This window comes from Peijinzhouia sedimentorum, assembly GCF_049340005.1.
Classification (GTDB): domain Bacteria; phylum Bacteroidota; class Bacteroidia; order Cytophagales; family Cyclobacteriaceae; genus CAXBDP01.
Genome location: NZ_JBMPIY010000008.1, coordinates 1 through 57,671 on the forward strand (window position 1 = coordinate 1; position 57,671 = coordinate 57,671).

Consider the following 57,671-nt stretch of genomic DNA (forward strand, 5'->3'; position numbering starts at 1 on the left):
TTTCCTCTTCAGGGCAGCGCCGGATATTACGGAATATTAAGATAAAAGTCACCAACTATTTTTCAGTACATTACCTTTTCATTTTGGTTTGTAATCCAGATGGTAAACTACAGGGTGCGAATATGCTCTGGAAAATTCAAGAATGATTTTTTCAATCTTTTTCACATTTTGTAAATGACTGCTAAAAAGCATACATTAGAAATCTTGAATGCCTAATGTCTTTTCTGCTTCTACAATATTTTCAATTCCTTTAATCAAAGCATCAGGGTTGAATGAAATGCTATCAATTCCCTCCTCAACCAAAAACTTCGCAAAAGATGGAATATCACTTGGCGCTTGTCCGCACAAACCTACTTTTATATTGTGTCGTTTTGCTGCAAGAATAGCTTCTTTAATTAATCCTTTCACAGCGGGATTTTCTTCATTAAACAAGTAACTTACTAATTCAGAGTCTCTATCAAGACCAAGCGTGAGCTGCGTGAGATCATTAGAGCCAATAGAAAAACCATCAAATAATTTCGCGAACTCATCGGCCAATAAAACATTGCTTGGTATTTCTATCATTACATATATTTCAAGCCCATTTTCGCCTTGTATTAATCCGTTTGTAGCCATTTCCGCAATTACCTTTTCACCTTCTTCCACCGTGCGGCAAAATGGGATCATCAGTTTGACATTGGACATTCCCATTTCATTTCGCACTTTTTTCATAGCTTCACATTCCAATGCAAAGCCTTTTCTGTAAAAATCACTATAGTAGCGAGAAGCTCCACGCAAGCCAATCATTGGGTTTTCCTCCTTAGGCTCAAAATATTTTCCACCAATCAGATTCGCATATTCATTACTTTTAAAATCAGACAATCGTACGATTACATCTTTTGGATAAAATGCTGCGGCAACCATCGATACTGCTTCGGCGAGTTTGTCAATGAAATAAGTTTTGCCATTACCATAAGCCTTTGTCAGTTCATTTATTTCAGATTTTGTTTTTTCATCTGTTATTTTTTCAGGCTCAATTAAAGCCAAAGGGTGAATCCGAATGCTGTTGCTGATGGCAAACTCTAAACGCAATAAGCCTACACCCGTATTTGGATAATTACTTAATTCAAAAGCTCTGTCAGGATCAGCAAGAATCAACATCGGCTGAGTTTTGGGCATTTCCAATTGGCTATAATCTTGTTCTTTTATAGCCCATGACAAAAGGCCATCATAAATGTTTCCTTCTTTTCCTTCGGCGCAGGAAACAGTGATTTCTTGTCCATCTTTAATTACCTCTGTAGCATTTCCGCAACCCACAATCGCAACTGTTCCAAGTTCACGAGCTACAATTGCTGCATGGCTGGTTCGTCCACCTTTATTGGTTATGATGGCTGCTGCCTTTTTCAATACAGGATCCCAGTCAGGATTGGTAATATCTGTCACCAATATTTCATCTTTCTGCAATTGGTCGCTGTCCTGTGGTTGAAGAATAATTCGGGCTTTCCCTGAAGCTATTTTATCTCCTAGTGCAATCCCTTTAGTTAGGAGCTTACTTTTTTCTTTAAGTGTAAAGATTTTCCTTATTCGTTTTTTTCCTTTTCCATGTACAGTTTCAGGCCTGGCTTGCACAATGTATAGCTTATTATTCAATCCATCTTTTGCCCATTCAATGTCCATCGCTTTACCATAATGTTGTTCAATTTTGTAAGACCACTGAGCCAGCTGGATTACTTCATTTTTTGTAAGGGAAAACGTCTTTTGCCTTTCTATAGAAGTATCAATATTAGTTATGGTTTTTTTTGCGGATGCATTGGTCGTATTTTCAACATATAACATTGTATATTCTTTTCTTCCGCAATGGCTCTTCAAAATTGGGTTTAACTTCTCTTCAAAAAGCGTTGGTTTAAATACATTCCATTCATCTGGTGTTACTCGTCCTTGTACAATATTCTCACCCAAGCCCCAGCAACTATTTATGATTATGGCATTTTTAAAACCACTATCTGGATCAATAGTAAATGCTACTCCTGAAGATGCTTTATCGCTCCGTACCATTTGCTGCACACCAACAGAAATACCTATGTCAATTCCTACGAATCCCATATCGTGTCTGTATTTTATAGCACGATCGGTAAATAATGATGCATAACAGCGATGAATGGCTTCAAGTAATTGATTTTCTCCACTAATATTTAGAAAAGACTCCATCCTTCCAGCAAAACTTGCGGTTGGTAGATCTTCGGCAGTGGCGCTGCTACGAACGGCTACATCCAAGTTTTCAATACCACAATCTTTTGAAAGTTTCTGATAAGCTTCCTTAATAGCTTCAATTATTTCAGCGGGAAATGGTGAAGAAGTAATCAAAGCTCTTGCGGTTTCTCCAATGGAAATAAGGTTTGAATAATTCACTGTATCTAATGATAGCAGTAAATCATTAAGCTTTTGATCAATAGAATTTTGTTTACTAAAAAATCTGTATGCATCAGCCGTTAATGCAAAGCCATAAGGAATATTAATACCTTGTGGATTAAGTTGACTATACATTTCTCCCAAAGAAGCGTTTTTGCCACCAACTTTTGCAATGTCATTAATGCTTATTTTATCGAAGAATAATATATTAGGTATATTTTTCATTTTAAATGGCTGGTTTACAGTAAAATTATGGGTATAAAATTAATTGTTTATTTCGCTGGGTGAAATGATTTAGACTATGAAGAAGTCTGATTTATGTCATTTACTTATGTCCTTGTGATGCTTTTCAACATACCCTCATGGTTTTAACCATTAAATCCTTTTGCCAAATTCGACTAGTCAATTTTTTAAAATCGCTTCTGTACTTTACCTATTTAATCCTAGTTTTATTAATTCAACTTCATCGTTTTCAAATTTATCAATCGTATAGTCTGCTATTTCAAAAGCGAGATCTTTATTGCCATTGGTAAATGCAATTACAGTCATACCTGCATTCTTAGCTGCCAACATGCCTGTATATGAATCTTCGATGACGATGCAGTTCTCTGGTTTTATAGCTAATTTTTTTGCGGCATTAAAATAAATAGCTGGGTTGGGCTTACCTTTTTTCTCAAACTCTGCTGATAGCATAGAATCAAATAAATGCAAAATGTCTAATTTCTTTAAAACCACAGGGATAATTCTATTTGGAGAGTTTGTTGCCAATCCAATTTTATAATCGTTTACTTTAAGTTTCTCAATAAAGGATTTTATACCAGCTATTTGACAGTTTTCAGTTTCTATAAATTCAATGACTCGTGATATGACCATCTGTTCTACAGCATTGAAGTCGTAATCTTTCCAAGGATATTTGTTAAACCAAAATGTAGTAACTTCCGAAGTAGTCATTGATTTGGTTATTTCAGAAAATTCGTCAGTTACGTTAACGCCTAAAGAAGTAAATACTTCATATTCTGCTTGTTTCCAATATTTCTCTGAGTCAATTAAGACGCCGTCCATATCAAAAATAACTGCCTTCTTACTTGTCATATTTATTGGGTTATCGTCTGCCTCTTTAATATTTTATAAATTTCTGTAAACCTAGGGCTTTTGGGAGCCTAGCGCAACAGACTGATTGGCATTAACTGTCTCGTCCTCCCGCTTTTTTTGGCCATCTTCAAATAATGAAGTCAGATATCATAGACAATCTATTACCCATTCTCATTTCATCCAATACCCTAAAATTTTAAAATTCTTTAACCACCAATCCAACAGGCTTTAAACTATCGTCGATTACGATTTCAAAATCGATTACACCTATAACCAACTCTTCTTCGGTAATTACTTCCACTTTCCATAAACCTTCCTTCACATTGTTTTTGAAAGTGTAGCCACGGTAGCCATCATCCCTTCCGCCAGTAATGGCATACCCGATATCCTCTACTACTTCCCATTTTTTGGTGCGATCATTATACCATTTCCAGCGATGAAATATCGATTTTTCGATGTCTGTAGGTGCAAATATGGATGTGAAGACATATACATTTTCCCCAGGATTGTAAATGAACTGTATTCGATGCTCTCGCCAAAATACATTCCACTCTTCCGATTCATAAGAGACAAGGTATTTATTGCGCTCTACTTTAATATCATGAGCTACGATGCCACTTTCTACAGCAAGCGGTACTGGAGGGATAAGATTGAAAAAATAGAACATATTAATGACGGTGTACATCGTTAATACGATCCCAACAATTTTGCTAAGCTGTATTTCTTCACGTGTACTTGGGCTTTTTTTGTAAATGATAATTATCAACGCTAGCGTACATGCTAAACTGATGATGCCAGAGAGAACAAATATGGCCGTATTCATTTCTTTGATAAATACTGGCGTCATAAAAGTGAAAAATGTGAAGCTTACAAAAAAGTAGATACTGAATTGTAGATACTTATTGGATATTCGCTTTTTCAGAAACTCATTGGCCACAAGTAATCCAACTAGTATGATAAAGAATGTTATTGTTTTGGAGAGGGAAACACTTCTTGAAAAATAGATGACATAAGCACTGGATAAGGCTCCAAAGAAAAACTGAATGGCTAAAGGAAAATATTCCTTGTATCGATCGAGAAGGGTGTTTTTCCACTTGCCATCGTCCGCTAAATTGTAGAGATATAGTGTAACTGTTAATGATGTTATGTGAAGCGACAAAACAAGCATATCATAGAGACGGTCAATTCGCCCTAGAGTCAAAGAATCGAAAATAAATCCACCAATAAAAAATAATAAAGGAGCATATTTTTTATGTTTCCATATAAATCTCCGAAAAGCACTTTTTTTAAATTTTTGTAAGGTTCTGTTCATAGAATTTTTGGCGACGAAAAAATATGAAAAAATAGAATTTCAAGTTTTCAAAATCCGATCTTGACACTTGTTACTATTGTCAGAGTAGCTCCTTAAAAATAAAGCCACGAATTAAAAAAAAATCTAAAAAGGTGGACAAAGCTAAACGATTCTTCCTTTACAGACTTAATTTCCTAAAATTCAATAATGGGAGTGATGAATAGAAAATTTGGAAATTTATTTCTGTACTGTCAATACCATCCGTGAAATCAGTGATTCAGACAAATGTGATGAAAGCAGATGATCCAAAAAGCAGAGGATGTTGAAGAGTTGTCGTTGGATTTGTGTAGCAGTTGATGGAGGTCTAATTCTATTTTTGGATGGTTGAGGCGGGAGGATTATTTGTGCTATTCCTTTATCCCACGGCTACACCGTGGGCTAATGAAGTTTCGCTCCGCTGAAGCTAGGGAAGAAACCGCAGCTGGTTGACAGTTGATAGAAAACCTTAGCTTTTCAAATGCTTAATTCGCTATCTATAAATTAGGTTTACTTATAGATATTAGTTGATTACGGTTTTTGCCACATGTTTTTCTAAAAACTCCTTTTTAGAGTCTTTGTAAGATGACACACCTCCTATTTTTGAAAGGCAATAGATATATATCCATGCTGTATCAATTTGATAAGGAAGAAATCCAGCTCTTGCACTATTAGGGTAAAGGTGATGGTTATTGTGCCATTCTCCTGAAAATAAGCCCGGCCTAGTTTGGTTGATAGACAAATTTCGTCTGTCGAAATCAATTCCATCTTTATGAGCTACTTCTCCTTTGCCATGCCCGGTATAGTTAAAAGCTCGAACAAAAATATACCAAAACAAGGCGGCACTAAATGTTGTACAAACCAAAGCAAACCCACCAATGGCATAAAATATAGCGATCCAAAAAACCCAATTAAGTGCCCACATAGCAAACGTATACAGTGGAGTAACAAGAGTGCCCCATTTCAGGTACTTCTTGTAGCTATGAATTTGGACTCCTGTGCCTGCCAAAAAATGCTTCAGCTTTCCATATTCCTTTTCATCCAAATCCCGCGCAATACTTTGGTGATTAAAGTCTGAAAACATGCAATACCAAAAACCTGCTGTCGCATTATAAGGATCTCCAGGCAAATCAGATTTTACATGATGAACATGATGAGAAACCACATATACTTCCTCAGGCATGGTTCTGATTACTAGATTTTGCGTAATAAACCGCCAAATTGGATGACTAAAAGTAAAAGACTTATGTGTACAATATCTATGGTACCAAATAGTGCCATGCGTGCTCATGACAATCAATGTATAAAAGAGGAAAATCGATAGTGTAAGAAAGCTCAGATATTCGGTAATAAAAAAGTAAAAAAATGGCAGCATGCACGTAATCATTAAAACTGCAGAAGTGGGGAGCCAATTTTTTCGACTTCGAAATATGTTTATTTTATGTAAGGCTTCTTTAAGAAGCACCTTGAATGAGGGCTTCACTACTTCTCCGGATTCATTTTGCCAGCCGTAAGACGGCTCATGAAGTATTCTGTCTATAAATGCCATAGTTTTTATCAATCTCCAAAAGTATAAATGCCTACAATAAATTTTGGTTTAGGAGGCAAAATATACTTTAATCATCCCTAATCAACCAAATGGTTTTACTTCTCCAAAGTTAGTTCTTTTTACTGAGCCAATAAATACCTTATTCCTTTTGTTGGGAAATCCAATAAAGAAATTGTTCCTTTCTTCCTCACTAGGAAGAAGTAGAAACGGGAGGGGGTATTTTTCTATGCTTTGTTTTTTTAACCGATGCCCCAATTGTTGGTTCTAACTTATTTGTCCTACGGTTGAAAGTGTGGGTTGTAGTTTTTGACTATTTACAAGGCCGAAGCTTTAATCCCGACTTTATTACTGAAATAATGATGAATTAAATCAGTTACCAAGGAAAAATGTATATGTATAACACACGAGACCATTTATAATTGCTTTTTGCAAATATTAATAATGTCAGAACCTGTATGCAAAGAATCCAACCTACAGAAATTGGTGGTAAAAGTAATTGCGTAAGCGTAAAAACAATGAGACTTTGAGCTATTGCAAGGCCATAACTAATGTACATTGCACCAATAAAGTAACCAGGTTCTCTTTCAAACTTATAATTACAATGTGAACATGAGTCATACATCTTCGGAAAAGCGAACAAAGAATTCTCCTTTTTAAAAGTAGCACCGACTTTACAATTCGGACATTTTTCTTGAAGAACATTTTTAGCAAAGCCCACTATATTCTTTTTGTTTTCCATCCAACAAAGGTCATATAATTACCTTTTATTCTTAGTTAGAATTTACGCATATAGTAGTACAATAAAGACATTTATGTAAATTTGATTATGAGTAAGAAGTTGCCGATATATAGCATTACTGAATTTCAGTCAGGGCCTCATGAGAATGACTTTTATGCAAATCATGTTAATTTACACGTAAAAGAACACCATTTTACCAAGCTCCCACACAAACATGATTTCTACTTAATTATATTGTTTACCAAAGGGAATGGGAAACATGAAGTGGATTTTGAGACATTTCAAGTTGAGCCTGGAACCTTGTTTATTTTAAAACCAGGTGAAATGCATTACTGGGAACTTTCAAATGACATTGATGGGTATGTTTTCTTTCATTCAAGAGATTTTTATGATAGAAGGTATATAACTTCTAGCGTGAAAGATTTTGAGTTTTATTCTTCCTTCCAATACTCGCCAAGTATTAAGGTTAATGGAGAAGTTCTTTCGAATTTGAAAACGCTGATGGAACAAATCGTTCTTGAGCATAAAAAAAATGAGCTGCTAAAGTGGGAGAAAATACATTCTTTGGTCACACTAGTTTATATTAATATATCACGCAGGTATCAACCGACCAACAAAAACAAAAGTGTGGTTTATTTACAAACGGTTAGAAAGTTTGAGGAATTCATTGAGAGTAATTTTAAAAGGCTCAAGTTTGCAAAGGATTACGCAAGCTTATTGAATATCACTGCAAAACATTTAAATCGAGTTACAAGAGAGTGCTTTAATAAAACGAGTACCCAGTTAATCAGTGAACGTGTGCTACTGGAGGCAAAAAGAATGTTGATGTATGCGGAATACAATGTTACTCAAATAAGTGAAGAGTTGGGATTTGATGAACCGTCATATTTTATTCGATTCTTTAAAAAACACATGGGCGTTACTCCATTGAAATTTCTGAATTCATATATCAAGAAATAAGCTTCTCGATTTCATGAGAGTTAAGATAGTTAGTTGGAAGTGGAATATCTCATAATACTCTTTACTTCACCCTAATTTCCTTAATTGAAATACAGGAGACATTATTCAATCAAAATTATTATGAAATCCGGCAATTAAAACCAGGTTCTTCACATTTGAGGAACACATAAATCCTTGATGAATTGGTCTTTCAAAACATATGTCTTGGTATACTTGATAGGAAATCGACCCGCTGAAATCATCTGACAATCAAAAGACATTTCATCTCCATTTGCAACAGCATGAAAATCATAGGGCGAACGTTCGGCGGGATTACAAGAGCTTGGTTGTGAAAAATCACGAAGAGGATCCTGAGCGATTAAGGTCATTTCCCTTTTTATTTTTTCCAACACTTCGGAATTCTTCACTTCATTGACCAATACTTCGTCAGAAACAAATTCGATTTCCCTCCCAATATCCTGGCCATTCCGATATATAAATGTGGAGTCTAAGACGAAATCATTAATATAAAATGAATGGATAGTCCCGATTTTAATAAACTCCTTTTGTTCAGGAAATTTCATTTCTTGATAGCTTGCTAATGGAGATCCATCATCATTAATAAAGGTCCTAATTGGTCTTTCCAATACATCGTACCAGATCTCATGCTCTTGGTATTCAAAGCCATCCATAAACGAACCTGAGGGATTTTCATTCGGAGCACATCTTACATAAGATGTAACAGATTTTGCCAGATAATGAAAGCCACTACTTTCTCTGAGAAACGGGAGTTTATATTCATTCTTGAGCTCCCATCTACCCTGATACTTGTAACACTGGAAATTACAGTCCGGAGGGAGATCTCTTAAACTTTTATAGGGGTTTATGAAATTTGATTCGAATGTCCATTCCAACATATCATATCTCGACGAAGTATTGGGAGCTGTTTGAAAGAAGCCGCTTACCAGGTATATACCCAATGCTCCAATTATGAGTCCGATAAAAAGAAAAAGTAACTTATTCGGAGTGGAGATTATTCTCTTTTGAGCTTTAAGATTGAGCTTCGCTATTTTCTCTTTGTAGGAAATTAATGTTAGAATCCTATCCGCATTTTGATTGGCACGGGTGTATTCACCTTCGGTGGCCGACTCATTGATAAGCCGCGAAAACTGGGCATCACTATAACCAAGTTCCCTTGATATTTCTGAATTTGGTGCTTTTTCGAATTTTTTATGCTCTTCATCGAAGGAACCATAGAGTTTTTTTAACTTATTAACAAAATCAATATAGGAAGCTTTCATCTTAGTAAGATACTGATTGTCAATGTTATAACCGTTGAAATTCGTTGAAAGTGCATAAATTTTGTCTTAACTTTTTGAACGGAGTTCATTATCAAAATATAATTATTATGATTGTCGAACCCTTAGATCAAAATTCTGAGCTGAGTTGGTAAAAGAGGTAAGCAATTGATACTTCTGCTAATTTATGAAACATCAACCAATAAAACATTTAGTATTATGAAAAGACTGCATCTTACCGTCTTTCTTATCCTGTTTTCCCTGGGGAGTCACCTGTTCGCTCAGGTGGCAGTAGAAGGTAAAATTCTGGATAAGAATAGCGAACCAGTGATTGGTGCTTCCATACTGGAAAAGGGAACTAGTAACGGTACGGTTACTGGTATCGATGGGCAATTCTCCATTGTAGTATCTGGGCCTACCGCCATTTTACAAATCAGTTCAATAGGTTATGTTTCTAAAGAAGTACTTGTTGGAAACAATACACAAATTAATTTGACACTAGAAGATAACATCCTACAGTTAAATGAGGTAGTAGTAACCGCACTAGGATTTGAAGAAAGAAAAGATGAACTAGGCTATGCCACTTCTAATGTATCTAATGAAGCGATAAAGGGCGCTGCTGAAACTTCCGTAATTAATTCACTTTCTGGGAAATCTGCTGGAGTAAGAATTTCAAGAAATTCAGGAGATCCAGGAGCAGGTGCATATATGCAAATTAGAGGCGTCTCATCAATCGATAGAAATTCACAACCACTGATTATCCTCGATGGAATTCCAATAAGTAATGATACCAGAGGTAACAATAACAATTTTGCAGTGCAGTCAAGATTGAATGACATCAATCCAAATGACATTGAAGATGTGTCTGTATTAAAAGGGGCATCCGCTGCAGCTCTTTGGGGAACACAGGCCTTGGGAGGTGTAATATATATTACAACCAAGAGTGGAAAGCTCAATCAAAAAATGCAGGTCACCTATAACTCAACATACTCAGTAGATCAAATCAATAGAAAATATCCGATCCAAAACACATTCGGTCAGGGAACAAACGGAAACTACAGTAATACATCGCCATACTCTTGGGGAGATAGGATCTCAGATAGATCCGGTGAGCCTGATGTGCTGAATACAGCGGGAGGTTTCTTTGTAGACCAAAATGGAACAACGCATTATCCAATCATTACAAAAAATGCAAGAGATAATTTTGATGACAGTAATTTCGACCAAATCTTTCAAACAGGACAGTTTTTCGAAAACAACCTAAGCGTACAGTCAGGAAACGAGTTTAGTTCAGTTTACTTCAGCCTTGGGGATATCAATCAAAAGGGAATTATAAAGACGAGCGATTACAGACGGACAACCGCAGCTCTCAATACAAAAACTAAAATCAGTAAAATAGTTGAATTGGGAACTTCGGTGAAATACACCAAAACAAGCTCAAACGCAATAAGACGATCTGTAAGTAACAATGGCCTGTATTTGGGCTTTTTGAGAAACCCCGCTGATTTTGACATATCCGGCTATAGAGGCGATTATTACCCATCTAGCTCTGCTGCAGCCATTCCAAATAGACAGAGATCTTACCGAAACCCAATCGGAGCAAGTACCAATGCAGGATTCAACAACCCGCTGTGGACAATAAGAGAACAAGAAAATGTAGTGATAGTCGATAGAATAATTGCCAGTATGAATCTGACCGTAAAGCCGACCACTTGGTTAGATCTAATTGCAAGAATGGGAATAGATAAATTTGGCGAAAGAGGAAATGAATTCTACACCCCGGGGGCTGCTGCAGGATATGTTGGCGGACGGATGGTAAAAGAATATGCAAGTAATAGCGTATTCAATATGGATTATATCGCTAAGGCTAAGAAAGTATTCAATACAAATTTTGACGGCGATATATTAGTAGGTTTTAATTTTAATCACAGAGAAAGAGTCGTAGAAGGAACAACAATACAAAACTTTTTGATCTTCACAGATCTTAATGATGACATACGTGATGTAGATAATGCCTTACCGGAAAACAGAGAAGCGAGCTCTACATATGGAAGCGAACGTACAGTAGCTGGATACACAGCCGCAAATTTTTCAGCATACAATCAGGTTTTTGTAAATGCAACATTAAGAGCAGAATGGGCTTCTACCTTTGGATTGAGATCAGACAACGCCTTCTTATTCCCTTCAACATCAATCGCTTGGCAGTTCAGCAAAATTCCTGAACTACAATCTAACCTATTTTCATTTGGAAAACTTCGACTGTCTTATGCAGAAGTAGGCGTACAGCCTGCCAGATATAACACGTTTCCGGAATACGTCACACCAAATTACTCTGATCAACATGGCGGGAGCCTCAATGCGGGACTATTCGGAATCGGCGGCTTTGTACCTAGCTCAAGCCTAGGAAACCCCTCTTTGAAGCCAGAAAGAAAACGCGAAATCGAAGTCGGAACAGATCTTCGATTCTTCAAGGATAAAGTAAACCTAAGCGGAACCTATTACTTCAATAGAACGACAGACATATTGCTAAATTTCCCTATCGCCAATTCTAGAGGTTACGATCAGCTCTATTCAAATGCAGCAGCCATGGAAAATAGAGGCATTGAGTTGGAGTTAGGTTACAATATCTACAATAATACGGATTGGAATGTTGATATGAAGTTGCTTTACTTCAAAAATAGAAATGAAGTCACAGATCTGGTAGGATTAGAATCCGTAGAACTTGTTACTGGATTAGGAGGTGTAAATAATCGGGCAGTTGTTGGTCAGCAACATGGCATACTCTGGGGACCAAGAACACTAAGAGATGAGGAAGGAAATATCGTCTTTGATCAAAACGGATTCCCACTAAGAGATGATGTAGAAGGAGTAATTGGAGACCCAAATCCGGATTTCCAAGCATCAGCAATAGGATCCGTCGCCTACAAAAATCTCTCCTTGTCCTTTCTGTTCGAAACATTCCAAGGCGCAGATATCTTCGCAGGAACGAAATCAGTTTTGGTCGATTACGGACGCTGGGGATCCACAGCTAATGAAGTGACAGCATCGCAAAACCTACTGACCTACGATGGAAAAGTAATACCTGCCGGGACAACATTTAGAGGCGATATCAAAAACTTCGGAGCAGGCCCCGTTGCTGTAACTCAAGAATGGTACAATGGTCCGGGAGCCTTTTTTGGCGGCGGTAATCATGAGCTGTTTATCGAAGATGGATCTTGGACTCGCCTGAGAGAATTGACGCTGAGCTATAACCTTAACGCCGACTGGCTCAAAAATCGAGGAATAAGTAACCTACAATTATCTGCAACAGGTAGAAACCTATTCTTGTGGACAGCATTCGAAGGAAACGATCCCGACACCAATGTTTCTGGTGTCAGTGCCTCACGAGGAATTGATTATTTTAATAATCCTAGCACAAAGTCATATGTGTTCTCTCTTTCCCTTACTTTTTAATCAAAGAAACGTCAAGAAATCATGAAAAAAGTAATCCTAATATCGATAGTTTCTGCAATGCTTGCTGGCTGTTCGGAACTAGTGAGTGATTTGAATCAGAATCCCAATAATCCAACATCTGCTCCATATCAATTTGCGCTTACTACTACAGAAGTGGCAAATATCATCTTACATACAGGGGAGCCAACAAGGAAGGCAGGCATTTTTGCCGGACAATACACAGGAATAGAAAGGCAACAACTTGGCTATTCCAATTATGACCTTGTTTCTAGTGACTTCAATAGTCATTGGAATACAGTCTATAGTGGTATCGTAAGAAATGCATTAGTCACAAAAGAATTAGCTGCTGAACAAGGGATTGAAGGAATCACTGCCGGAATCACCCAGATATTAAGAGCCATGGCATTAGGCACAGCGGCATCTCTTTGGGGAGATGTACCATTTGATGAAGGCGGGCAATTAGAATTTGAAAACCCCACTTACGAAGATCAACGAACCGTATATGCAAAAGCACAAAATTTGTTAGATGATGCAATAGCAAACTTGGCAACAAATAGCGGACGCCCTCTTGCGCTCACCGATATTTACTTCGATGGAGATCCAATCGCATGGATACAAGTAGCCTATACCATCAAAGCAAGATTCTATATGCATACAAAGGATTACCCCGCGGCATATAGTGCGGCTCAAAACGGTATTGGTACGGATGGATCAGGAGCAAACAACAACCTGAGATCTCCTCATGGGACAGCACTTGATAATGCCAATTTGAATTATCAATTTTTCGAAATAGCTGCACGTAAAAGTGATTTGGTTACATCGGACTTTTTTGCAAGTATGATAGACTCAAATCCTGAAAGAAGCCCTATACCTTCAAACTATCGTGGACATGCCAAAACCAATGAAACAGCCAGATATGACTATCTCCTACGAACAACCGATGTCGGCATTCAACCAAATACACAGAACAATGGTTTTGCACAGATTGATGGTCCGGGAGCCATGGCTACCTATGCAGAGAATTTATTGATCTTGGCTGAAGCAGGAGCAAGGGCTGATTTTAATATTGGTCTAAATCATCTGAATGAATTTAGAGAATACATGTCCAATGGAGGCTATCTCCGCAATCCAAATATGGCTAATCTACAATATTTACCATTTGTTGCAGCAGATTTTAATGCGGGAGGATTAGAAAATCAGGAGGGAAATCTCACGCCTAATGATGCGCTGCTTCGAGAAATAATAGAAGAAAGATATGTAACCCTATTTGGTCAGATCGAAGTGTTTAATGATACACGAAGAACACAAAATGAAACAAATATCAGAGTTCCTGTTGCCCCAAATAGAGGCACTGAATTACCCCAAAGATTCCTATATGCGCAATCAGAATTGGATGCAAATGCAAGTACACCTAATCCTATTCCAAATTTCTTTCAGAGAACTTCTGTAAATCAATAAACGAAACGTTAATGAAAAAGAATATATATATCCTATTTCTGTCAATGAGTGTGCTCCTCATGTCGCCTAACACCTCTTTTTCTCAAGCAAAAGAAAAAAAGGCTATAAAGGTGCTGTTTGTAGGAAATAGCTTCACATACTTTTTTAACCTCCCGCAAGTAGTGGCTTCTATGGCCGAAAGTCAGGGGATCGAAATCATCACGAGGCAATCCACTGTGGGAGGGTCTAATTTGGAAGAACACTGGAAAGAACAGAAAGGAACCAAGACCAGAAAACTATTAGATAGTTTGGAATGGGATTATGTCGTACTAAACAATCACAGCACCAGCGCTATAGATACGCCAGATGAATTTATGGAATATGGTGCAAAATTCATTGAACTGATACGATCCAAAGGTGCAGAACCAATCATCATGCAAACATGGGGATATAAATCCAACCCACTAATGATTCGACCTATTATCGAAGGATACAATAAATTAATTGAAGAAACAAAAAGTGAATTTGTGCCAGCGGGGGAGTTATTTATGGAAGCCAGAAAATGGCGACCTGACTTGGAACTGTTCCAGGACGATAAGCATCCATCATCCAATGGAACCTACATGCTCGGTTTAGCTTTCTTCAAATACTTTACAGGAAATTCTACTGCTGAAATACCACCCCGACTAACAACAATAGACAAAGATGGTGAAAAGCTATATCTATTGTTTATGTCCCAAGAAGACGCTGATTTTCTTCAACAATTGGTAGATGATTTTAAGTTTAAAGTAGCAACAGAATGATTTCAAGAAGGAACATAATCTCATTACTTCTTGGACCTGCCGTTTTTGGAGGAATGCAACTCCTAGGACCTCCCGAAACTATGAACGCTGATGCTTTCCAGGTGCTTTGTGTAACTGCATGGATCGCAATTTGGTGGATAACGGAAGCAATACCTATTGCTGTTACAGCCATGCTCCCAATTATTTTATTTCCACTTACGGGGGCATTAGACTTGAGCGAAACAACCTCTGCATTTGGTCATAAATACATCTTTCTCTATCTAGGAGGATTTTTATTGGCCATAGCAATCGAAAAGTGGAATCTACACAAACGAATTGCTCTTAACATCATAAATTTAATCGGCTCAAATATCAATACCATAATACTGGGCTTCATGATTGCCACCGGATTTATGTCTATGTGGATATCCAATACGGCAACTTCCGTTATGATGCTGCCCATTGGAATGGCTGTAGTTTCCCAATTTAAAAAACGAGACGATGGTGAAACCGCAGATGCAGAATTTGTAGGAAAGGCATTAATGCTTGCTATAGCCTATAGTGCATCAATTGGAGGGTTTGCCACACTTATTGGCACGCCACCCAATCTCGTTTTGGCAGGCGTATTAGAAGAAACATACGGTGTTAAAATAAGTTTTGTGCAATGGATGAAGGTGGGCTTGCCTATTTCAATCGTATTAATGCTTGGCTGTTGGTATTACCTAACACGATTCGCATTTAAGTTCGAGCAAAAGGAGTTCCCGGGTGGAAGCACAGAAATTAAAAATATGCTGTCAAAGCTCGGGAAGATGTCTTTTGAAGAAAATGTAGTGCTATGGGTGTTTTGTGCGACCGCATTACTTTGGATATCTCGCGCCTTCATCGAGAAGTTTATCCCGGGAATTGATGACACAATCATAGCCATGATGGCTGGTACAGTTTTATTTATTATTCCGGCAAAGGATAAAAAACCCATAATCGATTGGAAGGAATGCGCCAATATTCCTTGGGGCATTATTTTGCTGTTCGGTGGAGGCATGGCACTAGCAAAAGGATTCTCTGATACAGGTCTGGCTGAATGGATTGCACTACAATTGGGACAGATGCAAGGGCTCTCATTGATCCTGCTAATTTTAGTCTTAGTAACCTCCGTTAATTTCTTAACTGAAATCACCTCCAACTTAGCCACTACCGCAATGCTATTACCGGTCTTGGCACCTATGGCATTAGCATTTGATTTGCACCCATTTATGATTATGGTCTCGGTAACAATCGCCGCATCCTGTGCTTTTATGTTGCCAGTAGCCACACCGCCTAATGCAGTCGTTTTTGGTTCTGGATATCTCCGAATTCCGGATATGATGCGAGCAGGAGTATGGATGAATCTGTTGTCTATCGTTATAGTCACACTATTCACTTACTACCTCCTGCCTGTTTTATGGAACATCGTTCCTGATACTTTTCCTGCATCCTTTAACCTAGTTAATAAATAATTGGACATACAATTCATTAAGAATATTAAACTAAATTTTTATGAAAACTAAAAGTCAACTTCCTGCGCTGCGATGGCTGATGTTCGCATTGATACCATTATTGGTTTTTGTCTCCTGTAATGATGACGATATCTTGCCAATTACAAACGACCTTAGGGTACTTTATGTGAGTTTGGACGGAGACCGAGCACAAAGCGGTACTGCGGGTATACCTGTAACTTCATCGGTAGAATTAGTTTTCTCACATGGGCTAAACAAGGAAGTATTTGAAAATAACCTTAATATTTCTCCTGCGCTGAACTATTCAATCACATATGATGAAACCTCTTCTTTTGCTACAATCACTCCTGATGCAAGACTTGAATATGACGAATCGTATACAGTAAGCTTACCTAAAGGAGCTTATGGCGCGGGAGGTGAGGCTTCTATAGAAGATTTTAATTTTGATTTCTTTACAGGGGAATTTACTCCTCCCGCAATTACCCTTACACCCGATAAGTTAAGTTTCTTTGAAGGTGAAGTAGTAACTATTACTGCTAGTATTAGCGAAGTAGTTTTCGTAGATGTATCTTTTGATTTGGTATTTACTGGCACAGCCGAAGGTGGTGGCATCGATTACGAATCTAGCGCTACAACCATTACAATACCGGCTGGTCAAACTTCTGCAACTTTTACATTGACTTCAATCGAAGGAGATGAAATAGAGGGTAATGAAAATATCCTGATTTCACTTACTAACTTACTGAACGGTACGTATTCGGCCGAACCTTTAAACATATCCCTTGGAGATAGAGCACCTTCTATTGAATTGAAAGGTGTTATGCATTTAAGAGCAGGGACTTCAAATGGCGTTAGAGCAGTGCATTTAAATGTATTGAAAGATATTGACGATCTAAGTACATACGGTATTGAAGTCAATTCTAATGGAACCTCAACACCTATTGATCCGGAAAATCTAGATTATTACTTCCCGTCAATCGCTGTAGCAGCAGGAGATCAAATATTGCTCGTACGCGATGCAGATGCAGGAAATGCTGCAGACTATTTTGGCGCTTGCTTCAGTCAATTTGATCATGTTATTCAAACCTCTGCAATGACACAAAATGGCGATGATGCGATACTACTCTACAACGATGGAGTACCTATCGAAACATTTGGCGAATTAGCTGTAGATGGAACAGGTAGACCATGGGAATATACAGGCTCTTGGGGATATAAGCTAGGTGACGAATGGATATATGGGGCACTTAATTGCGCCAACAATGTAAATGCAGGTACTACACAATCATCATCTTGTGTTTACCCAATATGCTCCGAAGGAGTAGAATTTGTCGGAATTATGTCCATGCAGCCTTCAGTAGGAAGAATTAGAGCCTTTCATTTAAGAGCATTAAAAGATATTCCTGACCTGAGCTTATATGGAATAGGGATTGCCTCAAATGGACAAGCAACCTCTGATGGAATTGAAGTCCCTTTCCCTTCCATATCTGTAAAAGCGGGAGAGCAAATATTGGTAATTAGAGACCTAGATGTTGCAAATGCGGTGAATTATTTTGAAAGTTGCTATGGTATTTTTGATCACATAGTTCCTGATGGAGGAGTCACCTCAAATGGTGATGATACAATAGAATTGTTCAGAGGCTCTACCCTAATAGAAACGTATGGTGAATTAGGAGTAGATGGAACAGGGCAATTCTGGGATTATACTGACTCTTGGGCAGCAAAAGTCAATGGAGTTTGGAAATATGGTGGAGCGGATTGCACCGTTGGGGCAGCAACTAATGCAACATCCCCTTGCGCATACGCACTTTGTAACTAAATAAACATTTCAATTAGGGAGCGCTCTCTCAATCGGAGAGCGCTCTTTTATACCTAACGTATGAAAAAATCCATTTTGAGTTTATGGTTTGTGGCGTCATTTTTTATCCTGTCCTGTGGAGAGGACGAATCAGATACTGCGGCCAATATAGAGATACTTTCAGCCACAGTGAATGGTGCGAATGCTAATGGGGCTAATTTGAATGTCCCCTTGGAAGCAAACATCGAAATCGTATTCTCAAGTGCATTAGATCCCGCAGCATTTCAATCTGCATTTTCTATATCAGGTGGAAACAATCCCGTGGAATATACTTTAGCCTATGCAAATGCCACATCTAAAGTCACTGCTACAGCAATACTCGATTACAATACAACTTACACAGTCAGTGTAAGCAATAATGTCATTGGAGCACGAGGCGAAAAATTGAAAAGCCCTTTGAACTTTACCTTCAAAACGGCAGAAGACGATGTGATTAGAGCCATGAACCCATGTACCAATGGAGGAGATTGCTTGCGAAGTGTAGAGCTACAAGGATCACAAGGAGCAGGAACCTTTGAGTTTTATAGCAATTACCCAATTTATGAAGAAAAGGCAGAATGGGAGAAGTTGACACATGCCGTGATAGTCGTGCATGGTGCAAGCCACGACCCGCAGAATTATTTTACTTACATGACCAATACCTTCGACAATCAAAATGTCGCAGAAAGCACAGTGCTCATTGCTCCATTTTTCAGAAGTACCTCTACTGGTTCTACTGATGATTTCTATTGGTCCAATACGAGCTGGAGAAGAGGAAGCCCTTCTTCTAACACTAATAAGTTGAGTTCTTTTGAAGCCATTGATGCAATAATAGACCAACTATCGGATAAAAATCGCTTCCCAGTTCTTCAAAAAATTATTGTCACTGGCCATTCTTCTGGTGCAGCATTTACCCATGTTTACTCTGCGGCAAATAAATCTGAAGCAAAACACACTTCAATTGATTTTGAATATGTGGTAGCGAATTCTCAATTTTTCTATTACCCAGATGGTCGACGGATAAATGAATCAAACAATCAGCTATATACGCCTGCAGGTTGCGCTGGCTATAATATTTGGCCACTAGGCTATAATGCTACTCCAGCCTATTTATCAGGAGTAAATTCAAGCACATTCAATTCTCAATTTGTTAGCCGAAAAGTGACTTATCTTCTAGGAAATGGGAACCAGTCTGACCCGACCTTGAATACTCAGGATTGTGAAAACACATTGCAGGGTTCAAGCAGATTTAGACGAGGAGATAATATGTTTAAATATATGGAACTAGCCTACCCAAGCACACATAATCATAAAAGAGTGATTGTAAATGGTATTGGGCATGATGGGCAAGGAATGTATCAATCTAATGAATTTAAAACTTTCCTGACTCAACTTCTTAATTAGCAAAATGAAATATAGAATAGCTGTAATTCCAGGTGATGGTATAGGCAAAGAAGTTATACCTGCGTCATTAGAGGTTTTAGATAATTTAGGAAAAAAATGTGGTTTTGAGTTGGAATATGTTCATTATGATTACTCCTGTGAGTATTTCAAAAAAACAGGTAAAATGATGCCTGGTGATGCCATTGATCGCCTGTCTGATTCAGACGCTATTTTTCTTGGTGCAGTAGGTTATCCCGGAGTTCCTGATCATATTTCTCTTTGGGGGCTTCTTATTCCAATTCGTCGTTCCTTCCAACAATATGTCAATATTCGACCTGTAAGGTTACTAAAAGGTATAGAATCTCCATTGCGTAACCCTGGAAATATAGATTTTGTAATCGTAAGAGAAAACAATGAAGGAGAGTACTCAAATGTAGGAGGCATCATACATGAAGGCACACCATATGAGACCGTAGTACAGGAGAGTATTTTCACAAGAATGGGGGTAGACAGAGTAATGAACTATGCCTTTGAATTAGCCTCAAAAAGAAATAAAAAATTGGCAAGTGCAACCAAATCAAATGGGATAATCCACACAATGACCTTTTGGGATAATCGATTTGAGGAATTGGGCAAGAAATACTCTCAAGTAGAGCAATCTAAATTTCATATTGATATCCTTTGTGCTCAATTCGTGCAGCATCCAGATTGGTTTGACGTAATTGTAGCAAGCAATCTCTTTGGAGACATCCTGTCAGACCTGGGGCCGTCTGTCGTTGGTGGGCTGGGAATTGCGCCAGGAGCCAATATTAATCCAGAAAAAGAGTTTCCGAGTATGTTTGAACCGGTACATGGTAGTGCGCCGGATATTGCAGGAAAAAATATAGCCAACCCAATAGCAAGCATTTGGACAGTTGCAATGATGTTGGAGCATTTAGGTGAAAATCAAGCAGCGGCAATAGTTATGCAAGCAATTGAACTTACTACAAGCCAAAGGAAAGTACTGACCTTAGATCTTGGAGGAACTGCAACCACCACCGAGGTAACTAAGGAAATAATAACACATATAAATAAATTATAGTCATCGGCTTTTCAAACTTTTGCCAGTCTTTGCTTATATGAGTTTACTATTAAAATCTTGTGTCATGTTTGAATATTCGATAACCTAGTCAGCCATTGAAGGGTTACTTACCTTCCGCTTGGAGCTTGAAAGAAAATACTACTAATAAACTGCATGGTTATTTTGCAGCGTTTCTTCCATGTATAATCTTCCTAATTCAAACCAAATGGCAATTTCTCCAAATCGACATTTCCGCCTGTAAGGATAATTCCCACCCGCTTGTTTTTGAATGTGTCAGGTTCCTTGAGAACTGCTGCAAATGGAACAGCGCATGAAGGTTCTATAATTATCTTCATTCTTTCCCAAATCATCCGCATTGCAGCAATTATTTCAGCATCTTCTACTCTGATAATCTGCTCTACATATTTTTGAATAATAGGAAAAGTCTTATCACCTAGCGAAGTCAGCAGACCATCAGCAATTGTTTTGGGATTTTCTATAGGAATGATCTTTCCTGCTTCTAAGGAGCGAAAAGCGTCATCTGCTCCAGCAGGTTCGCCAGCTATTATTCTTGTATTTGGACTGATATAATGCACACTCAAAGCAGTGCCAGCTAATAAACCTCCACCACCCACGGGCGCCATTGCAATATCTAAATTGGGCACTTGTTGCAGCAATTCAAGCGCGCATGTAGCCTGACCTGTTATGACTGCGTAATCGTTATAAGGCGGAACAAAAGTGGCACCTGTTTTGGCTACAATATCTGCTAAAGTGCTTTCTCTAGCCTGCAAGGTGGGCTCACATTCCACAATTTCGGCACCATAGCCAGCTACGGCTTTTTTTTTGATGGTTGGTGCTGTACGAGGCATCACAATATAGGCTTTGATTCCTCTGGTTTGAGCGGCTTTTGCCAATGCCGCAGCATGATTGCCCGACGAGTGGGTTGCAACGCCCTTACTAGCTTCGTCATCGCTGAGGAGAGAAACCGCATTTGCAGCTCCACGCATTTTGAAAGCGCCTACTTTCTGGAAATTCTCGCATTTGAAAAACACTTCGCAACCCGCTATCTTATTAAGGCTTTCGCTTGTGAGTACAGGTGTTTTGTGAATCATTGGCGCAATCCGCGCATGTGCTTCTTGGATATCTTGCAGACTAATCATGTTGACAAATTTAGCTCAACAATAATAGGCAAATTCTAAGAATATAAAGATGGAATACCTTGCAAGCGGTGACTAAAAAGCCTCCGTTACGATGAAATAAATATTGCCACCTTCGCGTCCATAGCCATAATCTAGGCGGATATTAAGTCGCTCCGCAGGATTCACCACAAAGCGCAAACCTGTTCCGATGGAATATTTTAGTTGGGATGCACGTAAGTCACCAATGGAATCATACACATCTCCTACACCGGCAAAAGCTACCCCACCAAATCGCCAAAAAAGTGGAAAACGATATTCCATTTGCGTAGCCCAAAAGTGTTTATCTCTAAAGCGGTTTTTAGGATAGCCGCGCAGAATGTCATCATTACCCAAAGTGGCCATATCCAGAAATGGCACATCTCCATAATTGAATCGCATTACGGTCTGTGAGGCTAATATATGCTTGGGTTTAATTTGCCAGTATTGCTGATAAGTAGCATTGATATTGGTGAAATTGAACGTGCCTCCTAAAGACTTGGAATAGAAATAAGACGAAAGCTCTGCAAATCTACCTTCATACGGACTGATGATATTATCACGTGAATCGTATAGGGCGACTAAGCCAAGCGCAGAGCCCACTCCTCCAGCAAATCCTGTGATCTCTCCCGTTGCTAATTGTCCTCCCGCTTCTGTTTCCAGACCATATTCTCGCTCGTATTTATAATCAAAGCCCACAAAAAGTGATGGTCGAATTTGCTTCAACGCTAAGGCCTTTATTGAAAAAAGATTGTATTCATAAAACTCCTCATCTTCCAGCTTGGTATCATTGCCAATGCCATAAAACCTATCCGGGAAATTTCTAAACCGAGCCTCTCCTTTTAAAATATAGTCTTCATTTCGAGTGAAAATATTCCAAATACCCCACACATCTAACTGCTTGTTTTGTGTGTAATCGGCCAAAAATTGAACATAAGATCCGCGGGTAGGTTTTTGATAATCGTATTTGGGTGGAATCTTAAAATAGTAAACTCCAGCGCCACCATAGGCCAATCGTGTATCAGGTGTATAGTACAAAAGCGGGAGGAAAAAGAAGCCATTTTTCTCATCAGGAATGGTATCGTTTAGCGGCTTGATGCCCATAAAACCCTGCGCTTTGGCCATGGTAAAACTTACCATAATTAGTAGCAGGCAAATAAGTATTACTTTTCGCATTTACGTTTGCTAAATTGTTTGAGCAAATGAATGCCTAAACGAGTTTTAAAGATGGGAGGTTGATTCCCAAGCAAAAATTTATTAATCAATCGAGTGCAATAAAACATAAATTTCAACCTCTATATAAATGAAAAAGCACCCATAAATAAGGTGCTTTTTCTATGTTGGTTTATATCTTGAAAATTACTCTTGAGGCAATTTCAATATACGGATATATTGCTCTTTGGTCAAATACTTATTTGCCGCAGCTTTGATAGCCTCTGGGGTTACAGATTCTATTCTAGCTTCAGAATTTAGTATTTCTTCTTTATCAATTCCATCCGCTTGGTAGCCGCTCAATCTACCTAGCCAATAACCATTACGCTCTTTGTTTTCAGTTAACTGGCGTTTTTTAGTTTCATGCACTTTAGCCAAATCTTCTGCAGTTGGGCCTTCAGTTTTCAACTTTTCGATTTCTCTCCAGGTTGCTTCTGTAAGCTTTTCTACATTTTCAGGAGCGCAAGGGAACTGCACTATAAATTGGTATCGTTCACTTGGAGTTTTGCCTGCACTTCCTCCCGCACTTGCTCCATATACACCTCCAATTTCCTCCCGCAATGTTTCAATAAGTTTGATGGTCAGTATTTCACCCATTTGGCTTATCACCTCACTATTTTCTAGGGTATATTCATCTTCATCTGAAAACACCATCACGACCATTGCTTTATCATCTTGTCCAACTCTAATCACTTCTTCTACATTTCCAGAAGGTGGTGTCAACCCCAAATCTCTGTAGGTTTCATTTTTATTGCTCGCCGGCAAAGAGCCCAAGTACTGAGCTAGTAGAGGCTTCATAGCTTCCACGTCAAAATTACCCACAAAGGTGAAATGGAAGCCCGATGCATCTGCAAATCGCTCCATGTATATTTCCAACATTCTATCCAAGCTCAAAGCATCAATATCCTCAGCCGTTGGAAGTGATGCTCCACGAGGATTATTTTGCGTAAGCAATTTACCGATAGCAATTTGGAATTGGATGTCAGGGCTGGCCATGATCATAGCCAACTGCGCCTTTTGAGAAGTTTGGAAGGATTTGAAGAAATCTTCATTCTTGTATGGCTGGGTAAAATACAGATGCGTCAATTGTAGCATCGCTTCCAAATCTTTTGGTGTTGTATTACCGCTAATGCTTTGAGAATACATACCAATACTTGGCGATACACGTGCATTTTTACCAGCTAATAATTTCTGTAAATCGGTAGAGCTAAACTGCCCAACACCACTATTTGCTACAATAGAACTTGCAAAGCTTGCATTGAAGTGATCTTCATCAGGATAAAGTGACTGACCACCTTTTGCAGATGCGCTCATTACTATTTCATCATTTTTGAACTCAGTAGGTTTCAAAGTAACTTTCACTCCATTGGAAAGCTCCAAGTCCACAATGCCCAATGCGGCATTTTCTGTTTGTGAAACCACAGAACCAGCGGGAGGTAAAGTAGGAAGCAATTCGGTACCACCCATAGTATCTTCATACGGTTCTAGTTCCTCATTTTCGACATTGGTAAGTACTTCTAGCAAATCCTGCTCTGTAGGATATTTAAGACCTTCTGCTTCTGGTCCTAAAACAATTATTACTCTATTCTCATCAAGGAAAAGCTCCTTTGCCATATTGTTTACTTCTGCTACGGTAATTGTTGGCAATACTTGTTGAGCAAATTCATATCTGAATTCTGTTGAAGGAATTGGAGAATTGCTAAGGAAGTTTGACACATAGCGATTGGTATAAACACCTGACTCAGTTTTATCTCTGTCGTTGAAGGCTCTTTCTTGGCTCGCCAAATATTGCTTTTTGTAACGCTCCAATTCACCCGCAGTAAAACCATGACGAGCTACTCTTTCATTCTCACGTAATACCGCTTCGAAACCTTTGATAATGCCGTCTTGAGGAACAGCTGCGCTCATTGAGAAAAATGTAGATGTGGCAACAAAATCTTGCACCCCAACTCCAGCTCCAATAAATGGAGGATCTGCTTGCTGACGCAGTTCGTTCAAACGTAAATTGAGCATTCCAGAATAAGCACTACGAATGATAGCCTTTCTATAATCGGCAAGAGTGTTTGTCTCGATTTTTGGATGCTTAATATACATCTCTACTTGAGTAGAGCTTTGCTCAGGATCTGTTTCTATTGCTACAATAGTTTCTTCATGACCTGGTACTTCAAAGTATTTCCTTTCTCTGCTATTCGCTGGGTTTTGTTGCTTACCGAAATACTTTTCGATCAAAGTGGTCATTTCGTTCACATCCATATCGCCTACTGCTACCACAGACATTAAGTCTGGACGATACCAATCTTTGTAGAAACTTCTAAGCGCATCGTATTCGAAATTTCTAAGGATATCTACTTTACCAATCGGCAACCGTTCAGCATATCTTGAATTTTGAAATAGTTTCCCAAAATAGCGATCAGACATACGTTGAGAAGCACCACGTCCGGTTCTCCATTCTTCAACAACTACTCCTCTTTCATCATCGATGTCTTTATCTGTAAGCAATGCACCAAATGCCCAATCAGACAGAACAAGCAAACCTTTTTCAATATTTTCAGGCTCATTTAGCGGAATAGGTAAAATATAAACCGTTTCGTCAAAGCTTGTATAAGCGTTCAAATCAGCTCCAAACTCAACACCCATTTTCTGTAGAAATGAAATCAATTCATTCTCAGAAAAATTGGTTGAACCATTGAAACCCATATGCTCCATAAAGTGAGCCAGGCCTTGCTGATTATCTTCCTCTAAAATAGACCCTGCTTTTACAACTAAGCGAAGTTCCATTTTATTCTCAGGCTGATTGTTTTCTCTTACATAATAAGTAAGTCCATTATCAAGTTTCCCAATCTTCACATTAGGATCTGTAGGTATAGCTTGTTCCAAATTGAGTTGCTGTGCACTCGCAATGAATCCAAAACATATCAAACCAACAGCTAAGAGGGATATCCTCCTACCATTTGCCTTCCACATAGTTTTGATATTTAGAATATTTAAAATTGATTTATTAATAAAATTAGTAATTATTGCGTTTTTAGTTTTCATCTAATGACAAGCGGTTTTTGTTTCGAATAAAAGGCTGATTTTAAAAGATGAAAATTTTAGGCTAAAAAACTAGTTTTTCAGCATCGCCCTAACCAATAGGCCTATACCCAGAAAGATGAAAATATCAGCAAAATTGAATACTGGCCAAAAAGTTACCGGATCCCCGCCAATGATTGGCACCCATGAGGCAAAGTATCCATCATATAAATCGAGATAGAGCATGTCAATAACTTTGCCATGAAACCAGGGAGTATTACTTTCAGCCACTTCATTGCCAAACCACACTCCATAGAAGATATTATCTATCAGGTTGGCAATGGCTCCTCCCGATACCAAGCTAATCGGCAATTTGTATTTGCGAGCTTTACCAATGACTAAATAAGCCAATAACCCTAAGCATATGATTAATCGAAGTAAACTCAGAGAAAGTTTACCATAAGTGAAATCCCAATCCCAGCCAAATGCCATTCCAGAATTGGTAGTATAATAGATTTTAAACCAATCATCAATAAGGATTATTTGGCCTGGCAACCCTAAATCCATATTGAAATGCACCCAAAACTTGACAGATTGATCTATGAGGATTATGGATAGAACAAAAAGGAAATAAGGTTTCCAACTGCTGGAATGTTCCCCTATTTCCTCATGTCTATATTCCATTTATTGTATTTTAATTGAGAGTTTTATTTCAAACTCATCCATCTCCAATACTGTTCCATCCGCCACCTCATTTTCTATTTCGAATGATAGTGCTTGAGTTTCGGTACAGATGTAATCAGAGAAATTCTGAACAGATTTATCTACCAATTCATTTCCAGCTTCGAGGCGGATATTGATTTTGTCTTGTACCTCCAAGCCCATATCCTTACGCATATTTTGGATTCGATTTACCAAATCTCTAGCGATACCTTCTTGCTTCAGCTCATCACTGATGTTTACATCCAATGCAACAGTAAGTCCAGCTTCTGAAGCTACAGACCAACCTGGAATGTCTTGTGAGGAGATAATTACATCTTCTAATTCCAGCTGTACAGTTTCACCATCGAGTGAAATACTGATAGTGCCATTTTTCTCGATCTCGCTGATTTCAGCTTTGCCCCAAGTATTTATTGCAGCTGCCACAGCTTTCATTTTCGGGCCAAATTGCTTTCCTAACTTTGGGAAATTAGGCTTTACATTTTTCACCAATATGCCTGAAGTATCATCTATATACTCAATCTCCTTGATATTGACTTCCGCTTTGATCAAAGCTTCCACATGTTCCAATTGATCCTTGGTTTTGGAAGACAATACAGGAATTAAGATACGCTGTAAAGGCTGGCGAACTTTCACCTTTTCCTTTTTGCGAAGTGAGTGAACCAGCGATGAAACATCTTGCGCCAATTGCATGCTTTGCTCCAAATCTTCATTGATCCAATTTCTATTTGCAGCTGGCCAATTACTCAAATGCAAAGAACCAACCTGCTCGCCAGCAGCTAAGTTTTGATGTAGCCACTCTGCATAGAAAGGAGCAAATGAAGCCATTAGGCTGGCAAGCTTTTGCAAACATTCAAACAAAGTCTCGTAAGCAGCCTGCTTATCAGTCGTCATGTCGCCACGCCAGAAACGCTTACGTGCTAAGCGCACATACCAATTGGAAAGTTGATCCGTAGTGAAGTTCATAATGGCGCGGGTGGCACGAGTTGCATCGTAATTGTCCATCGCAGCCTCCACTTCCAAAATCAAACTTTGCAGCTTGGACATAATCCATTGATCCAACTCAGGGCGATCTTTTATAGCAACTTGCTTGTTCACATCGAATTTGAAATGATCCAAATTCGCATAGAGTGCAAAGAATGCATAAGTATTGGTAAGCGTACCGAAGAATCTACGTTGCACTTCTGCCACGCCTTCCAAATTGAACTTGAGGTTGTCCCAAGGGTTGGCATTGCTGAGCATATACCAGCGTGTAGCATCTGGCCCATACGTATCGAGTGTGGTAAATGGGTTGATTGCATTGCCCAAACGCTTACTCATTTTATTGCCGTCCTTGTCAAGTACCAGGCCATTGGCAATTACGTTTTTGAAAGCTACGCTATCAAAAAGCATTACCGCCAAAGCATGCAAAGTGAAAAACCAACCACGCGTTTGATCCACGCCTTCGGCTATGTAATCGGCAGGGAAATTCGCTTCAAATACTTCCTTATTTTCGAATGGATAATGCCATTGTGCATAAGGCATGGCACCACTATCAAACCAAACATCGATCAAATCTTTCTCGCGATACATGGCTTGACCGGAATCACTAAGAAGTATTATATCGTCAACATAAGGTCTATGCAGATCTATTTCACCATCAATCTCTGTTATGCCTTTATCGGTAATGCCCGCAGCAACGGCCTTTTCAACCTCCCGCTTCAACTCGTCGATTGAGCCGATACATTTCTCTTCTTTGCCATCTTCAGTTCTCCAAATCGGTAATGGCGTACCCCAATATCTACTTCTGCTCAAATTCCAATCCACCAGATTTTCCAGCCAATTCCCAAAACGGCCAATTCCTGTGGACTCCGGCTTCCAATTGATGGTTTTGTTTAGCTCCACCAATCTATCTTTATAAGCAGTAGTTTTGATAAACCAGCTCGAAAGCGGATAATACAAAATCGGCTTATCCGTACGCCAGCAATGTGGATAGCTGTGCTCGTACTTCTCTACTTTAAAGGCCGCATTTTCGATCTTGAGAATGATGGACAATATCACATCAGTGGACTTGTAATCCGGATGTGTCTCGTCCTCGGCGGTATAATTTTTTACATAGAAATCATCCTCTCCCAATTCTCTATGGGTGGTGATTCCATGTTCTTTTACTTTAGCAGCGATCCAAGCGCCAATTTCCTTTACGAATTTCCCTTGGCGATCTACCACCGGCCCTTCTTTACCTTCATCGTCTGTAACCAAAAGCGGCACGATGTCATTTTCCATGGCTACACGGTAATCGTCCGCACCGAAAGTTGGGGAAGTGTGTACGATACCACTACCATCTTCGGTGGTTACAAAGTCGCCTACCACCACTTGAAATGCCTTGCCCTTTGCTTCGATAATTGGGAATAATTGTTCGTAACTCAAGCCAGCTAATTCACTGCCCTTGTAAGTGGCCAATTCCACCCAAGGAATCACCTTATCACCAGCTTTGTAGGCTCGCAAATCACCATCTTTTCCTTTTGGGCTTAAGTAGGCGGAAATTCTATCCTGAGCTAAAATCACTCTTACTGGCTCGTAAGTATATGGATTGAAAGTATTGACTAATGAATAGACGATGTTTTTGCCAACGGCACAAGCTGTATTCGCAGGCAAAGTCCAAGGAGTAGTAGTCCAAGCTAGCAAGTGGGTAGTTTGGCCGTTACCACAAAGCTCTTGAAAAAGCGGGTGGTTGTCTGGGCCATTCAATTTAAACTGGGCTGTAATGGACGTATCCTTCACATTTTGGTATGTACCGGGTTGATTTAATTCATGCGAACTAAGACCCGTACCTGCAGCAGGAGAATATGGCTGTATAGTATAGCCTTTGTACAGAAGCCCTTTATTATAAAGCTTTTGCAACAAGTGCCATAATGTCTCAATATAATTCGATTCGAAAGTGATGTAAGGATTATCAAGATCTACCCAATAGCCCATCTTTTCGGTTAGGTCATCCCACTCGTCTTTGAAACGCATTACGGTTTCACGACAACGCTTATTGTATTCCTCTACACTTATCTTTTTGCCAATATCTTCTTTGGTAATGCCAAGCTCTTTTTCTACTTGCAGCTCCACAGGTAATCCATGCGTATCCCAACCACCTTTTCTTTTTACCTGAAAACCTTGGAGGGTTTTGTATCTACAGAAAATATCTTTGACCGTACGCGCCATTACGTGGTGAATACCGGGTGTGCCATTGGCAGAAGGCGGACCTTCATAAAATGTGAAAGTTTCTGCTCCTTCGCGATTGGAAACGGACTTTTCGAAAACCTGATTTTCTTTCCAGAATTTAAGTATATCGGCTGCTATCTCCGCGTAATTCGGGTTTTTATATTCCCTGTATATCATTACCTATCCTTTATTTATCAAACAAGTGGCAAATATCTGAAATCCACAGGAAAGAAGCGGTAAAAATTCGCAATTTGATGAAGGACTATTACTGATTGTAAATAATCCGGGCAAGAATTTTTGACCTAAAATAGATCAGCTGGTCTGAAAAGGTACCATTTCCAATGGCTTTCGTTGATATCGCCATTGAAAAGATAAAGTCCGTCCTGTGTTGTGAAAAAGCTACCAGCTGCTAATTCATGTTCGATTGCGGGAGGTAAGCGGAATTCTTTTATCTCGGAGAAATCCTCATTTGCAACTAACAGTCCCATTGGCTTCTCGGCAATGCTGGTTCCTGATGGATTTGGCAAACTGATAAGTCGATAATACAAGTGACTGAACTCATCAAAGTGAATAGCACCATAAGCACTTGCTTCCTTGATAAACCAATTATCCATATCTTCTTGCTCTACAGGGGTGTTTTGGCCTGGCATGCCAGTGGTGTATTTTGTTGGTGCGATAAAACTCTGGGTCCCAAAATACACTTGTTTTTGATTTTGAAGTCGATCTCCCTCCATTACCCAAATAGAATCCGAACCTGCATTAGCGAAAATCAATTGATTACTAGCCTTATTATATGTTGGATAAAACCAAAGATGTTGCGCAACCCAAGTATCGTTTCCAAAAGTTTCAGGATAGCTAAGCCATTGATTTTGTGTACTGTCAACAGTGTGAAAGGTAATGGCCAAGGAATTATTCGCTTTGTTTAAGAAATTATCCACATTAAAGGCCTTGATAGGTCCTCGGCTATAGGCTACCAAGTTGTTTCCTGCCAATATTGGCTTCACCGGAATAAAATTACCTGCTGCAGAAGTCATTACGCTTGAAAGCAAAATATTTCCTTCTCGGTCGCTCAGTTTTATTCCTCGATATCCATCTAAAATTACAATGGTGTCCTTTGAAGCAAATGACATGGCAAATAGATATGAAACTCCATTTGGTCCTTCTCTTTCAAATTCGATATTTTGCGCTAGGCTTTTCTCATTCAAATCGAAAAGCATTATTGATCTGCCTTGCGTATTGGTAATGGCTAATAAGTTTTCATCTCCCAAATAATCCACCACTCCTGGGTTATGTGGAATGGTTTCATCTATTGGGATTATCAAACTATCTATGAAATTAAGTACCTCAATTGATTTGTTTTCCGGTAATTCGCTTTGGCAGGAAATCAGGAAATAAGTAGCTATGAAGACAAATAAGTATTTCATTCTCAGCATCAATATTTTTTAAAGATTGCCAATTTCACTCAAAAAAAAATTTTAATGGGAATATTTCATATTTCGGTAAATGACTTTCTCTGAGTAAAACAATAGCTGAATTGCATTTATCTCAACGGAATTCCAAAAATGGTTCTGAATCGAATTAAAGCTTCTTTGTCTGTCATGCCGGAGACTACATCAATCACAATTCGCAAGGCGGAGTATAGGTTTATATTTTCTTGTTCCAATTGCCATTTTGCATTTTCAGGTAGAAGACGAAATATCACTTTGTCTTGCGCATGCAATCTATCGGGGGCAAACTGCTTATGGAAAACGGCTCTTGAAAAACGGCTGATCAACCCCGAAAGCACTTCAAATCCTGAAGCCTCCCGCCCGAGTACAGGTTTGGATCGGTAGATTTCCTCTACAGATAGTTTACTGATTTTCTTCAATATAACAGCTGATGGGATCACGTCTGTCAATGCTTGATCGAAGGTGCCTTCCAGCAATTCATTTTCTAGCTCAAGAAACTTATTCGAGCATTCTTCAATCAATTTGCCAATAGCTAAGGCTCGCAATACGCCAATCCGCTCTTTTATACCTGGATATTGATCCAATTTGGCTGGACGATAATCTTCCTTGAGCAAAGCAGCCATCAAATCTCGTGTAATTTCATAGCTTATTAAACCCATGTTGAAGCCATCTTCCAAGTCCATCAGGTAATAGCAAATATCATCTGCCGCTTCCACCAAAAATGTGAGGGGATGGCGTACCCAAGATCCTTCTAATTCTAGCAGACCAATGGAATTTGCTAACTGCGTAAAAGCCTCTTTTTCAGTTTGGAAAAAGCCGTATTTCTTTTGGCTTTTGCGGTCTTTTATTCCTTGTATGTTTACTGGTTTTGGGTATTTGGAGAATGCTGCCAATGTGGGAATAGTTAAGCGAAGGCCTTGTCCTTCCTCCCGCATTAGCAATCTAAACCCTTGCGCATTTCCTTCGAATTTGGTCAAGTCGGTCCATTCGGCATCGTTCATATAGCCTCTGAATTCTTGAGCGGCTATATCATGTTTAAAAAAATCAGAAATGGCCTCTTCTCCAGCATGGCCAAATGGTGGATTGCCGATATCATGACAAAGTGCAGCAGCTGAAGTAATGGCACCCACATCTGTTGCATTTATCTGCAAATCAGGATGGCGGGAGGATAATTCCTTACCCACATTTCGTCCTAAGGAACGCGCCACACTGGCTACTTCCAAACTATGCGTAAGTCTATTGTGTACAAAACCCTCCTCAGGCAATGGGAATACTTGAGTCTTATCTTGAAGTCTACGAAAAGGCCCTGAAAATATGATGCGATCATAATCTCGCTCGAAATCACTTCTCAATTCAGCCGATGCTGCATCCATCGGACTGCCAGCTTTAAAACGGATTGGGTTTAATAAGTTCTGCCAATCCATGCATTTTTTATTTGCCATAAGTCAAAATTAAACCCTTTTATATAAATCAAATAAATGCGCGATCAAAAAATCATTTTATCTCTTATATTGAGCTTATATTTCCTCTACGGTTCTATGCATAAACTATTTTTAAAGAACAAAAGCGCTTTTAGAAACGCATTATGGGTTTTACTCCTTTATCTCCCTTTGGGCTTTGCATGGATATATTTTACAGATAAAATTGGCCCGAAAAGCGAAGAGCTTTACAAATACTATCAAACTTATAAAGGCTTTGCATATGTAATTGTGTCTGGCTTATTGCTTTTTGTATTGGTGTATATTCTCTCCAAAAATCTGCTGAAAAGCCGCGAGACTTATAAGGTGCTTTTCGATAATATTCCCAATCCTGTGTGGGTTTATGACAAGCAAACATTCAAAATATTGGAAGTGAATGATAAGGCCTGCGAAACCTACCAATATTCTCGAGCTGAGTTTTTGACTAAAACCATCCTAGATATTAGGCCAAAGGAGGAAATAGAAAAAATAAGACTTGCCATTGCTCAAGCCACTGAAAACAAGAAAGATGTAGGAATATGGAAGCATCAGCGAAAAGACGGACGGTTGGTGTATGTACAGGGCATCTCAATACAGATAGATTTTAATGGTGAGCCTGCAGCCCTAGCAATTGCGCGGGATGTTACGGCAGAATATCTTGCTCAAGAAGAGAAAATGCGGATTCTCGATCAGTTAGTCACACAAAATCAAAACTTGGAGCAATTTGCCTTTATGGTTTCACACAATCTACGCACGCCAGTCGCTCAAATAGAAGGATTGGTTCAATTATTTGATAATAGCAATATCCAAAATCCAATCAATAATCAAGTGATAAACCACTTGAAAACCTCTGCACATCGGCTGGATGAAATCATTCTGGACCTGTCCCAAACTATTCGTATTAAAGATAGCGTGAATGTCCCTTGGGAAGAAATTGACCTTGATGATATACTAGCCAAAATAAAGCTTACGCTCAATGAGATAATTCAAAACTCAAATGCTAACATTACTTTTGAATCAAATGGAAGTGATAATATTAGAGGTATAAAAGGGTATATATATAGTATAATGCTAAATTTGATCAGCAACAGCTTGAAATACAGACAAGTTGACATTGCCCCTGCAGTGAGGGTATCGCTTGATCAAGAGACGGATAAATACTTTATAAAAATTATAGACAATGGGCTTGGATTTGATGTGGAAAAATGGAGGGAGGATATCTTTGGCTTGTATAAACGGTTCCACTTTCACGTAGAAGGGAAGGGTATTGGCTTATTTTTGGTGAGAACACAGGTTGAGGCACTTGGCGGTAAAATAGAGGTAGATAGCCAAGAAAATAATGGAAGTACCTTCACGATTATTTTGCCTAAAGAGCGGCCTGTAGTAAATCAATATTGAGAAAACGTTCGTTGCTATTGAAGTTACGAGGATGATCAACCAAAATGTAAAGACCTTTGCTACCTGCAAACCACTTGTTGATGCCATAGCGATAAGGCTCCATAGGAAACTCACTCAAATAATTCCCCTCTTCATTGAAAATGGAAATATACAAGCGCTTATCTGTCAATTGCTTTTCTTGGATTTCATTAAGATCCATTGCCTTCCAATAAGGACGGAAGATAAATGAAGAATCAGGATGGGATAATGGCTTGAAATACTGCGGGTTGAGCATAAAATGTGCTTGCAACAAATTTGTGTTATTAGTTTCCGTAGGCAAATGCATCATCATTCCGCCATCATTTCGTGGAGCTTTCATTTGTATGGATTGATCCACCAAACTAAATTTACTAATTGCGCTATCATACAAATAACCAAACCATAGATTTTCATTGTCAAACTGGTTTCCCTTTACCAATTCTATCATTTGGCCAGCGAGTTCTGCTGCTTGTACTACTTCATCCAAATGATTAATAGGAAGTAATTCCCAACTACGGTCTGCCAATCTATATTTTGCAATCACAGAAAGGCTTGGGTTTAATTCCTCCAATGGATATTGGCAATAGAATAAAACGCTATCCTGCTCTGGCAAATATTCCAACCCGAAATTTGCCGAAAGAGTAGGTGTGCCTTGCAAGCCCGCATCATTCCATGAGTTTTGTACTGAATGATGTTCCTGCAATTCACCTTGTCTATTTATTCGCAATAATTGGCCTTCTCCGAAAAGGAAAATATCAGTTTCCCTAAAAACAAAAATCTGCTCTAACTGTATATCTGCTGCATCAATGATTTTATCCAATGGCAAATGTCCTTCTACAAGTTGCGTATTGAGATTGAAAATGTCTAACTGCTTGGTGTTGGGATTGTAACCATAAAGCATACTTCTCTGATTCCGCTCGAAGTGTGCAAACACCTGGTAGCTAGGCAAACTATGCTCATCCAATTGAATCGCAATTCGCTGGCGTTTGAGTTCAATTGGGCCTGCTTTCCCTAAATTTTCGAGCTTTGGTGCAGCCGATTGGCAGCTAATAAAAAGCATCAAAAAGCTGAAAATGAGGACAGCTAGAATTTTCATAGTAATGGTAATTTAAAATCGAATATACAAAAATTGGCGGTTTTGTATGTGAAAAGCCCTGCATTGTTCAATTGCAGGGCTTTAATATCTATCGATCTAAAAAAATTAATTTCCTACAATAAATACCGCGTTTCCATATAGCAAATGTCCATCGTGCCAGAATGCACGGAAAAGCGGATTATCAGCCATATAGATTACTTGTCCTCGACCCAAATTCTGCACTCCATAGTTCAAGGCTTCTTTGAAACGATCTTTTGCTTTATAGCCTACAAATCCACTTACCAGATTTTCTGGCGTTTTGATTACGCCTACATTCCAGCCATTTTCTAACCAAGCATATCGCTGCGATGATGTTTTAAGACTGTAATAGCGCGTTTTGTATCCGTAAGCTAGCGGATGAGTTACATCCATGGTCGTAAGCCAAATTGATCCAGGGTTGTTGTTTGGCGCGCTATTGCGCTGTCTGTCGGCATAAGGTTCCAATCTTGAATCCTTGCGATCGGCCTTCGAAGCATCATCGGCAGCTTTCTTTTCGCTATCGTCAGCATACCTTTTCAAAGCAAATCCGTCTTTGTCAGCAAAAGTACCTAAAGCTCCATCGATAAGAATCAATCTACCTCCCGCTTGAATCCATGACCTAAGGCCGCCCATAAACGAATCATTTGCAATGGAACCATAATTTCCGCTTGGCATTATTAATACATCGTATTCTGATAAGTCAACTCTTGCAACTGATTCAGATTCTAAAACGGTAAGCGGGTAATCAATTATCTGTTCGAAGTAATACCAATTTTCACCAAATGATAAAGAAGAAGTACCACTACCCGACACCAAAGCTACTTTTGGCGCTTTGAGCAGACGAACAGAACTTGAACCGAAATCTTTGCCTTTGCTCACAAAACCAGTGCGTGCCGCTACCAAGCTTCTACCGAGTCTTTGTGCATGAGCTTTTACTTTTTCATCGAATTTGTCACCCATGTGCTCATTATTGCGGCGTGTGATTACCAATGTCCCCCGCTCGAAATCTTTGCCATTCATAGAGAATGGCTCCGTTGCTTGGCGTACCGTGATTTCATCTTTGTGCAATGAAGCCAAGAATTTCAAATCTTCAATACTTGTCCATGGAAGTAAGTATGCGTATGGTTTACCACTGAGGTCATTATTTGCTACAGTTGGTTTTTCCCAAGCTTTTGCTACGTCAATTTTAGTTTCTGTAGCACGCGCTCGCAATCCATATACATAAGGCATTGCCCAAGCGGTGATATCATAAGTTAAGGAATCGCTCAATTTCACATTTGGATCGAAAAGCACATTGGCCATTACTGATCTTGGCTGATAGGTAGAAATAACGATGTCATTTTCTGTTACTGTGAAATCATCAATTTTGGTACTGAGATATGCATAGCCCGAGAAATCGCGGGAGGATGCAGGGCTTCCGTATTCGATTCCCAACTTGTCTAGCAAATTGGTAAAGGCTATTAATCTATCAGCTTCTTGATCGCCAGGGATAATATAGGTTTTGTATTTACCCCAAGGTTCATTTCTGCTTCTGTCGAAAAACTTCTGAAATTCATCTACTACTTTTTCGGCATTTTGTACGGTCACTTCGATAGTAGAAATACCTGTAGTATGGTGGTGTGTTATACGATCCAAAAGTGTAAGTGTATCTCCTTCGTTGGTCAATACGCCAAGTCCAGCTGCACCAGAGCCGCCCTTTTCGTAGGTCATTCCGATAGCACCATTGTACATTGGGTAGGTATCCCCATAGCTTGGATATAGCAAATCGAAGCTTTCTTTGGTAAAGTATGCCCAGCTATTCTGATCGAAGTATTTGGCGTTATTTTTACCGATGGTTACCTGGAACTCGCGTTGCCAATCGGTGATAATTTCGTGTAATGGCTCCGCAGCTGGAGCAAAGTAATATGGGTTGTTGATCCCTTGCTCGTGGAAATCGACATGGATTTGTGGCATCCATTGATTGTACACTTTCATACGGCTCTGAGATTCGATTTGCGTTTGCCAAGCCCAATCACGGTTGAGGTCGAAGAGGTAGTGATTTGCCCTCCCGCCTGGCCATGGTTCACGGTGTTCTACAGAGTTGATATCAGGCTGTAAAATCTTATTGGCTTTTTGATTGTACCAATTGGCATAGCGATCTCTGCCATCCGGATTTACCGATGGGTCAAAAATTATAACAGCCTTATCCAACCATTCTTTTTTAGCGGGGTCTGTAGCCATTTCATGGAAGGTCATCATTACGGCTTCCATACTTACAGACTCATTTCCGTGCACATTGTAGCTAAACCAAATTAGCGGAATTTTCTCGCCAGAAGGCGTTCCTTCCATCAGACCCGCTCTTTTTAGGTTATCAGTACGGATGGTTTCCAGGTTTTGAATATTCTCGGCACTCGAAAGCATTACTAGCATCAAAGGCCTTCTCTCATAAGTCTGACCATATTGGATGGTTTTCACATTATTAGGCATGGCTGTAGCAGCATGTTCAAAATATGAAACCACCTTGTGATGATAGGTGAAATGCTCTCCCAACTCGTATCCAAGGAAGTCGGCTGGAGATTGAAGTGAGCTTTGAGCAAATGCAGAAAAGCAAATGCTTAGAAATAAAATCGAGCTTAGGTAAATTTTACGCATTTTGTAAAGGGAATTTTGCTGTGGTAAGTTAGGCACAAAATCATAATCCGGAAAGTGGATATCCTTGAGCTTAATTATTTTCAGAATTATGTGAGGAGATAATGAGAATTTCAGCTTTTTGAAGCTTATTGCAAAGGCAAATAACTTATTTAGAAGGTAAATAATGACGAAAACAGATGTAGGCTTATATTTTTTGGCAATTGTACCGAAGCGACCCTTGCGTGATCGTATTCGGGAAATCAAAATGGAATTTGCAGAAGCCTACCATACCAAAGCCTCTCTACGCTCACCCGCTCATGTTACTTTGCATATGCCTTTTCAGTGGAAGGTTGAAAAGGAGGAAGTTCTTTTTGCTGCGTTGTCCAAGCTCGCTGAGGAAGTACCAAGCATTCCCATCGAATTGGATGGATTTGGTGCCTTTAAGCCAAGAGTGATTTTCTTAAATGTAAAGGCTCCTGAAATGTTACATGAATTGCAGCAGAATATTACTCGTTTGATGAAACGAGAATTTAATGTGTTCAATGCCAATTGGCGGGATTATCCTTTCAATCCACATATGACTGTGGCTTTCCGTGATTTGAGACCTGCCTATTTTGATCGAGCATGGAAGGAAAATAAGGATCGGATTTTCAAAGAATCATTTGATGCCGACAGCTTAGTTTTGCTCAAACACAATCAAAAGGAATGGGAAATATATAAAGAGTTTCCTTTTCTAAAGTGTTAGTTTTTCTTTCTTAAACTCAGGTTTCAAATACTCGCTCAGCTCGTACAATGGGATATGTATTTCTGTCGGACCCATTGCGTAAGGTGCGATTTCATAGGAATTAAAATAAAATATCAACTCTTGTCCATTAATGGCAAAATTGTCATTCAAGCTGAATCCTTCTGTCTCGAAATAGAATCCTTGATCTTCTAATTTTTCCTCCTCGGGAATTCGGCGCAACATTCGGAAATGGTATTCACCCACTCGATTCAGTTCATCTCGATAACCTTCTGTAAATAGATCATCCAAATCTATACGTTTACCTGTAGATAAATCGAAATTGTAGTATTGTGTGGCACTGTTTGGGTGCGCCCCTCCACTAAATACATATTCGTAAAAGGACAAACTCAATATTGTATCGTTTTGGAAAAGTACATCCATGTTTCTCTCCAGAGACCAAGGCATTCTATATTCAGGCATATCATCTACCAATTGCTGATAGCCATCCAAGTACAATTGCATGTATGAGGACATAGTCATAATAGTATCGCCCTCTTCAAAAAGCTGCATTCTATTTACAACGAAAGCGTTGAGACTATCCAAAACCTCTGCATTAGCTGCATTGGTGAAATTGGGATAGGTAAAACTTATTTCCGCACAAGGGCCTTCGCCTTTGGAACAATCGCCAATACTATCATTGAGGGCGATGGTATCATATTGGAGCGAGGTGGAGAGTTTGCCTGAATTGGCATCCTCTTCTGAACTCATATCGCAAGCAAATAGGGCAAGAGATATAAAAAATATTAGAGCTAAATTTTGCATGAATTAAAAAGTAAGACTGTCTGCAAATTTACGTTTATTAAATCGAAGGCTCTTTAGCTTTCCTTTGTTTTCTACATGGATGAGGTTCATCTGATCGTCAAAGATTTCCATTAAGATGCCGTTTTGAATTTCGATGGATTGGAAAGCTGCAATGTTTTCAATTTCTAAATAGCACCACACTGCATCTTCCTCGAGCTCGGAGCCAATGAATATTACCTCCCGCTTTTTACCATCTAAACTTATGGAAACATGCTTGCTAATATATTCGGAGATGATTTTTTGTAATTCTTCAGGATCATCAGGACTGGAGACATTGATAAATTTTCCTGTCATTTTATTTAAGCCAGCTTCTAAGTCGTCCCAGAATATCTTGTGAATAATCTCGACACGTTGTTTTTCAGCATTATGATTGATTTCGCATACACTGACATGGAATGGATGATCAAAACTGGCTGCACTTAGTACAAATATTAAAATAACCGCCGATAGGAATACTTTCATAGGATTTGAAAAATTACCTTTAATATTACAAATTCGAATCCAAAATTAGACGAACTATCTAAATACATGTCAACTTTTCAATTGTTTTATGAGGTAGGAGTCCACCACATCTTGGCGATGGATGGGATGGATCATATTTTATTTATTCTTGCGCTTTGCTCTATTTATCTATTACGTGATTGGAGGAGAGTTTTAATTCTTATTACCGCATTTACGTTAGGTCATACATTGACACTTGCTTTAGTCACGCTCAATTTCTTCAAAGCACAATCTGATATCATCGAATTTTTGATTCCTGTTACCATTTTCGTGACAGCGGCATCGAATATTTGGAAGGGTTCTAGTGCATTCCAGCGAACATCCAAATTCCAATTGAATTACCTTTATGCTGCCTTTTTTGGTTTAATTCACGGTATGGCTTTCGCTAATGAATTGAGGGCATTACTAGGAAAAGACGATCAGGTAGTTACGAAATTACTTGCGTTCAATCTCGGAATCGAAATAGGTCAGATTGTGGTGGTTGGAGCTTTTCTGCTGGCAGGTTATATTTTTATTGGGCTGTTTGGTATAAACCGTCGCGATTGGAATTTAGTTATTAACTCAGCAATTGCGGGAATTTCCTTACTTTTAATCATTGAAGCCAAATTTTGGTAAGCATATGAAAAAATTATTTATACTTCTTCTATTAGTAAACATAAGCTTGATTAGTCAAGCGCAGCAGCGTACAAGTAATCATGCCAATCGTTTTGAGCAATTGGGCACTGAACTTCGCACCCCCAATGTGTATCGCACTGGGTCTGGAGCACCTGGCCATATGTATTGGCAGCAAAGAGCCGATTACGAAATTGATGTAGAATTAGACGATCAAAACCAAAAGCTTTACGCAAGTGAGCTGATTACCTACCACAACAATTCACCAGATATACTCTCATACTTATGGCTGCATTTGGACGAAAATGTAAGAGATAGAGATGCTGATAATTACAAGGCTGCAAGTACTACCATTCGCAATAGAATGAGTTTTGATGCTTTAAAATCCATCGAAACGCATGATGAAGACTTGGGCTTCAAGATTGAATTTGTACAAGATGCAAATGGAAATGCACTTCCATATACCATCAATAAAACCTTGATGAGAATAGATCTTCCGACTCCATTGGCTTCTGGTGAAAAGGTGCAAGTAAGGATCAAATGGTGGTTCAATATCAGCGATAGATTAGTGCATGGTGGCCGTCCAGGCTATGAATTATTTCCTGATGATGGTAATTATTTGTACACTACAGCAGGTTGGTTTCCTCGCATGGCGGTGTATGGAGATCATGAAGGATGGCATAATAAGCAATTTACAGGCAGAGGTGAATTTGCCCTTCCATTTGGAGATTATAAAGTAAATATTACCGTTCCTGCAGATCATGTAATTGGCTCAACAGGTCAATTACAAAATCCAGACGATGTACTTACTTCAGCTCAAAGAGAGCGTTTTGAGCAAGCAAAAAATGCTGAGAATCCAGTGATGATTATTACGCGGGAGGAAGCTGAACGCAACGAAAAGAGCAAATCGACAGACACAAAGACTTGGACGTACCATGCAGAAAATGTGAGAGACTTTGCTTGGACGAGTTCTCGCAAATTCATTTGGGATGCAATGGGTGTGGATATCGATGGCAAAAAAGTAATGGCCATGAGCTATTATCCAAAAGAAGCTTATTCCCTTTACAGCAGATATTCAACTCAAGCTGTAGCGCATACACTGGAAGTATATTCCAAGTTCACAATTCCTTACCCTTACCCTGTAGCTATTTCGGTTGAGGCTTCAAATGGGATGGAATACCCAATGATTGCCTTTAATTATGGACGTACAGCACCAGATGGCACGTACTCAGCAGCTACAAAATATGGTGCAATTGGCGTAATTATTCACGAAGTTGGACATAACTTTTTCCCGATGATTATCAACTCCGACGAGCGCCAATGGACATGGATGGATGAAGGCTTGAACTCATTTGTGCAATTTCTAGCACAGCAGGAATGGGAACCTGATTATCCGCAAAGAAGAGGGCCTGCTCATAAGATTGTGGACTATATGAAAAGCCCAAAAGACTTGTTGGAGCCCATAATGACTAACTCCGAAAATATTGTTCAATTTGGCCCAAATGCATACGCCAAGCCTGCTACAGCCTTGAACATACTTCGCGAAACCATTATGGGGCGTGAGCTATTCGATTATGCATTTAAAGAATATGCGCGCAGATGGGCATTCAAGCATCCGACTCCAGACGATTTTTTCCGCACTATGGAAGATGCCAGTGGGGTTGATTTAGATTGGTTTTGGAGAGGTTGGTTTTACAGTATAGATAATGTTGACATTGCCATAGACAATGTGGAATGGTATAAATTGAATTCGCAAAACCCAGAAGTAGATAACCCTAGAAGGAGGGAGGAATTTGCCAAAGAGGAAGAAGGCATTTACAACATCCGTAACCGTGAATTGGGAATGGAATATCTTTCTGATCGTAAGCCAACCATCATTAAGGATTTCTACAATAGCTATGATCCTTTTGAAGTTACAGAAGAACAGAAAGAAGCTTATAAAAGATTAACAGCAAATTTGACTGCGGAAGAAAAAGCAATGCTCAATGGTGAATGGAACTTCTACGAAATGCAGTTTTCAAATATTGGAGGTTTGGTAATGCCGCTAATCTTAGAATTTACTTTTACTGATGGCACCACCGAAATGCGTAAAATTCCAGCTGAGATTTGGCGGTTGAATGAAAATCAAGTGAGCAAAGTATTCAAATTCAATAAGGAAGTAGCAAGTATCCGATTAGATCCATTCCGCGAAACAGCCGATGTGGAAGAATACAACAACCATTGGCCAAGAAACCTACAACCAAGCAGGTTCGATGCATTTAAGCAACAAAGCACTCCAAGAGGCGCAGCTAATGATAGCAACCCGATGCAAAGGGCGAACAGAAGGCGATAAGAATCTTTTGATTTATAGATGAAGAGGCTGTCTGAAAGGGTAGCCTCTTTTTTGTTAGACCACCTTGGTTTTATTGTTGGGGTTGAGAATCTTGATTTTTAAAATCTATAATTTTCAAACTAGGTATGGAGTATCTCAAAACATACTCTTTGATTTTAACAGATAAATAAAAATTAATACAAGCCTAATTGAATAGAAGGAATTATAAGCGTGCGAGCACCAAATGATTCAATCAAATAAAAAAACCTATAAACACGTTAGATATATAATCAGAATAGTTTCGTTAGTACAACGAAATCAACAATATACGTTTAGACAAATAGGGTAGAGGAAAAGACCTATTCTATAATGCGAAATTATTGAATATGAGCAAATGCGTTATGGTTATTAACCTGTTGCACAGTGCATTAGTTGACATTCAATCAAGAATACTATTTAACTGATACTAAAAATTATGGATATGAAAATTAAATCTCTTTTAATTATTCTTATAGTTTTGATTGCTTCTTGTAAGAGCCAGAATAAAGAAAATAATTCGTCTAATTCTACACAAGATGAAATCCTAGTAGAGGAAATTCAGGAAACTAAAATAGATAAGATTAAAATTACTGAACAACTACAAGGAAAATGGAAAGAGATTGAATATCCTTATCGTACAGCAGAATTTGTGAGATCAACAGTTAAATTTGTAGAAGAGGGGACGGTAAACCCACCGAAATTTGAAAAATTTGAGATCTCAGAAGACTGCCAATTTGATAATAACAATATAAGAGACCTTAAATCAGGTGATGTAATATTAACATTACCGGAAACCACAAGATGTGAGAAACTGATGGTTTCTAATGACACGCTAACTCTTAGCGGATTCTCCACTAACAGTAATGACGATTATCACATTGTATATCTAAAATTAGAATAGCTACTTTGGATTTTGGGGGCCAAGGTTTAATTCCAGTTCAAAACTCATTGAATTCGATGGGTTTAGAAAGTCCGGATTTAATAATAGATAAGAGACGCAATGCATTGCATCTCCTATGTTTGGTGAGATTAGTTTTTTGAGGCTAATTGATATTGTCGGATTGCAAATCCTCCGTATTAGGGTTCGGCATTGCAAATACCGAATAGTTGGCTATCACGCAAATGAAATCGCTTTTGAGTCACAATAAATTTGTGAGAAAGTTAAAAGAGTGGTGAATTGAAACGGACTTGGAAAGCAGCTAAACTATTGAAATAGCTTAAGAAATGCCAATACTTATTTATCTACCTGATAACAAACTATACTTTCTCAATCAATTGTCAGTCAACAAAGGAGGATAATTACCAACTCCCACCAGAACCACCGCCACCGAAGCTGCCGCCGCCGAACCCACCAAAGCTGCTGCCACCACCGAAGCTTCCGCCGCCACCGGAGAATCCGCCAAATCCACCACTTCTATTGCTGCGTTTTGAGGCATTTTCCTTATTCATCAATGCCAAAATTGCTAGCCAACCCAAATCGGTATGTCCACCAAAATGTTGCTTTTTGTATTTGCGCACACCTACAATGGTAATGAGGATGGGGATGCCAATAAACATGATGAAAAAAACAATTAAGAATGGTAATGGCGAAGATGAGTTTCCAGTTCTTTTCAGATTGTCACTTGTCCACTCGCCGGATGCCAGTTTAAATATCGCTGTTGTTGCTTCATCCAACCCTTTGTAAAAATCTCCATTTCGGAAATTAGGATTCATATATCGTTCGCGAATCGTATAAGTAGAAGCATCTGTAATTGCTCCTTCCATTCCATAACCTGTAGTAATAGCAGCCAGTCTATCCTCAACTACCACTAATACCACTACGCCATTATCTCTACCTTCTTTGCCTACGCCCCATTTTTCACCTAAGTCTATGGCAAATCGAGTAACATCATCATTGTTGATGGTATTTAGCGTTACAACTGTTACCTCGCTTGAGGTAGAATCATTGTAAAGGCGAAGTTTGGTTTCAAGCTGATCCCTTTCTTTTTCTGACAACACATTTGCAAAGTCATTGACCAATCTTGGTGGTGACATTGGCTCAGGGATTGTTTGAGCGAATAGCGTAAATGAGCTTAGAAATAGGAATATGAATATTCGATACATAGTCAATATGGGTGTATTATTTGCCGAACGAAATCGTATTCGGTAATTCATTTTTATTATCGCCATTGATTGGGAAATGGCTTTTTAGCTGATCTCCGGCTAGCAAAATACCCTCCCGCAAACCTATGGTAAATTCACCTTTGCGAAAATGATTTTGCATCAGTTCTTTTACATCATCCCAAAAATTATCTGGCACTACTGCATTGATTCCTTTATCTCCAAGCACGGCAAATTTGTGATCTTTGACAGCTAGGTAGAAAAGTACCCCATTTCGCAATTCAGTTTTATGCATTTTGAGCAAAGCAAAAACTTCCGCCGCTCTATCTAATACATCTTCTGCACATCTATTTTCGATATGCACCTGTATTTCTCCAGAGCTTTGTTTTTCGGCAGTTTCTATTGCGTCAATGATGGATTTTCTGTCTTGGTCTGTAAAATGTAATTCAGGCATAAATTAAAATTCAACTACTGGAGCTTGATCGGCGCCTTGGCTTGCTTCAAAATAACCTTTGCGTTCGAAGCCGCTCATATTTGCAATTATATTTTTTGGGAACTGACGGATATAAGCATTGTAGCTTTGCACCGATTCGTTAAAACGCATTCTCTCAACTGAGATTCTATTTTCCGTGCCTTCCAATTGCACTTGAAGTTGACTAAACTGCTGATTAGCTTTTAAATCAGGATAGCGTTCTACTACTACCATTAATCTACCCAGAGCAGATGACAGACCGTCTTGTGCTTGTTGGAATTGAGCTATTTGAGCGGGGTCTAGGTTTTCAGGATTTACTTGTACCGATGTTGCTTTCGCTCTTGCTTCGATTACACCTGTAAGAGTTTCTTGCTCAAAATCCGCATAGCCTCTCACAGTATTCACAAGGTTTGGAATAAGGTCGGCTCTACGCTGATATTGGTTTTCTACTTGCGCCCATGATCCACTAATTCCTTCCTCCATAGTCACCATACTGTTGTATGTGCCTTTGAAAAAACTGTAACCACCAATGACTACTATAGCGATGATTACGAGCGTAATTATAAGTCCTTTTTTCATTTTTTCTTTTAGATTATTCTTTTGTTGGGTTTTAATAATGCGGAAATTTTGACTCCCGCTATTTTCATACAATTTAATAAATTAAACAACAACTATACGAATACCTACCCAGCGGAGGTTCATTTTGCTGTTGAATGTTTATTCCAGCTGATTAGAAATCGGCGGGAGGATTTTGTGCTTTCATCCAAATAAAAATGCCCAAGAAATCCGAGTCTTTGGGCATTTTTACTGAATATCATTAATGAGCTTACTTTTCGAATATTGCCTTAATTGGCTGACCAGTAGCACCATTTGGCAGGCCAATATTAAGCAAAGTAGAAACTGTCGGTGCAATATCTGTAATGCTCAATCGATCTACTGTGCTGCCTTTTTTGATGCCCCAACCATAAAATAATATCGGAACATTAGTATCGTAATTCCAGCCAGCGCCGTGTGTTGTGCCTACTTTGCCGTAGCCACCATCGATATAGTTCGGCTCAAATACGAATGCCACATCTCCAGATCTACGTTGGTTGTAGCCTTTCCAAACTAGCTCAGCTTGTCCAGCGTACTGTAAACTTTTTCTTAAGTCGGTTTTGGTGTAGGCACCTGTTATAGCAGGTAATTCCATAAGTCTTGCCGCAACAAATGATTCAAATTCACTTGCATCAAGCCCTTCTTCTTTAATCAAATCGGTATTTAGAAAAACCTGTTCATTACTAACATTCAGCAGCCATTTTGCATCGCCGTATTTGGCAGTTAAAGCTTCATTTAGCATACTGCGAATTCCACTCGTATTGTAATAGCCACCAGGCATTTTTAAGTCTTGCATATGTTGCGGTACATTAGCTACACCATGATCGGCAGTCAAAAATACTAGGTAGTTGCCTGCTCCAACTTTTCCGTCTAGGTAGGTAAAGAATTCAGCAAGTTCACGATCTAATCTTATGTATGTGTCTTGTAATTCTTTGGAATAAGCACCAAAAGCATGACCGATATAATCAGTAGATGAGAAGCTGATTGCTAACAGATCTGTGAATTCACCATTGCCCAGGTTTTCAGCTTCCATAGCACTTTTGGCCATTTCTATTACTAAAGAGTTTCCAAACGGAGTATTTGGTAATGCACCATATCCTCCCGCTTCTTTCATGGCAGGTAAGTCGTATGGAAAAGTGGGTGTTTCGCCGCCACCTAAGTTGCGTTCATAAGGACGATTATCTGGATCACTTTCTACATAGCTTTCAATTGGTAACAAAGTATTCCAAGGTTCTGATAAATAGCTATCAACCAATTTTCTATTATTGAAATCTACAACCCATTGTGGCAGCTCATCAAAATACCATGTGCTCGACATCATTTCGCCTGTCTCGCTATCGTACCAATAGGCGCCATTTGCAAGGAATCCCGCAGGCAGTGCTGCTCCTCTATCTTTTATCGAAATGCCAATCACTTTAGAGCGCTGACTAGAAAACATTTTGAGCTCATCTGGTAAAGTGGATGAAAGTAGGTTTTTTGGAGAGATTTGACCGTTTCGAGCTGTTCCGCCCACATTTGTTACAGCTGTATCTTCTGCGCAATAGACCATGCGACCAAGTTCTTTGGAGTAAAAATTATTACCAATCACACCGTGCACCATCGGCGAAGTACCAGTGTAAACTGAGGCATGCCCCGGGCCAGTAAAAGTGGGAATATAATCGTAATGTCCATTTTTAGCTTCGAAACCTTGCTCTGTAAATCGCTTAAAACCGCCTTCGGTAAAGTGCGGATAAAAACGATGTAAATACTCTTGGCGCATCTGATCTACCACAATGCCAACCACGAGTTTGGGTCTTTCATCAGGTTGTCTTTCTGTTTGCGCTTGGCAAGAGAAAGTAATACTCAGCGTAAAAAAGAGGACTATTGAACGGATCATAAGATTAGAATTTTTGGCAATTTACGACAAAATCACGGCTTTGTCGATTTAAGGATATGGTAAAGTGAAATTCAAAAATAGGCTAATAAATCTGCTAAGAGGTTTCCTCTGTGTAAAGTTTAATTTATTAATTTTGGGCTAATGTTGGAGATGAATTTCACCTCGGCATGCAAGCACAATTATGAAAAGCGGGAGGAATAGAGCTGAGCATCTATTTCTTCCTCTTGGAATAAGTATCGGGATGTAGCGCAGTCCGGTAGCGTGCTCGCATGGGGTGCGAGAGGTCGTGGGTTCGAATCCCGCCATCCCGACGGAACCTGATAGTTGTCTATCAGGTTTTTTTGCTTTAGTAAGTTTGGCAGTAAAATCGTTCCTATTGGCGGGTTCACGAGGGCTTCGTGCGGCATGCCCTTGTGAATGAGTAATCCCGCCATCCCGACACAACCTGGTAGGCAACTATCAGGTTTTTTTGCTTTAGTAAGTTTGGTAGTAAAATCCTTCCTATTGGCGGGTTCACGAGGGCTTCGTGCGGCATGCCCTTGCGAATGAGTAATCCCGCCATCCCGACACAACCTGGTAGGCAACTATCAGGTTTTTCTCTTTGTGGCGGTTTGGTATTAGAGTAGTTTCTATTGGCAGGTTCACGAGAGCCTCGTTCGGTATTTGCCCTTGTGCCTAATTAATTTTCTTTTCCTTTCGTAAAGCCTTAACTTTCTAACGTTTAATGTTTGTATAAATTCAAATGTATTTCCATTTTGTTGTTAAGGCAAACAATATCAAAAAGTCGAAGTTCTAAAGGCTGGATATTTAAAACTCAAGAAAGAATGGAGGACTCAGTAAGTAATTTGGGAAAGTACCCACTTATAACCAAAGAACCCTTCTTCTCTGTCGTCATTCCTACTTTCAATCGCAGCCAAACCGTGTTAAGGGCTTTAAATTCTCTAATAGCTCAAACTGAAACAGACTGGGAGGCGATCATCATTGACGATGGAAGTACAGATAATACCTTCGACTTACTCATCCCCATTATAGGAAATCACCCACAAATTAAATATATTTTCCAATCGAATAAGGGAGCCGCAAAGGCTAAAAACACAGGCATATTTGTAGCCTCTGGCAGGTTTATCACATTTCTCGATTCCGATGATGAATTTCATCTTGAGCACCTAGAGATTAGAAAAAAGCTGTTGTTGGAAAGTCCTGAGCTTGATTTCCTTTATGGTGGAGTTTCCGTAATTGGCAATCAGTGGATGCCTCACAAGGATGGGTCAAACCGAACCCTGAAAGTAACTGAATGCATCATAGGCGGGACATTCGTTATGAGGCGAGAAGCTCTCCTTAGGCTCGAGGGCTTTAGAGACATCAAATTGAGCGAAGATTCTGATTTATTCGACAGAGCTGTAAAGGAGAATTTGCAGATATTGAAAGTTGAGGCACCAACATATCTCTATTACAGGGAAAGCTTGAAGTCGCTTACTCATGAATTTGCTCAAAGTCTAGCTTAAAAAAAACTAATTTCATTAATTCTTTTCTTCCTTAAAACTGCTTCCTAAGGGTTTATAAATGGAAAACTGCATTTTATTTTTAAGGACTTATTTAAACTTTAATAAAATCTTTTTCTAACTTAAACCCTCTTTTTAACTTATCACTATTTGCAGAGTTATGAATTTAGAAAGGCTAAAACATGATCATAAGGATATCTTAAATCATTGCCACGAAATCCGAAAAGAAATAGTAAGAAAAGCTCCACCAAAAAGGCTTCAAAAGATAGCAGCAGAAATCTATGAACAGCATTTAAAATCTCATTTTGAATATGAGGAGAAGCATGTGTTTCCTCTTTTGGGAAATGATCATCCTATCATAATTCAAGCAATTAAGGAGCATCAACAAATTGCGGCGATTTGCAAAATGAATGATTATAGCCTTATGCTAGCAAAGCAGTTAATGTCCGAAATGGATGCTCATATTCAATTCGAAGAGCGTGTAGTTTTTCCATATATCCAACAAACAGTGACAGAGGAACAATTACTTAAAATCTAAGCTATTCTTAAGGGCTAAAAATCAATTGCTTACTGTCTGAAAATCATTAGGATTTACTAAGGGCAAAGTTTCCGTTAAATGAAGAAGAAGTAATTTTTTAATCTAAATCTTTGTTGTCCTCATCAAACCCAATTGATATTTCTCCTGTGCGAAAAATACTTCAGATCTTACTTTTCTTCTTGAGCCTTGCATCTTGCAAATCTCCACATGTAGAATCTGGGAGCTACAATCTTATGCTCCAATCTATTTTGAATAGTGAAGTGCCTATTGTGAGCGTATCCGAATTGAAGCAAATGGATGATGTAACCATCCTTGATGCACGTGCTAAGGAAGAGTTTGATGTGAGCCATATTCCTAATTCTACATTTGTTGGTTTCGTGGATTTTGATATTTCAAAGGTGGCACATATAGATAAAAATCAGCCTGTTGTAGTGTATTGTTCTGTTGGTTACCGCAGCGAGAAAATCACGAATCAGTTACGTGAAAATGGATTCCAAAATGTGAATAACCTATTTGGTGGAATATTCGAGTGGGTAAATCAAGGAAATGAAATCATGAATACTCAAGGGCAAAAAACCTCCCGCATTCATCCCTACAGTTCCACTTGGGGCATTTGGCTTCGTAAAGGTGAAAAAGCCTACGAGTAAATTAATAGCTGAGTCAAAGAACCCTTTTGTATTTAGCTCTTGTTCCCTTTCCATAATTTCGAAGCTATGAGCTGTTTCAAAAATACATTTCTAAGTAAAAACCCGAATGAAGGCTGGATAAAATCTGGCGACTTGAAAATGATGGAGGGAATGGCTGAAAATGGAGATGCCGAAAGACCTACAGATGCATCATTTTGGGATGAAAAATTTAAGCGGGAGGATTTACTTTACGGCGAAAAACCCAATCAATATTTTGCTCAAAAGCTGACTGAATTAGCTCCGAGTAAACTATTGCTTCCAGGCGAAGGTGAAGGACGTAATGCTTTGTTTGCAGCCAAAGCTGGCTGGGAAGTAATAGCCCTAGACCAAAGTACTGAAGGTCGTAAAAAAGCATTGGCTATGGCAGAAGCGCATAATGTATCGCTGGAATATTATGTAGTAGATATTACAGCGGCAGAACTGAAAGATGATTATTTCGATGCTATTGGATTGGTATACATTCATTTACCAAAATACTTACGTAGAGCTTGGCATCGAAAGTTGATTAATTCCTTGAAACCTGGTGGACATTTAATTCTGGAAGGATTTAGCAAAAGTCAATTGGGAAAGACTTCAGGCGGACCGAAGGATTTATCAATGCTATTCGACTTACAAGAGTTGAAAGAAGATTTTAATAGCTTAGAAATAATGGAAGCAAGCGAAACGATAGTTAACTTGGACGAAGGATCAGGCCATAGCGGTGAAGCGTCTGTGGTGAGAATATTTGCACGAAAAACACATAATGGAATCCCTAAATAAAGATCAACTTAAATCACTTTTTCCGCAATTTGAGCAGGATTTACTCGATGCTTTGGAAAAAAATGGCACAGTTAAAGTCTTCCAGCCAGATGAGCTGCTGATGCGCACAGGGCAGTATTTTAAGTCCACAGTTTTGATATTGGATGGCCTGGTAAAGCTCTACAGAGAAGGCGAGGATGGTGGCGAATTTTTCATGTATCATTTGGAAAGTGGAAATGCCTGTGCTCTATCCATGATTTGCGCAACCAAAAATGAAACCAGTGCGATAATGGCCAAAGCAATCACCGAAACTACCGTGCTTATGGTGCCACTACACCTTATGGATCAATGGATGAAAGAGTATCGTAGCTGGTATTATTTTGTATTAGAAACCTACCGTTCTCGATTTGAAGAATTACTCGAAACAATCGATCAGATTGCTTTCCGCGCATTGGACGAACGATTAGAATTCTACTTGAAAAAGAATCAGCGGGCATTTAAAACTAATGTCCTAAATGTATCGCATCAAGAAATAGCAAACGAATTGAATTCGTCAAGAGAGGTAATTTCACGTTTGCTCAAAAAAATGGAGCAAAAAGGGATGGTGACTTTGTATCGGAATCAGATTGAGTTGCTAAATTAAGTTTTAAAATTCTGTCTTAGGTAACCAAAGTCACTGAACCTCTCGCTTGTTTGCCTCAATTTTGTATTTTAAATTGACAAAGGATGCAAAACAATATTTCTAAGATACTTCGTGGCTATTTGCCTATTCTCGATTGGTTACCAAACTATCGCAAGGAAAATCTCTCCGGTGATATTTCTGCTGGTTTGACTGTTGGTATTATGCTTATTCCTCAAGGGATGGCTTATGCAATGCTGGCTGGCTTGGAGCCTATTCATGGTTTATATGCAGTGACCATTCCTCTGATTTTGTATGCCATTTTTGGTACTTCAAGGCAATTAGCTGTTGGTCCTGTAGCAATGGTTTCATTGCTTACTGCAGCGGGAATTGGGGCATTGAATCCAACTGGGCCTGAACAATATTTGCTTTATGCCATCACCGTTGCATTTATGATTGGCGTATTGCAGTTTGGTATGGGTATTTTAAAGTTGGGCTTTGTAGTCAATTTCCTATCACACCCAGTAATTAGTGGTTTTACCTCTGCTGCGGCAATTATTATTGGACTCAGTCAGGTTAAGCACTTACTTAGAATCAGCCTTCCAAGCAGTGAGCATGTTCAAGAAATTATAGTTGCTATCTTTCAAAATATTGGAGATGTGCATTTGCTCACTTTTGGTATTGGAGTACTTGGTATTATCATTATCAAATATGGGAAAGCTATTCATAAGCAATTCCCGGCACCTCTTGTAGCTGTAATTGTAGGTGTTTTGTTGGTAAGCGTTTTCAATCTAACAGAACAAGGAGTTGTGATCGTTGGCGATGTGCCCAGTGGCTTGCCTACTTTCTCAAGTCCATCATTTGATACAAATACTTGGAGTACATTATTGCCAATTGCTCTTACCATTTCCTTGGTGGGTTTTGCAGAGAGTTTCGCTGTTGCAAAAACTATTCAAGCCAAACACAAAAATTATAGACTTGATCCAAATCAAGAATTAATAGGTCTTGGAATGGCCAATTTTGGAGCTGCATTTTTTAAAGGTTATCCAGTTACGGGAGGTTTTTCCCGTACTGCAGTCAACGACCAAGCAGGTGCTAAAACGGGCTTAGCTTCTATCATTAGTGCAGGCTTGATTGTACTTACCTTATTATTTCTTACAGGCCTATTTTATAATTTGCCAAGTGCCATCTTAGCGGCTGTGGTGTTAGTCGCCGTTTCTGGTTTGATAGATTTTAAAGAGCCAATATTACTTTGGAAAAAAGATAAAACTGACTTTGCCATGCTGATGGCCACTTTCCTAATTACCCTAACTTTAGGAATAGAGACTGGTATAATTAGTGGGATGGTGCTTTCCTTAATCGTAGTGATTTATAGGGCATCCAAGCCTCATATGGCAAAGTTGGGAAAAATTCCAGGCACAAACATATATAGAAATACTGCTCGCTTCTCGAACTTAGAAATGCGGGAGGATTTGTTGATTGCCCGGATCGATGGCCCTATATACTTTGCCAATGTAGAGTTTATCAAAACCAAGCTGGACAAATGGATAGCTGAGCAAAAGCCTAATTTGAAAATGATCGTACTCAATATGGAGTCGGTTACTAATTTGGATAGTACAGGTGCTCATGCATTCAAAGATTGGATCAAAGAATGGCGAAATCAGGATATTGGTGTTTGCCTTACAGCCACCAAAGGTCCGGTGCGAGATATTTTGAACCGCTGGGAAATAATCCAACTAATAGGTGAGGAGCAATGCTATATCAATACAGAAGAAGCTGTTTCGGTAATTGACAACACTTTCAATCCTGATTTGAAAGATAGGATCAAGCCTTACTCTATTCAATCCTTCTGATTGGAATGTGCGAGCTAAGTATGGATCAATTTCTTATTAAGAATAAGGAGTGGTCAAAAAAACTGAATGCGAGTAATCCAGCCTATTTCCAACAATTAGCAGAAGGTCAATCGCCTAAAGCACTTTTGTTGGGCTGTTCGGATAGCCGTGTTTCTCCATCACAGGTGTTGGGGGCAGAGCTTGGAGAGTTCTTTATCCATCGCAATATTGCCAATGTGGTATCTCATGCCGATATGAATTTTCTGTCGGTGATGCAATTTGCCATAGAAGTATTGAAAGTTGAGCATATCATCGTGTATGGGCATTATGGCTGTGGAGGAATAAAGGCGGCTTTGAGCAACGAAGCTCATGGCTTGATCGACAATTGGCTAGCCAATATCCGTGATGTTATCAATAGAAATAAAGAGGAATTGTCTACTTGCGAAGGTATAGATTGCCAAGTAAATAGGCTTGTAGAATTAAATGTACTCGCACAAATTGAAAACATCAAGCAAACCTCTGTTTATAAAGAAGCAATAAAAAGTGGCTGTAAAATCACCCTCCATCCTTGGGTTTTCGATTTTAGTACTGGGTTGGTGCATGATTTGGCAGCTGGAGATTAGTCTCAAATTTATATTGAACGTAATCTCTAGTAATTGATAAAATCCTTTTATCATTCCATAAATATGAAGAATCATAGCCCATGGTTTCAACCGTGGGAAATCAATAAATTTTGCCGAAAAACCGTTTTAACAGTTTGCCAAACCAAGTAAATCGCCCAACCTGCCAAATGACTATAGAGCATTTTGTAAAGTAGGGTTTGTAAGTCCATGATAATTTCTGGAATTTAAACCTTTTGATTTTTTATAATACTCTCAAATAATGAAGCAAATTATAATTTTCTTTTTCGCGATTACACTTTTGATTTTTAACACCAATACTGGTGCTGCTCAATCTACGGAAAATCAACTTGGTGGGTGGTTGATGTATTTTGGTGGCCACTCCTTAGGTGAAAAATGGATATTACACAGTGAACTTCAAATTAGAGAAAGAAACTTTAAAGGCCGTCATGAACAAGTATTATCAAGAATAGGCTTGCTAAGAAAAGTAAATCCAAAACTGACTCTAGGTGGAGGCTATGGCTTTATAACAAATTATGTTGGTGATGAAGATATTTTTTCTCCTTTCACCGTGGAGCACCGAATTTGGCAACAGATGATAGGTATAACTCCTGTGAGTAGGGTACGTTTCGAGCATCGCTTACGATTAGAACAGCGTTGGCTAGATGGTGATTACTCCAACCGTTTTAGATATAGATTGATGGCATCTGTGCCATTAAATCAAGAAACGCTTAGCAAAGGTGCAATTGCTTTCCATGTGTATGATGAGATATTTCTGAATATTACTGATAAGCCATTTGATCGAAATAGATTGTATGGCGCATTGGGTTACCATTTCAGTAATACCCATCAAATACAAGCAGGCTATTTGCGCCAAAGTTTGAGCAACTTTTATGGTGATTATCTTCAATTAGCAATATTTATTACAAAATAAAAATCCATTATGGAAAAGCCATCAGATTTAATAGTTCGAGATTTTTTAGCCATTGAACGTACAAGGTTAGCTAATGAGAGGACCTTCTTGTCTTATTTCCGTACTTTTATAGTAATGCTCAGTTCGGGCTTTGCTATTCTGCATTTGGAGTTATTCGATGAACTTAAATGGTTGGGAGTGATTTTACTAGTAGTGGCGCCAATGATACTATTTGTAGGGATTGCTAGGCTTATTTATGTAAAGCGTAGAATCAGGAAATATTATACGAGCGAATCTCCTAAGTAGGATTTAGGATGTTTTACCTCCCGCATTTCTAGTGAAATTCTTACTAATTAATTAGCTTAATTCGAAGCAATTAATTCTTGTTTTTCCTTATTCATTTTTCAGTCTTTTCTGCCATTATCCAAGAGTATTTCCTGAGTGAAATCAATAGCCTAAGTGATTCAAGTCACCAAACTTGGTAATTCCATAGTTTATTTTTGTGTATCAAATAAATGAAAACAAAAAAAAATAGATATGGAAGACAATCAAAACACAATGAATTACATGCCTAGAATTGGAGACATTGCTCCTGATTTTGAAGCTGTAACGACTACTGGCAAAATACGTTTTTCAGAATTTGCTAAAGGTACTTGGACTGTACTTTTCTCTCACCCTGCGGATTTTACACCTGTATGTACAACAGAGATGAGTGGATTTGCTTTGGAGCAAGATAAATTCACTGCATTGAATACCAAGCTTATTGGCTTGAGTATAGATAGTATCCACTCACACCTAGCTTGGGTAAATAATGTTCGCGAAAAAACTGGCGTGTATTTCACTTTCCCAATCATTGCCGATTTGGATATGAGTGTTGCAAAAGCTTATGGAATGTTGCAACCAAATGAAAGTGAAACGGCTGCTGTGAGAGCGGTATTCTTTATCGATCCTGAAATGAAAATCAGATTGATTATGTACTATCCGCTGAATGTAGGTCGAAATATGGATGAGATCCTTCGTTCGCTTGAAGCCCTTCAGTTTACTGATAAGCACAAAGTTGCCATGCCATTGAATTGGAGAAAAGGTGACAAAGTAATAGTGCCACCACCAAAAACATTGGAAGAAATGGATGCCAGAATCGCAGATACTTCTTGCGAAAAGGTTGATTTCTACCTAGCCAAAAAGGAAATAAAATAATCTAAAAACCAAAATAAAATAGGGGCTCAATTAGCCCTTATTTTTTGCCCATATTTCAAGCTTTCAAATTTTTGTGAAAAGGGAATTGTAATTCAGTAAATTAGGTTTTGAAACAGATATTTATCAAAGAATTCAAGAAAATTTCGGCAATGTGATTCAAGTCACTGTAGGAGTTTGCTTGCTTGAATACCTTTGTATTGTAAAGCTGAAAAAACAAACAAAAATATATGAAAGTAGAACAGATTTATACTGGTTGCCTAGCACAAGGAGCTTATTACATTGAGAGCAATGGTGAGGCAGTCATTATCGACCCATTGAGAGAGATTCAGCCATATTTGGATAAGGCTGAGAAAGAAGGGGCGAAGATCAAATATGTATTGGAAACTCATTTCCATGCTGATTTCGTTTCGGGTCATATCGATTTGGCCAAAGCAACTGGCGCACAAATCGTATTTGGCCCAAATGCCAAAACTGAATTTGAATCATACACAGCAAAAGATGGCGAAGTATTGAAGGTAGGTGATGTGAGTATTGTAGTTATACATACTCCTGGTCACACAATGGAAAGTACTACTTATTTGCTTCGAGATAAGGATGGAAAGGATGTTGCTATTTTCACTGGCGACACATTGTTTATTGGCGATGTGGGTCGTCCGGATTTGGCTGCCAAGTCTTCACTTACCGTGGAGGATCTTGCGTCTCATTTGTTTGATTCGCTTCGCAATAAGATTATGCCTTTGGCGGACGATCTGATTGTATATCCTGCGCATGGTGCAGGCTCGGCTTGTGGTAAAAACATGAGTAAG

At 38.9% G+C, this 57,671-nt stretch carries 45 protein-coding genes and 1 tRNA gene (1 of these 46 running past the window's edge); 25 read left to right on the plus strand and 21 right to left on the minus strand.

The features are described 5' to 3' along the window. Window positions 1-195: 195 nt before the first annotated feature. The 5 genes from ppsA to ACOXY8_RS11690 all read right to left on the minus strand — a co-directional run bounded on the left by ppsA (window position 196) and on the right by ACOXY8_RS11690 (window position 7,095). Window positions 196-2,613: a phosphoenolpyruvate synthase gene (ppsA, locus tag ACOXY8_RS11670; RefSeq protein WP_458331775.1), complete on the minus strand. Its 2,418-nt coding sequence runs from the start codon at window positions 2,611-2,613 to the stop codon at window positions 196-198. A gap of 204 nt (window positions 2,614-2,817) precedes the next feature. Further along, window positions 2,818-3,480: a hexitol phosphatase HxpB gene (hxpB, locus tag ACOXY8_RS11675; protein WP_458331776.1), complete on the minus strand. Its 663-nt coding sequence runs from the start codon at window positions 3,478-3,480 to the stop codon at window positions 2,818-2,820. A 196-nt stretch (window positions 3,481-3,676) separates the two neighbouring features. After that, window positions 3,677-4,792 (minus strand): DUF2914 domain-containing protein, encoded by a 1,116-nt coding sequence (locus ACOXY8_RS11680; protein ID WP_458331777.1) that lies wholly within the window; start codon window positions 4,790-4,792, stop codon window positions 3,677-3,679. A 538-nt stretch (window positions 4,793-5,330) separates the two neighbouring features. Then, on the minus strand, window positions 5,331-6,356 hold the full coding sequence (locus ACOXY8_RS11685; protein WP_458331778.1) for a fatty acid desaturase: 1,026 nt from the start codon (window positions 6,354-6,356) through the stop codon (window positions 5,331-5,333). A gap of 373 nt (window positions 6,357-6,729) precedes the next feature. Then, entirely contained in the window at window positions 6,730-7,095 is a 366-nt protein-coding gene (locus ACOXY8_RS11690; protein ID WP_458331779.1) for a DUF983 domain-containing protein, read from the minus strand. Window positions 7,096-7,182: 87 nt separating this feature from the next. On the opposite strand from ACOXY8_RS11690, the gene ACOXY8_RS11695 reads away from it, so the two are divergent. Next, complete coding sequence (locus ACOXY8_RS11695; RefSeq protein WP_458331780.1) at window positions 7,183-8,055, plus strand: AraC family transcriptional regulator; 873 nt, start codon at window positions 7,183-7,185, stop codon at window positions 8,053-8,055. Window positions 8,056-8,204: 149 nt separating this feature from the next. Here the strand turns inward: ACOXY8_RS11695 and ACOXY8_RS11700 are convergent, their stop codons facing one another. After that, window positions 8,205-9,335: a hypothetical protein gene (locus ACOXY8_RS11700; RefSeq protein ID WP_458331781.1), complete on the minus strand. Its 1,131-nt coding sequence runs from the start codon at window positions 9,333-9,335 to the stop codon at window positions 8,205-8,207. A 216-nt stretch (window positions 9,336-9,551) separates the two neighbouring features. Here ACOXY8_RS11700 and ACOXY8_RS11705 point away from each other — a divergent pair, with 216 nt between their 5' ends. Genes ACOXY8_RS11705 through ACOXY8_RS11735 form a run of 7 tightly spaced genes read left to right on the plus strand, consistent with a single transcriptional unit; the run spans window position 9,552 to window position 20,798 of the window. Further along, window positions 9,552-12,785 (plus strand): SusC/RagA family TonB-linked outer membrane protein, encoded by a 3,234-nt coding sequence (locus ACOXY8_RS11705; protein WP_458331782.1) that lies wholly within the window; start codon window positions 9,552-9,554, stop codon window positions 12,783-12,785. Window positions 12,786-12,806: 21 nt separating this feature from the next. After that, complete coding sequence (locus ACOXY8_RS11710) at window positions 12,807-14,243, plus strand: SusD/RagB family nutrient-binding outer membrane lipoprotein (protein ID WP_458331783.1); 1,437 nt, start codon at window positions 12,807-12,809, stop codon at window positions 14,241-14,243. Between the two features lie 11 nt (window positions 14,244-14,254). After that, window positions 14,255-15,025 (plus strand): DUF4886 domain-containing protein, encoded by a 771-nt coding sequence (locus ACOXY8_RS11715; RefSeq protein WP_458331784.1) that lies wholly within the window; start codon window positions 14,255-14,257, stop codon window positions 15,023-15,025. After that, window positions 15,022-16,497 carry an SLC13 family permease gene (locus tag ACOXY8_RS11720; protein ID WP_458331785.1) on the plus strand — a complete coding sequence of 492 codons (1,476 nt, stop codon included), beginning with the start codon at window positions 15,022-15,024 and terminating at the stop codon, window positions 16,495-16,497. Before ACOXY8_RS11715 ends, ACOXY8_RS11720 begins: the two co-directional genes overlap by 4 nt. 40 nt (window positions 16,498-16,537) lie before the next feature. After that, window positions 16,538-18,316 carry an Ig-like domain-containing protein gene (locus ACOXY8_RS11725; RefSeq protein WP_458331786.1) on the plus strand — a complete coding sequence of 593 codons (1,779 nt, stop codon included), beginning with the start codon at window positions 16,538-16,540 and terminating at the stop codon, window positions 18,314-18,316. Between the two features lie 60 nt (window positions 18,317-18,376). Further along, on the plus strand, window positions 18,377-19,738 hold the full coding sequence (locus ACOXY8_RS11730; protein WP_458331787.1) for an Ig-like domain-containing protein: 1,362 nt from the start codon (window positions 18,377-18,379) through the stop codon (window positions 19,736-19,738). A 4-nt stretch (window positions 19,739-19,742) separates the two neighbouring features. Further along, window positions 19,743-20,798 carry a tartrate dehydrogenase gene (locus ACOXY8_RS11735; RefSeq protein WP_458331788.1) on the plus strand — a complete coding sequence of 352 codons (1,056 nt, stop codon included), beginning with the start codon at window positions 19,743-19,745 and terminating at the stop codon, window positions 20,796-20,798. Between the two features lie 191 nt (window positions 20,799-20,989). Here ACOXY8_RS11735 and ACOXY8_RS11740 read toward each other — a convergent pair whose 3' ends face one another. From ACOXY8_RS11740 to dgt, 7 genes are all read right to left on the minus strand, one after another. Then, window positions 20,990-21,937 (minus strand): pyridoxal-phosphate dependent enzyme, encoded by a 948-nt coding sequence (locus ACOXY8_RS11740; RefSeq protein WP_458331789.1) that lies wholly within the window; start codon window positions 21,935-21,937, stop codon window positions 20,990-20,992. A gap of 72 nt (window positions 21,938-22,009) precedes the next feature. Further along, window positions 22,010-23,128, minus strand: coding sequence for a BamA/TamA family outer membrane protein (locus ACOXY8_RS11745; protein ID WP_458331790.1), 1,119 nt, complete (start codon window positions 23,126-23,128; stop codon window positions 22,010-22,012). Window positions 23,129-23,311: 183 nt separating this feature from the next. Beyond that, window positions 23,312-26,128 carry a M16 family metallopeptidase gene (locus ACOXY8_RS11750; protein WP_458331791.1) on the minus strand — a complete coding sequence of 939 codons (2,817 nt, stop codon included), beginning with the start codon at window positions 26,126-26,128 and terminating at the stop codon, window positions 23,312-23,314. A gap of 141 nt (window positions 26,129-26,269) precedes the next feature. Continuing rightward, complete coding sequence (locus tag ACOXY8_RS11755) at window positions 26,270-26,860, minus strand: signal peptidase II (protein WP_458331792.1); 591 nt, start codon at window positions 26,858-26,860, stop codon at window positions 26,270-26,272. Further along, the gene (gene ileS / locus ACOXY8_RS11760; protein ID WP_458331793.1) at window positions 26,861-30,262 is read right to left on the minus strand and encodes an isoleucine--tRNA ligase; all 3,402 of its coding nucleotides are present in this window, start codon (window positions 30,260-30,262) and stop codon (window positions 26,861-26,863) included. 125 nt (window positions 30,263-30,387) lie between these two features. After that, window positions 30,388-31,509 carry a DUF4221 family protein gene (locus ACOXY8_RS11765; protein WP_458331794.1) on the minus strand — a complete coding sequence of 374 codons (1,122 nt, stop codon included), beginning with the start codon at window positions 31,507-31,509 and terminating at the stop codon, window positions 30,388-30,390. Window positions 31,510-31,625: 116 nt separating this feature from the next. Next, window positions 31,626-32,975 carry a dGTP triphosphohydrolase gene (gene dgt / locus ACOXY8_RS11770; RefSeq protein WP_458331795.1) on the minus strand — a complete coding sequence of 450 codons (1,350 nt, stop codon included), beginning with the start codon at window positions 32,973-32,975 and terminating at the stop codon, window positions 31,626-31,628. 36 nt (window positions 32,976-33,011) lie between these two features. Here dgt and ACOXY8_RS11775 point away from each other — a divergent pair, with 36 nt between their 5' ends. Beyond that, the gene (locus ACOXY8_RS11775; RefSeq protein WP_458331796.1) at window positions 33,012-34,388 is read left to right on the plus strand and encodes an ATP-binding protein; all 1,377 of its coding nucleotides are present in this window, start codon (window positions 33,012-33,014) and stop codon (window positions 34,386-34,388) included. Here ACOXY8_RS11775 and ACOXY8_RS11780 read toward each other — a convergent pair. Together ACOXY8_RS11780 and ACOXY8_RS11785 are read right to left on the minus strand one after the other, a co-directional pair. Further along, window positions 34,357-35,502, minus strand: a complete 1,146-nt coding sequence (locus ACOXY8_RS11780) for a hypothetical protein (RefSeq protein WP_458331797.1) — start codon at window positions 35,500-35,502, stop codon at window positions 34,357-34,359. The two genes, ACOXY8_RS11775 and ACOXY8_RS11780, sit on opposite strands and share 32 nt — an antisense overlap. Window positions 35,503-35,607: 105 nt before the next feature. Then, window positions 35,608-38,151, minus strand: coding sequence for a M14 family zinc carboxypeptidase (locus tag ACOXY8_RS11785; RefSeq protein ID WP_458331798.1), 2,544 nt, complete (start codon window positions 38,149-38,151; stop codon window positions 35,608-35,610). A gap of 163 nt (window positions 38,152-38,314) precedes the next feature. Here ACOXY8_RS11785 and ACOXY8_RS11790 point away from each other — a divergent pair, with 163 nt between their 5' ends. Continuing rightward, window positions 38,315-38,875 (plus strand): 2'-5' RNA ligase family protein, encoded by a 561-nt coding sequence (locus tag ACOXY8_RS11790; RefSeq protein WP_458331799.1) that lies wholly within the window; start codon window positions 38,315-38,317, stop codon window positions 38,873-38,875. Here ACOXY8_RS11790 and ACOXY8_RS11795 read toward each other — a convergent pair. Both ACOXY8_RS11795 and ACOXY8_RS11800 read right to left on the minus strand, forming a co-directional pair. Further along, complete coding sequence (locus ACOXY8_RS11795) at window positions 38,864-39,622, minus strand: DUF3298 and DUF4163 domain-containing protein (RefSeq protein WP_458331800.1); 759 nt, start codon at window positions 39,620-39,622, stop codon at window positions 38,864-38,866. The genes ACOXY8_RS11790 and ACOXY8_RS11795 overlap by 12 nt on opposite strands. Window positions 39,623-39,679: 57 nt before the next feature. Further along, the gene (locus ACOXY8_RS11800; protein WP_458331801.1) at window positions 39,680-40,177 is read right to left on the minus strand and encodes a DUF6702 family protein; all 498 of its coding nucleotides are present in this window, start codon (window positions 40,175-40,177) and stop codon (window positions 39,680-39,682) included. A gap of 66 nt (window positions 40,178-40,243) precedes the next feature. Here ACOXY8_RS11800 and ACOXY8_RS11805 point away from each other — a divergent pair, with 66 nt between their 5' ends. From ACOXY8_RS11805 to ACOXY8_RS11815, 3 genes are all read left to right on the plus strand, one after another. Beyond that, window positions 40,244-40,831 carry a HupE/UreJ family protein gene (locus ACOXY8_RS11805; protein ID WP_458331802.1) on the plus strand — a complete coding sequence of 196 codons (588 nt, stop codon included), beginning with the start codon at window positions 40,244-40,246 and terminating at the stop codon, window positions 40,829-40,831. A 4-nt stretch (window positions 40,832-40,835) separates the two neighbouring features. Beyond that, on the plus strand, window positions 40,836-43,160 hold the full coding sequence (locus ACOXY8_RS11810; protein ID WP_458331803.1) for a M1 family metallopeptidase: 2,325 nt from the start codon (window positions 40,836-40,838) through the stop codon (window positions 43,158-43,160). Between the two features lie 460 nt (window positions 43,161-43,620). Further along, on the plus strand, window positions 43,621-44,079 hold the full coding sequence (locus ACOXY8_RS11815) for a hypothetical protein (protein WP_458331804.1): 459 nt from the start codon (window positions 43,621-43,623) through the stop codon (window positions 44,077-44,079). A 398-nt stretch (window positions 44,080-44,477) separates the two neighbouring features. Here the strand turns inward: ACOXY8_RS11815 and ACOXY8_RS11820 are convergent, their stop codons facing one another. From ACOXY8_RS11820 to pafA, 4 genes are all read right to left on the minus strand, one after another. Then, window positions 44,478-45,332: a TPM domain-containing protein gene (locus ACOXY8_RS11820; protein WP_458331805.1), complete on the minus strand. Its 855-nt coding sequence runs from the start codon at window positions 45,330-45,332 to the stop codon at window positions 44,478-44,480. Next, complete coding sequence (locus tag ACOXY8_RS11825; protein WP_458331806.1) at window positions 45,298-45,732, minus strand: TPM domain-containing protein; 435 nt, start codon at window positions 45,730-45,732, stop codon at window positions 45,298-45,300. Before ACOXY8_RS11825 ends, ACOXY8_RS11820 begins: the two co-directional genes overlap by 35 nt. Before the next feature lie 3 nt (window positions 45,733-45,735). Beyond that, window positions 45,736-46,329 (minus strand): LemA family protein, encoded by a 594-nt coding sequence (locus tag ACOXY8_RS11830; RefSeq protein ID WP_458331807.1) that lies wholly within the window; start codon window positions 46,327-46,329, stop codon window positions 45,736-45,738. Between the two features lie 247 nt (window positions 46,330-46,576). Beyond that, entirely contained in the window at window positions 46,577-48,220 is a 1,644-nt protein-coding gene (pafA, locus tag ACOXY8_RS11835) for an alkaline phosphatase PafA (protein WP_458331808.1), read from the minus strand. Between the two features lie 237 nt (window positions 48,221-48,457). Between pafA and ACOXY8_RS11840 the strand changes: the two genes are divergently transcribed. The 12 genes from ACOXY8_RS11840 to ACOXY8_RS11895 form a co-directional block, all read left to right on the plus strand. After that, window positions 48,458-48,531, plus strand: a tRNA-Pro gene (locus tag ACOXY8_RS11840). Window positions 48,532-49,044: 513 nt separating this feature from the next. Continuing rightward, the gene (locus ACOXY8_RS11845) at window positions 49,045-49,725 is read left to right on the plus strand and encodes a glycosyltransferase family 2 protein (protein ID WP_458331809.1); all 681 of its coding nucleotides are present in this window, start codon (window positions 49,045-49,047) and stop codon (window positions 49,723-49,725) included. Between the two features lie 157 nt (window positions 49,726-49,882). Then, entirely contained in the window at window positions 49,883-50,260 is a 378-nt protein-coding gene (locus tag ACOXY8_RS11850; protein ID WP_458331810.1) for a hemerythrin domain-containing protein, read from the plus strand. A 113-nt stretch (window positions 50,261-50,373) separates the two neighbouring features. Next, window positions 50,374-50,907, plus strand: coding sequence for a rhodanese-like domain-containing protein (locus ACOXY8_RS11855; protein ID WP_458331811.1), 534 nt, complete (start codon window positions 50,374-50,376; stop codon window positions 50,905-50,907). A gap of 66 nt (window positions 50,908-50,973) precedes the next feature. After that, a complete protein-coding gene (locus ACOXY8_RS11860; RefSeq protein WP_458331812.1) occupies window positions 50,974-51,705 on the plus strand; it encodes a class I SAM-dependent methyltransferase in 732 nt (243 codons plus the stop codon). Next, window positions 51,689-52,327 carry a Crp/Fnr family transcriptional regulator gene (locus ACOXY8_RS11865; protein WP_458331813.1) on the plus strand — a complete coding sequence of 213 codons (639 nt, stop codon included), beginning with the start codon at window positions 51,689-51,691 and terminating at the stop codon, window positions 52,325-52,327. Before ACOXY8_RS11860 ends, ACOXY8_RS11865 begins: the two co-directional genes overlap by 17 nt. Window positions 52,328-52,410: 83 nt before the next feature. After that, window positions 52,411-54,156 (plus strand): SulP family inorganic anion transporter, encoded by a 1,746-nt coding sequence (locus ACOXY8_RS11870; protein WP_458331814.1) that lies wholly within the window; start codon window positions 52,411-52,413, stop codon window positions 54,154-54,156. Between the two features lie 5 nt (window positions 54,157-54,161). Further along, window positions 54,162-54,758, plus strand: a complete 597-nt coding sequence (locus tag ACOXY8_RS11875) for a carbonic anhydrase (RefSeq protein WP_458331815.1) — start codon at window positions 54,162-54,164, stop codon at window positions 54,756-54,758. Between the two features lie 259 nt (window positions 54,759-55,017). Continuing rightward, complete coding sequence (locus tag ACOXY8_RS11880; protein ID WP_458331816.1) at window positions 55,018-55,689, plus strand: DUF2490 domain-containing protein; 672 nt, start codon at window positions 55,018-55,020, stop codon at window positions 55,687-55,689. A gap of 9 nt (window positions 55,690-55,698) precedes the next feature. Beyond that, on the plus strand, window positions 55,699-55,974 hold the full coding sequence (locus tag ACOXY8_RS11885; protein WP_458331817.1) for a DUF202 domain-containing protein: 276 nt from the start codon (window positions 55,699-55,701) through the stop codon (window positions 55,972-55,974). Window positions 55,975-56,205: 231 nt separating this feature from the next. Continuing rightward, window positions 56,206-56,865 carry a peroxiredoxin gene (locus tag ACOXY8_RS11890; RefSeq protein ID WP_458331818.1) on the plus strand — a complete coding sequence of 220 codons (660 nt, stop codon included), beginning with the start codon at window positions 56,206-56,208 and terminating at the stop codon, window positions 56,863-56,865. Window positions 56,866-57,092: 227 nt separating this feature from the next. Then, on the plus strand, window positions 57,093-57,671 hold the 5' portion of the coding sequence (locus tag ACOXY8_RS11895; RefSeq protein WP_458331819.1) for an MBL fold metallo-hydrolase. Its footprint extends 825 nt past the window's final position; the window shows 579 of its 1,404 coding nt (coding positions 1-579); it begins with the start codon at window positions 57,093-57,095; the stop codon falls past the right edge of the window.

Bases quoted from the DNA above. Each gene is read 5' to 3' on its own strand.
- ppsA (WP_458331775.1), bottom strand. From the start codon at position 2,613: ATGAAAAATATACCTAATATATTATTCTTCGATAAAATAAGCATTAAT.
- hxpB (WP_458331776.1), bottom strand. From the start codon at position 3,480: ATGACAAGTAAGAAGGCAGTTATTTTTGATATGGACGGCGTCTTAATT.
- ACOXY8_RS11680 (WP_458331777.1), bottom strand. From the start codon at position 4,792: ATGAACAGAACCTTACAAAAATTTAAAAAAAGTGCTTTTCGGAGATTT.
- ACOXY8_RS11685 (WP_458331778.1), bottom strand. From the start codon at position 6,356: ATGGCATTTATAGACAGAATACTTCATGAGCCGTCTTACGGCTGGCAA.
- ACOXY8_RS11690 (WP_458331779.1), bottom strand. From the start codon at position 7,095: ATGGAAAACAAAAAGAATATAGTGGGCTTTGCTAAAAATGTTCTTCAA.
- ACOXY8_RS11695 (WP_458331780.1), top strand. From the start codon at position 7,183: ATGAGTAAGAAGTTGCCGATATATAGCATTACTGAATTTCAGTCAGGG.
- ACOXY8_RS11700 (WP_458331781.1), bottom strand. From the start codon at position 9,335: ATGAAAGCTTCCTATATTGATTTTGTTAATAAGTTAAAAAAACTCTAT.
- ACOXY8_RS11705 (WP_458331782.1), top strand. From the start codon at position 9,552: ATGAAAAGACTGCATCTTACCGTCTTTCTTATCCTGTTTTCCCTGGGG.
- ACOXY8_RS11710 (WP_458331783.1), top strand. From the start codon at position 12,807: ATGAAAAAAGTAATCCTAATATCGATAGTTTCTGCAATGCTTGCTGGC.
- ACOXY8_RS11715 (WP_458331784.1), top strand. From the start codon at position 14,255: ATGAAAAAGAATATATATATCCTATTTCTGTCAATGAGTGTGCTCCTC.
- ACOXY8_RS11720 (WP_458331785.1), top strand. From the start codon at position 15,022: ATGATTTCAAGAAGGAACATAATCTCATTACTTCTTGGACCTGCCGTT.
- ACOXY8_RS11725 (WP_458331786.1), top strand. From the start codon at position 16,538: ATGAAAACTAAAAGTCAACTTCCTGCGCTGCGATGGCTGATGTTCGCA.
- ACOXY8_RS11730 (WP_458331787.1), top strand. From the start codon at position 18,377: ATGAAAAAATCCATTTTGAGTTTATGGTTTGTGGCGTCATTTTTTATC.
- ACOXY8_RS11735 (WP_458331788.1), top strand. From the start codon at position 19,743: ATGAAATATAGAATAGCTGTAATTCCAGGTGATGGTATAGGCAAAGAA.
- ACOXY8_RS11740 (WP_458331789.1), bottom strand. From the start codon at position 21,937: ATGATTAGTCTGCAAGATATCCAAGAAGCACATGCGCGGATTGCGCCA.
- ACOXY8_RS11745 (WP_458331790.1), bottom strand. From the start codon at position 23,128: ATGCGAAAAGTAATACTTATTTGCCTGCTACTAATTATGGTAAGTTTT.
- ACOXY8_RS11750 (WP_458331791.1), bottom strand. From the start codon at position 26,128: ATGTGGAAGGCAAATGGTAGGAGGATATCCCTCTTAGCTGTTGGTTTG.
- ACOXY8_RS11755 (WP_458331792.1), bottom strand. From the start codon at position 26,860: ATGGAATATAGACATGAGGAAATAGGGGAACATTCCAGCAGTTGGAAA.
- ileS (WP_458331793.1), bottom strand. From the start codon at position 30,262: ATGATATACAGGGAATATAAAAACCCGAATTACGCGGAGATAGCAGCC.
- ACOXY8_RS11765 (WP_458331794.1), bottom strand. From the start codon at position 31,509: ATGAAATACTTATTTGTCTTCATAGCTACTTATTTCCTGATTTCCTGC.
- dgt (WP_458331795.1), bottom strand. From the start codon at position 32,975: ATGGCAAATAAAAAATGCATGGATTGGCAGAACTTATTAAACCCAATC.
- ACOXY8_RS11775 (WP_458331796.1), top strand. From the start codon at position 33,012: ATGCGCGATCAAAAAATCATTTTATCTCTTATATTGAGCTTATATTTC.
- ACOXY8_RS11780 (WP_458331797.1), bottom strand. From the start codon at position 35,502: ATGAAAATTCTAGCTGTCCTCATTTTCAGCTTTTTGATGCTTTTTATT.
- ACOXY8_RS11785 (WP_458331798.1), bottom strand. From the start codon at position 38,151: ATGCGTAAAATTTACCTAAGCTCGATTTTATTTCTAAGCATTTGCTTT.
- ACOXY8_RS11790 (WP_458331799.1), top strand. From the start codon at position 38,315: ATGACGAAAACAGATGTAGGCTTATATTTTTTGGCAATTGTACCGAAG.
- ACOXY8_RS11795 (WP_458331800.1), bottom strand. From the start codon at position 39,622: ATGAGTTCAGAAGAGGATGCCAATTCAGGCAAACTCTCCACCTCGCTC.
- ACOXY8_RS11800 (WP_458331801.1), bottom strand. From the start codon at position 40,177: ATGAAAGTATTCCTATCGGCGGTTATTTTAATATTTGTACTAAGTGCA.
- ACOXY8_RS11805 (WP_458331802.1), top strand. From the start codon at position 40,244: ATGTCAACTTTTCAATTGTTTTATGAGGTAGGAGTCCACCACATCTTG.
- ACOXY8_RS11810 (WP_458331803.1), top strand. From the start codon at position 40,836: ATGAAAAAATTATTTATACTTCTTCTATTAGTAAACATAAGCTTGATT.
- ACOXY8_RS11815 (WP_458331804.1), top strand. From the start codon at position 43,621: ATGAAAATTAAATCTCTTTTAATTATTCTTATAGTTTTGATTGCTTCT.
- ACOXY8_RS11820 (WP_458331805.1), bottom strand. From the start codon at position 45,332: ATGAATTACCGAATACGATTTCGTTCGGCAAATAATACACCCATATTG.
- ACOXY8_RS11825 (WP_458331806.1), bottom strand. From the start codon at position 45,732: ATGCCTGAATTACATTTTACAGACCAAGACAGAAAATCCATCATTGAC.
- ACOXY8_RS11830 (WP_458331807.1), bottom strand. From the start codon at position 46,329: ATGAAAAAAGGACTTATAATTACGCTCGTAATCATCGCTATAGTAGTC.
- pafA (WP_458331808.1), bottom strand. From the start codon at position 48,220: ATGATCCGTTCAATAGTCCTCTTTTTTACGCTGAGTATTACTTTCTCT.
- ACOXY8_RS11845 (WP_458331809.1), top strand. From the start codon at position 49,045: ATGGAGGACTCAGTAAGTAATTTGGGAAAGTACCCACTTATAACCAAA.
- ACOXY8_RS11850 (WP_458331810.1), top strand. From the start codon at position 49,883: ATGAATTTAGAAAGGCTAAAACATGATCATAAGGATATCTTAAATCAT.
- ACOXY8_RS11860 (WP_458331812.1), top strand. From the start codon at position 50,974: ATGAGCTGTTTCAAAAATACATTTCTAAGTAAAAACCCGAATGAAGGC.
- ACOXY8_RS11865 (WP_458331813.1), top strand. From the start codon at position 51,689: ATGGAATCCCTAAATAAAGATCAACTTAAATCACTTTTTCCGCAATTT.
- ACOXY8_RS11870 (WP_458331814.1), top strand. From the start codon at position 52,411: ATGCAAAACAATATTTCTAAGATACTTCGTGGCTATTTGCCTATTCTC.
- ACOXY8_RS11875 (WP_458331815.1), top strand. From the start codon at position 54,162: ATGTGCGAGCTAAGTATGGATCAATTTCTTATTAAGAATAAGGAGTGG.
- ACOXY8_RS11880 (WP_458331816.1), top strand. From the start codon at position 55,018: ATGAAGCAAATTATAATTTTCTTTTTCGCGATTACACTTTTGATTTTT.
- ACOXY8_RS11885 (WP_458331817.1), top strand. From the start codon at position 55,699: ATGGAAAAGCCATCAGATTTAATAGTTCGAGATTTTTTAGCCATTGAA.
- ACOXY8_RS11890 (WP_458331818.1), top strand. From the start codon at position 56,206: ATGGAAGACAATCAAAACACAATGAATTACATGCCTAGAATTGGAGAC.